We start from the raw sequence: 48,055 nt of genomic DNA, 5'->3' as shown, positions 1-48,055 counted from the left end.
ATATGTGGTATAATTATTCACCATAAGGTGCTCCTTTCTTTTGGTTTGTTTGGACCGGTTAATCCTATTCTACCAAAGTTTGGAGCACTTTTTTATGTTTTTTTATAAAATTGGTTCGAAATTCAGGTTAATATTAACATTCGTACGACGGCAGAATGTAATACGCAGCAGCTGCTTTATTTTTATACACATTCAAATACTGCAGTTACAAAAGAAATGAGGAAAAACTTCGAACAAGCAGGAGAAGAATTGCTTCAGCGTGATAGTATAGTCCGTTCTTGGAAGCAAGGGGAAATAATAGATGAATTAGAAACCAGAGATGATGCATTTATTATGGAATATACGAAAAGAGAAGAGCAGGAAGATAAAGCAGATGATTTTATAATTGCTGCAAGAGTTGTTGGTGGCGTATTAGGGGAGTCTGAACAAATTTTGTCCGATTTATGGATTGAATACCGGATTCGTTCACTTATCGAGTCTGGCTGTCTGATGTATAAAGGTAGTTTGCAATCCATGCGTATGTATCGTATAAAAGTGGCCTGAGTTTCTGTAACATGGAATAGCTATCATCCTAGAACAAAAGCGCAAAGCACCTGCTTAAAAACGTAGAGACTGCGCCCCCGCGGTCTTTGGGGGTGGTTCGACCTTGGTCGAACTTCCTTTACTTCCTGAGATAAAGGAATCATGCCCCTTTTGGGGTATGCCGACGTTAGGCTTTAGCCTGGTCTTAGTCGGCCTTCCTTTACCTTAAACCGATGATGACTTTCACCCGCGGGGAACGACGGACACGACATCCTAGTATCGACGTTGGTCACAAGACGTGACCGTTTATCTGTAACCAGTTATCCACAAGCAATTAATTTTATAATTTCCTTGATAATCAAAAAGAGGGCAAGAAACATCGCCTTCTGGATAGGATGGTAGCATATTTTAACTCAATCTACAGTAATAAAATAATCCCGCCAATCAATGGAACAGCAACCATAGCAATTTTCAAAACCAAAGGATGCAATCGCGTTGTAAATTTAGCACCGATATAAGAACCGATCATTGTTCCGATAACAACTTCCGCAAATATTTTTAAATCGAGAAAACCTGCAGAATAATAACCGATACCACCAACCAGGGCAATTGGTATAATCACAAGCATTGTGGTACCCGCAGATAGTTGAATGGATAAACCAAAGAAAACGAGCAGTCCAATTTGAATAAATGGAGTAGAGCCAATTCCAAAGACACCTGATAATAATCCCGTTATAATACCAATTCCGCCAGCTGTCATCCAAAACCTGCTTCTAGAGGAACGATTTTTCTCTGCAAAATGTTGTGTGGCAAATCTGCCAAAGCCAACCGTTACACGAATCCACAGCAATATGGCTGATAAAATTAACATTCCTGCTGTAAAGCCTTCTAATTCATTTTCTGGAATGAAACTTGCAAGTCTGGAACCAAAAAAAGCTCCCGCTGCACCAAATATTCCTGTTGCCAGCCCAATTTTTACCATCGTATTTCTTTCTCTTAAGTGACTGATTGTTCCAGATAACGATGTAAAAACCATTGCTGCCAAGGACGTTCCCAGAGCCATATGTATTGGAACATCAAAGACTTCACTAAGTATGGCGATAATAAAACCGGAACCGCCTGCCCCGATAAAGCCCAATAACAAACCGATTACCAGCATCGTTAATAAAACAATCAAAATAAAAATCCCTTTCTATTTCTAAACTACAACAGCCATTATAACATAAGGATTGAAAAATTTTGGGAGAAATTTATGTTGGATATGCTCTTTGAATTTTTCAAGTAATCGAATATAAGTGAAATAGAAGACGTTTTGCTATTGGAATGAATCAAACTAGCTTAGAAAAGCGATATAACAAGAAAGCAAACTGCTCTGTTATATCGCTTTTAACGATTTATAACAGTCCAACCCACTGCCAGTACGTAGCACTAAACAGGATAATAAGCAAGTATCCAATCACAGTAAGCGGAACGCCAGATTTGATAAATTGTTTTAAAGTAAATGTCCCTGTACCATAGGCCAGCATATTTTGCGGGGCGCTGACCGGTAATAGGAAACCGAAACTGATAACAAATTGCATAATCAAGACAAGCCCCGGTCCGTTAAAGGAGGTTGGTTCCATGGATCCGACTAAAGCAATGACAATCGGAATAAAAGCAGATGCCAGACTGGTAGCGCTCGCAAAACCTAAGTGAATCAAAATATTAAATAGAGCAAGTACTGCAATCATTGCGACTAGAGGCAGGGAAGATACTCCCAAGATTTCAAAGGAATTAGAAGAAAGCCAAGTAGCTCCTTCTGTTGTCAATAAGACAATCCCTAATGAGATTCCCGTTGCAAATACAATCAACGTGCCCCAGGGTACTTTGGTCTGTACTTCTTTCCAGGAAAAAATACCAATGACAGGCGTAAGCATGACCGCAACAGCAACAATGGTAATTGTCGTAGAATCTAAAGGATGCAAAATACCTTCTGTGGACCAGAATAATAAGAGCATTCCGGCGATAATGACCAGACGCCATTCTTTGCCGCTCATTTTTCCAAGCTCTTTCAGCTGCTTCTCAATACTTATTCCTTCCTGCATTTCCGACATATCCGGCTTAATCAGATTTACCATCACAATATAAAGCAAAATCGACATAATCACGGACCAGGGGGCAGCATAAAGAAACCATTCTCCCCATGTCACGTCGATACCGAATGCAGATTCCATAAATTCTAATGCAACCATATTTTGTGCAGCAGCTGTTTTAATTCCAATATTCCAAATAGAGATCGACTGTACTGCGGTAATCATTAATAATGCTGCCAGCTTACTTTGTTTCGCTAACCCAAAAGCAGCAACAATTCCCAGCAAGATAGGTACAAGCGTACCTGCACGAGCTGTGGCACTTGGTACAAACAACGCCAGCACAAAGCTGACCATAATAGTTCCCAAAACAAGCGCTCCAGGCTTTGTTCCAACCTTTGACATAATATATAAAGCAATCCGCCTGTGGAGTCCGGTGATTTCCATCGCTGTAGCTAAAACGAGTGCTCCTCCGACAAGCAATACGGCGGAAGAACTAAATCCTTCTACTGCCATGCCTAATCCCTGACTGGTTCCGTAAATGATCCCCGGATCCTCAATAGTAGGAGAAATCCCAATAAGGACAGCTAATAAACTGACAATCATCACTGCGCTGACAGGATAAGAAACCGTTTCCGTAACCCATAAAATCACTGCAAATGCTAAGACAGCAAGTGCTCTTTGTCCTACTAAAGGTAGTGCGTCAGGGTTAGGTAACATTAATATAATCCCAAGTACTGTAAAAGCCGTAATCAGTGCAATAGCATCTTTCTTTTTCATGAAAACCCCTCCCTTTCCCTTTATGTACAATTATAAAATAAAATCTCATATTTGTGATATAATTCACAAGTGACAAAAAGATGAATTTGTATTTTTTCACAAATTATTCAAAAATAATTTTAAAAAATGGATTGTTCAGTGGCAACGTATATACTGCATTTTATGATACGCCTGATTTGTTATGAAATAGGTGGCAGAAAAGGATTATATTGTGACAACAGAGGTGTGGTATAATATGGAATGATTTCCTTCCAACAAAATAAACCGGATTTTCATTCCGGTTTATTTTTGCTTCATTTTTTTGCCTGGATGGTTTTATAAAAATGATAGGAATGACAACAGTTTATTTAACTCTTTCCTTATTCCCCCACCAGCCTGCAGCTCTGTAAATGCCGATAACAGCTATCGTGCCGAGCAACAACACAACCGGGATGACCCATGTAAATCCTAGGGAGAAGAGAAACGGAGCAAAAGTAACAATAATGATATCAACAGGTGCAATACCTACATAAGCCAGAGCGTAGTCTTCCGGTGTCCGGCTTTTCAGCTTTGGGTCAACAATGCGTAAAAGTGCAAGCCCCATAGCAACGGTCCCGGTGCTCCAACCCCATCCAAAAACGGATTTTTCCAACCAGAAATCTTTAAATATATTTGGGCCCACGAAGCGGAACAGCATGTATGCCCACATCGTTCCAAAGATAAATAGCAAAATGAGAGGTAATGCGTAATCGATAACGACGGTAATGTTAATTGAGGCAATACCAAAAGCAACCAGAAAATCGGTGGCTGTTCCGCCGATACGTTCCATTACTCTCCCGTCAATATATTGGTCTGCTTTGACCTGGCGGCTCACAGCTTGAAACAACAGTCCCAGTATAAATGCAACACTGAATAAAGGTATCGATACTGCTGGCATGAGGTCGGTCAACATATTGGTTATCCAATAGGATATGCCAATTACAAAAGCAATAATTGCTAAGTGAAGAACCAGCGGGTCAATGGAATTAGATGACACTGTTTCCTGTCCCATGGAAGACCGTTTCGAGTTTGGCATTAACCCAGATTTTAATTCGGGAGGAAGATGTCTAAAGCTCGTAATAAATTCTGTTTTCCCGCTTTCTGTACTTTGTTTAATGAGGAATAGTCCGCCCAGCACAGCAATCAGGATTCCAACTGTCGCGGAGGTCATGCCTAAGTCCATTGCCTCTTCCCAGCCTGCATGGGCTAAACCTTCACCAATCGCAGCTGCAGTACCATGTCCGCCTAGAAAGCCTGCTCCTAAAATAAGTCCAAAACCATTTGGCAGATTCGTGAAAATAGGATTTAAAATAAGCAAAGCAAACAGGACGCCTGCTCCCCACATGGATAATGTCAGAATAAGAGAGTAGGAGAACATATCACGAACGCGGTGAAATACTTCAGATAACTGCACTTTGGCAGCACCAATCGGAATTGCTCCGAAAATGACTGCAATTAATAAAGCAGGATAAACGCTAAACTGTTCGGAAAAAGGAAGTATTCCTAATCCGCCGGGTCCAAATGCAAGCCCGAGAAAACCGGCAATCATACTGGCAGGCAAGAATAAAGATTGAATCCACCTTATTTTTGCTCGCAACATGGTACCAGCTAAAAGTAACCCTGAAATAAGGCTTATATCTATCATAAATGACCAGATTGTAAAGTTTTCCATATTTAATAAAATTCCTCCTTTGTTTCCGTTAATTACATGTTTTAAAATTGGCAACTTATACTGCTATGAGGGATGGAGATTGTTTGTATTCGATGAAAATATTAGTGCTGCTTACGCTTGGAACGATATAAGTTGTCTGTTTCTAAATGTTGGGCATATTTAAAGGCATTGATTCGCCAAATGCCGAAAGAAACACCAGCCAGAATAAAGAAAATACTTATCCATTCTGACATAGAAGGGAATGTCGAGTGATAAACAAATGCATAAAGCAATCCGAATAATGTCTCAAAAACAATCATCATTCCTGCCATAGAGACAGTCAGCCGAATCGATGTCTGATTCCATGCCCATGTCGCTATCCATGAAGCGATAATCCCTAGCACGATGATCCCGATGACATATTGGATCAAGTCATTTTTAGCTAAAAGGTTGCTCATTATTTGCTGATTTGTCACCCAGCTGATAAGGAGAACGAATATAACTAATGTCAGTGTCTGAATACCTATAAGTGTAGAAAAAAGGTCAGCGGAAACTTGTGATTCTTTTTTGAGAAAATTAGCATTTGATATGGCATACCATGTCCATAAGACCAGTGCGATAAAACAACAGAGAAATCCAAATAACAGATTACTATTGGAAGCAACGATACTGGCGCTGCCTTCCTGTTCACTGCTATATAATAGAAAGACGCCTGCTAATATGGAACCTGCTGGAATCAGTATGCTTGTAAAAGGGAATTCCTTGTTCCATAAATTACCAATAACGCTGATAACAATGGGCAATGTTCCAATAATCAATGTGGTTATCGTTGCTCCTGCATATTGAATCCCTAAGACCAGAAAAAAGAAGTATCCAACATTCCCGGTAAAAGCATAAAGAAGGGCTCTTGCCCATATTCTCCATGGGATATGTATTGTATGTTTTTTCAATATCATCAATAGAAATAGGGAGTAGAAACCATACATAAAATAACGTCCCAATGTGATTTCCAAAGATGAAAACGCAGAAAGCATATCCGGAATAAGAAAGGCTAATCCCCAAGCTGCACCTGCAATCATACCGAATAGAATCCCCGGGAAAGATGAACGGCTATCATTCAACGTTGTTCACCTCCTTCAAATGGAACATACAATTCGACATATTGCGTGTATACGAAGTGTATCTAACGGTTTTTGGCATATGAACCATCTGCGTTCCATTTTCAATCCGTAAAATACCCGTCAAGGTTAAATGTTTCGCCTGCTATTCATCCGATGCAATACCATATAGAAACGTATCGATAGCTTTTGTATATAGATCTAGTGTTTCTTTCATATCCAGATCCCGACAAGTGTTATTTAATCCGTAGAGTAAGGTGTCAAAAATCTTTGCGAGTAATAATGCATTGTCTGATTTGAATTCGCCAGATGTAATACCTTCTGCCAATAATTGCTGACTATAGGATATTCTGGTGTTGATCGTTTTATAAAGCTGGTTTTGCACGGAAGTATTGGACTTTTCATGACTGAAAAATTCATCGGCAACATCTGTCAGGGGATGATTATAATCATTCATAACAAAATGCTTTGCAATGCCGTGCAGCTGCTCGGTTACAGAGGAATACTGCTGCTTTTGTTCCTTCCACTGTTCCATCCACTCCTTCTCCCACTCATCCAGTACATAAATGAAGAGGTTTTCTTTGTTGTCAAAATGATAATAAATATTTCCTTTACTGACTCCGGTTGCTTCAGAAATATTTTCAATGGATGTGGCAGCATAGCCTTTCTGAATGAATAAATGTTTTGCGGCTTCCGCAATCTTTTTCTTTGTCACCATACTTTTCGTTTGTTTCTTGTTCACAAGGTTCCCTCCTGTTTATTTTTGATTTCTGCTTCGGGCGCTATCAGGATTTCATGGAGGTAAGCGCATTGTTTTGACATCTACAAACTTTTGAATGATTACTGACCAATTGTTCTAAATCTACCATAACTGAGGTGTTGAAACAAGTCATTTTTCATAAATGAGTCGACTATTGACTGTTATAAAATGCTATGATATGATTCTAAAACGAACGTCCAATTATAGGGATGACAGGATTTTAAAAGATAGCGACGGAAGTTTGCAACTTATGAAAAATACAGCATAAATTAAGATAAGAAATAACATCAATTATTATTATTGATCTTGTTTGAAAAAATAGGATTTATTTTTTTTGTCATTTTAGAACAATCATTCAGTTTTGAAAGGAGGTGAGGGAAATGCCAGATTCGGATTCGGAACCCTGCACGCATCATCATTTCGGGTTTAAGGATATACGTGTTTATCTTTGAAACATTTGAAGCAAGGATGAAGACGTATATCCTTAAACCGCCAGAAAAACAATCCTATTTTCAAGCTTGTACAGCATTTGCATATAACTGAAACGTTGTTACAGATTGCGAATAGGAAGTACAAGGAGGGAGGAGAAATGACATTAACAACAAGGCACCATATACTGGTGTGTTTAGAGGAGCAGAACTATAGCCGTAAAGTTCTGTTGAAAGGTGCCTTATTAGCAAGGAAATATGGTTATACTTTCGAAGTGTTATTTTTCTGTTCCGTCGAAAGCAAGTATACGATGTTTCATTTGTTAAATTTAGCAGAAAGTAAAAAATTAAGCAGCAGATTAGGCGCAAAAAAATTTACAATGAAGCGCGTAAAAAATGAATGGAAGACAGCAAAAGAAATAGTAACAGCTGCCAAAAATAGTGATGCAAAAGAAATTATTATGTCAGGATCCCAGCCAAACAACAGGTTGCATCAACCGTTTTGGAAAAGAGCTTTCTATTGTGATAAATACAATTATATTTTAAAAAGTATACCGGATATTATTCTGGTGGTAATGCATCATAGCGAATATAATCCTTTTGAAAAAGGAGCTTATCAAAATGGGAGACAAGGCTATTTAGTAAATAAGAACACGAATAAAACAACGTATTTTCTTTATGATACACCTTTTAGAGAAAAAGATATCTCCGGACTTTTCTTTCAGGAAAAGGGTACAGATGCAGGTAATGGGGTTTTTGCTTTTATTCGTAAGGGAAGAGTAAAATATGTTAATATACGCGATGGTAAAACGAATTTCAGTATAGAAGACGAGACACAATCATCACATGCTGCCCCGCAGAGAATTGGCTTTTAAGAGAATGATTCAAATAAAGGCTCTGGATTAGCATTCAGAGCCTTTATGACAAAAACAGTGTATGAATGAAAGATGCGGTACGAATTCGTCAAGAAGCAAAAATTATTTGGAAGGAGGGGGAAACGTGACTGTACAAAAAGTTTCATCCCGGGAAGAATCAGAATTAACATTAGAACAAGCCAAAGAAAAATTGGTGGAAAAAGGCAAGAAAAATGGCGTGCTTCTTTATGAAGAAGTAGCTAGTGTGTTGTCTGATTTTGATTTGGATTCTGAACAATTGGATACCATTTATGAGTATATGGAAGAACAAGGTGTTTCTGTGGCGGATGAGTTGGAAGAAGAGCCCCATATACAGGATACAGAAGAGGGTGAAGCTGTAGAACAGATCGATCATAGCGAACCTTCAGAAATGAAAATAAATGATTCTGTTCGTATGTATTTACGAGAAATTGGTAACGTGGATTTGTTATCCCGTGACGAAGAAATAGCACTTGCCGCTCGCATCGAAGAGGGAGATATGGAAGCGAAAAGTAAATTAATGGAAGCAAACCTTCGTCTCGTAGTCAGTATCGCAAAACGCTATGCGGGCAGGGGAATGTTCTTCTTAGATTTAATTCAAGAAGGAAATATCGGGCTGTATAAAGCAGTTGAAAAATTTGATTACCGAAAAGGGTTTAAATTCAGTACCTACGCAACTTGGTGGATTAAGCAGGCTATTACCCGGTCTATTGCAGATCATGGCCGTACCATTCGGATTCCGGTACACATGGTCGAAACCATTAATAAATTAACCCGTGTTCAACGTTCTTTACTCCTGGATCTAGGCCGTGAACCAAATCCGGCTGAAATCGGAGAAGATATGGGATTAACGCAAGATAAAGTAGAGGACATTTTAAAAGTCATTCAAGAGCCAGTATCTTTAGAAACACCTGTTGGAGATGAAGATGCTTCGTATTTAGGAGACTTTATTGAGGATCGTGAAGCAGTTTCACCTTCTGATTATGCAGCACATGAATTGTTAAAAGAGCAAATAGAGGAAGTACTGGATACCCTCCCTTTCCGAGAAGAAAATATTCTCCGTCTCCGCTTTGGATTAGATGATGGAAAAACAAGAACGCTGGAAGAGCTTGGTAAGGCATTCGGAGTGACCAGAGAGCGTGTCCGCCAAATTGAATCAAAAGCATTACGTAAGTTAAGGCACCCAAGACGCAGTAAACAATTAAAAGATTTTCTGGATTAATTTGAAGTGTTATTTTAAAATTTTATACGCATGCCTCGAAGTCCGGTGACTACATTGTTATTCGGACTTTTTTCTTTATGAAAAATCATTTCATTGCATGTCAGTTGCTTATACAGGCAGGTTTTCGCTATGATAGTAGGAGATATCTTTTTTGGCAGCTCTAATTCTCTTTAGCAAATCAAGCATCTAATAAAGAGGAGCGGCATAGTTAAAGCAAAACTGCTATTTGTGTGCTGATGAATAGAAAGCGTATCATCCTTTATAGCACATGTAAATCTATCACATAATTGAGGAATGCATATGGACTTTATTTTGGATCGTTCATCCAAAACACCACTGTATAAACAAATCGCAACCTATATTGAAAACGGAATTTCGACAGGAGAATTTTCACCGGATGTGCCGCTGCCTTCTGAACGTCATTTAGCAAAAGAGCTTCTGGTGAACCGAAGTACGGTAGTTGCTGCTTATGATGAGCTGCAGTCGTTAGGAATCGTTGAAAGGATAAAAGGCAGCGGCACACATATTAGTACAGATATTTGGGGGATATCGGACAAGCGAATACCTAACTGGGGAAGATATGTAGAGGATGGCTCATTTCTTCCTAATTTACCATTAGTCCAAAAAATACGCACGGAAACGCAAAATAATGGCATGATTAATATGGCAAGCGGGGAATTAGCTGCAGATCTATTTCCATCCGAACAGTTGCATTCTATTTTTAAAGAATCCCCATTTGAAGAGTACCTGGGATACGATCATCCGCAGGGAAATGTTGATTTGAGAGACACCATTTCCAAGCATCTTTCTGCATATAAAGGTATTTCTATTGATACGGCATCTATTCTGATTACATCCGGCGCACAGCAAGCCCTTCATCTTATCGTACAATGTTTACTGAAACCCGGCGATGCGGTAGCGATAGAAGATCCCTCGTACGCTTATTCATTACCTTTGTTTAAGTCCGCCGGTTTACGTACTTTTTTATTAAAAAGTGATAAAAATGGAATCGATCCGGAAGAAATCGTTGCATTGCATAAAAAACACCGCATCCGGATGGTCTTTGTTAATCCGGATTTTCAGAATCCGACTGGTATACAAATGTCTTTAAACAGGCGGAAAAGAATATTAGAGATTTCATCTGATTATGGAATCCCGGTTGTAGAAGATGATCCGTATAGTATTACGGCGTTTGATGGCAATGTTGCTTCTTCTTTAAAGCGGATGGATACAAACGGAAATGTCTTATATATCAGTTCTCTATCCAAAATTGTTGCTTCCGGATTACGGATTGGCTGGGTTGTCGGACCGAAAAAAGTTATTCAACGCTTGGCTGATGCCAAACAGCAAGTTGATTTTGGACATAGTATTTTCCCGCAATGGGTTGCTCATACTTTTGTTGGTTCGCGACAGTTTGATGAACATATCAATAAGATCCGGCAGCAGCTGGAAACACGCAGGAAGACGTTGGCACAAGCGTTAACCCATTTTTTAGGGGAGAAAGCAGCATTTATCGAACCGGATGGCGGTATTCATTTATGGTGCCAGCTGCATGTTGACGTCGATGAATTTCAATTGCTGGATGAATCGTTGAAACGAGGATTTGCTTTTGTACCTGGTTCTATCTTTGGCGAGAGTAAAGGGTTTGTTCGTTTCACTTATGGCAGAAGTAAGCGTGCAGATATTTGGGAAGGTATTTCCCGGTTTGCAAAAGCTTTACAGTATTTGCAGGAAACGAACCGCTCCTCCGATGATCGTTAAAGTGGATGGGGGATTTTTATCCAAATTGGATGGTATCATTTTTGAAAATTCCAGTACAATGAAAATAGATGGAGAATGTATCCCGGCAGGGGGCAGCCAAAATTAGGAAATGGAAGCAGGAGATGAAATTTGTCATGACTTGGACATTTATATTAATTACGATAGCAGGGATTATACTAAAATTTTTAACCAGTCCGCCAAGCGCTTTGGTAGGGTGGGTTTTAAATAAATTTGAACTGCATCCCAAACTGGAAGCAGAAAACAGTACAATAACCTATGACGAAGAATACCTGGAAGGGGGTAAAAAAAGAAATGTGATAGATTCTTTTAATGAAGCTCAATTTTTATACAAGAATCATATTTTTCCAGGCAAGGAAGCATCCTATCTTCAACCGGAAACGGGCAGCATGCCGTATATCATTTATTATAATAAAAAAAATAAGAAAATCACATATCATGTTTTTGCTTATGAAAACCATGTGGATGTCGTGAAACAATGGAAGAAAAAAATGGTTTCTTATACGCTGGATGCAGATTATATACAGAAAATAACTTCGTCAGATAACAGGCTGCTTGATAATGCCTGACCGCAGTCATGCTGCGGTGATTATTATTTCATGCAATGGAAGCGGAGGAGGAGAGATGGATCATGGTGAATACCCTTATTATACTGGTTATTATCGTGTGTGTGCTGGCGCTAGCCGGAACCTTGCTTGTTACCAAAAAGTTAGATGATAATTATGAACGAAAGAAAAGTTTTTCAAGTCTTTCTTATATTTATTTCCTCGGCTTGCCAGCAATTATTTTACTTTCCGTTCTTATTTGGATTTTCGTTTAAAAGAAACAATCATCATAACAGGAATGCATAAAACACGGGAACCCCGTGTTTTATCTGTTTCAAAGCATCATTTAGTGCTATATCAGAATCGTTGAATCGCAGGGTGTTTTCGCCATACATGCAAATTAAAAAAGTGATTTTTCAGACAGAATGCGTTATCATCAATGTAAAAGGGAGAAATCAACATGTATGAAAAAATTGTAGAAGCAGCACATCGTTTAGATGGGATTGCACACAAAACGCCGGTCCTTACATCCACACTTTTAAACGAGCGAACCGGAAATCATATGTTTCTTAAGTGCGAAAATTTCCAGCGCATGGGGGCTTTTAAATTCCGTGGAGCCTATCATACTATCAGCTCTCTTTCGCAAGAAGCCAGAAGGAAGGGAGTCATCGCCTATTCATCCGGGAATCATGCGATGGCTACGGCTTTAACTTGTAAACTACTAGATATTCCGGCGACAGTGGTCATGCCTGAGGATGCGCCGCGAGTTAAAACAGATGCTGTGCAAGATTATGGGGCGACGATCATAAGATATAATCGCAAGACGGAATCGCGGGAGGAAATTGCGCAAGATTTAATCCATACATTTGATTATACGTTAATCCCTCCTTTCGATGCGATATCCATTATAGCGGGACAAGGTACTGTAGCCAAAGAGTTAATAGAAGAAACCGGGGAGCTTGATTACCTGTTGGTTCCTTGCGGGGGTGGCGGTTTGATAAGCGGATGTGCAGTTGCTGCAAAACATCTGTTGCCTGAATGTAAAGTGATAGGAGCGGAGCCTGCGTTATCAGATGATGCAGCGAAGTCATTTAAGACGGGTACATTGCAAACGTTGAAAACGCCTCATTCCATTGCTGATGGTTTAAACACACCATCATTAGGAAAAATTACTTTTCCGCTGATTATGGAGCATGTAGATGATTTTATAACTGTGTCGGAGGAAGAAATCAAGAGCGCCATGTATTTTCTTTGGACACGATTAAAGGTGGTAGTTGAACCATCCGGTGCGGTTGCTTTAGCGGCATATCGACAGCTTTCTGCTAAAGGAAAAAAAGTTGGTGTTGTATTAAGCGGCGGAAATGTGGACGTCAGGAAAGCCAGTGATTTATTTAAAGATATCATGGACTAAGGAGGCAGGAGGTGCGCTTGATGATCGATGCACATATTCATTTGGATTGGTATCAGCCGGATGAGTTACAACAGATCATTCGTACACGCAAAATAGACGGCATGATAGCCGTTGCGAGTGATTTTGACAGCTGCCAAAAGGTATGGCAATTGGCACAGAAATACCCGTTTGTTTATCCTGCTTTTGGCTGGCATCCGGAACAGGCCTTGCCAACTGTACAAGAAATCAATCAAATCTTGCAGGCGATTGAACAAAGGTTTCAACATATTGCAGCCATCGGGGAAGTGGGGCTTCCTTATTATACAAAACGTAAAGACCCATCTCTTGATGATGCACCTTATCGTGCACTATTGGAACGATTTATGCAAGCTGCAAAGAAGTACGATTTACCGATTGTTTTACACGCTGTTTATGAAGACGCCTCTGTTGCTTGCGATATGCTTGAAAAATATCAGATAAAACGGGCGCATTTCCATTGGTTTAAAGGAGATCAGGCAACGGTGAAACGTATGATAAATAATCAGTATATGATTTCTGTAACGCCGGATTGCTGGTATAAAGAAGAGACAGTGTCTGTCATTCAACAATATCCATTAGAACTTATGATGGCAGAAACAGATGGACCATGGCAGTTTCAAGGCCCTTTTCAAAATCAGATGACCCGTCCGGATATGATTATGGATGTTATGAAGAAAATAGCTGAAATCAAACAGCTGTCTTTTGATGCCGTTCGACAACAGGTGACAGACAATACGTATCATTTTTACCGGTTGGAACGGTTTTAATCGTGCTGAGGAAAGGTTAATAAGGCAAAAGTGTAATAGAATCACATTTTTGCCTTACCAGGAGTTTTTAATTAAAATACGCATCCAAACCAGCAACAATACCGTTTGTCGCATTTTGCTGATAATCATCTGTTTGAATCACTTGCTGTTCGTCTGCATTGCTGATGAAACCAAGCTCAATTAAGACAGCAGTTTGATGATTCTCTTGCAACACTTGAAAACCTGCCTGTTTCGCCCCGCGGTCATGGAGATCGACATGATTCATCAGCGACGTCTGTATGGATTGTGCAAGTTCCCGGCTTTCACTTTCATTCTTATAAAAGGTTTCCACACCGTGTGCGGCTTGGTCTTCCGACGAATTATAATGTAAACTGATAAATGCATCCGGGTTAGTTGTATTACTAATGTTAGTACGTTCCTCCAAAGAAAGATACGTATCATCTTCTCTGGTAAATGTAACAGAAGCCCCCAGTTGACGTAATTGTTCACTTAATTTTTTTGCTGTGCTTAGTGCTAGTGTTTTTTCATAGACTTCTGAACCTATTGCGCCAGGGTCTTTCCCGCCATGACCCGGATCAATCACAAAATAACGACCAGCAAACGGGTTTTCAGAATTTTGTTCCGCTTGTACTTCTTGTTCGTCTGCTTGGGGTTCAGTATCTTCGTTTTCTGTTTCATCGTCTTTTTGCTCGGTACTATCTTCTGGTGCTTCTTTATTGATTTCTTCTTCTGTTTCCGGCGAATCTGTTGTTTTCATTTCTTCGGATACTTCGCCGTTTCCAGCTGATTCGTTTTCTTCCTCTTTATCAAGCAAATATAAAGCAATCCATACTTCTTCATTTTGATAATATGTTTTTCCCCAGCCATACGACTCTTCAAAAATAGTAATTTTTTCCCCATGAAGCATCTGTGTAACAACAGCTGCATTTTTGTCAGGTGCTTGACGTACATTAACAGCCGGAGCTTGAACACGGTATAATTCGCCATTGTCTGCGGATTTCGCAGATGCTATATTTGTTTCTGTAGCGGCCGCCGTTTCCATGTGTTGTTCTTCTGTATCTGTTTGTTCGTTTTCTGGTTCTGTCTCTAGATTATCTGCTGCGGAAAGTTGATATAATGCGACCCAGGCCTGCTCTCCATTATAAAATGTCTTTCCCCAGCCATTAGATTCTTCAAAAATAGTAACCTTATAATCTTGTTTTAACTCACCGAGAATAGTTGCTTCTTTTGAAGGAGCATCCATTAATTCTATTGTCTCTGCATCAACTTGATACATTTTCCCGTCATCTGCATGAACAGTTGGTAAAAAAATGAATAAGCAAACTAGAAAAGCAATGCCTATCATAATATTGTACTTCATATTGGAAATACCTCCAATGAATAGTTTGTTATATTGACAGGTTGTCCAAGAAGTTTCATAGATATACATTTTTTGAAAGAAAAGAGTGAGAGTTTCAGATAATTTGTAATAATTTCACTGGATTCTATATTTTAAAATGGAAAGAATATGATAGACTAGAAGAAATACGATCAATTTTGATACCATAGAAGGCAGATAGTAAACGATTGATGAATGAAATACATTAAGTGGGAGGATACATACGAACGGTTTGGAGAAATTAGTTAGGAAGTGGTATAAATTTCTACATTAAAATGATGTAAAATTATATGATATATTCCTTCGTTGAAATTATTAGCGTCTTGACAACGTTCCGCACCTTCCCATAACATATATTGTATTATTAAAAATTTTGGAAATCGAAAAGAAGATAAAAAGAAGGTGTGTAGATGGAGAAAAAAAGAGTGAGAGCAAGAAACAGCGGCGTTATGGAAGCATCTTCGAATAAAAGAATGCTATATTTGTTTGCCATCATGGTTATCGGTTTTAATCTGAGACCGGCGATTACTTCTGTCGGGCCGCTGTTAGGGACCATACGAGATCAGATTGGTCTGGAAAATTGGAGTGCAGGGACCATTACCAGTTTGCCGCTGATTGCATTTGCTGTTGTTTCACCACTTGCTCCGAAATTTGGACGGCGGCTGGGGAATGACCAAGCTGTTCTGTTGGGGCTGGTGCTGCTGTTCGTCGGAATTGGCATCCGTTCTATTCCTTATACACCGACTTTGTTTATCGGAACAGCTATTATTGGTGTTGGTATTGCAATAATGAATGTGTTGTTACCAGCAGTAATAAAAGAAAAATTCCCGCATAAAGTAGGGCAGATGACCAGTGTGTATTCAACATCGATGGCCATATTCGCAGCTACAGCTTCCGGGCTGTCTGTCCCGCTTGCCAAAAATGCAGGCTTGGGCTGGGAGTTAGCTTTATTATCCTGGGCTGTGCTGACTGTGGTTGGAATCATTGTTTGGATCTTTGTTCTTAGACAAGATTCTAATTCAAAAGAAGAACAAGTGGCGTTAAGCGACCGGTCTTATAATGACGGAAATTTATGGAAGTCTCCGCTGGCTTGGCAGGTTACTTTGTTTATGGGGCTGCAATCATTTATATTTTATGTCATCGTATCGTGGCTGCCAGAGATCATGCAGAGTTTTGGTTTTTCCGTATCAGCAGCTGGATGGCTGGTAGCCTATGTGCAGTTTATCGGCTTGCCATCTACCTTTTTGGCGCCGGTGCTGGCAGAAAAGTTCTCCAATCAGCAGGGTATTGTATTAGGAATTGGCGGTGGCGCAACGATTGGATTTGCCGGTCTTTTAATCGGAGGACCGCTGCCGCTCATTTTTGTCTGGGTAACACTGCTTGGTGTTACTTTCGGGGGCGCTATCAGCTTGTCACTTGCGATGCTGGGAATGCGTGCACGAAATGCCGAGCAAGCAAGTTCCCTGTCCGGGATGGCACAATCCATCGGTTATATTTTTGCCGCAGTCGGACCGTTATTTATAGGGCTGCTGTTTGATATAACGCAAGCATGGAATGCGTCTCTGATTGCTATTGTAACGGTTTGTTTATTGATGACACTGGCAGGATTGGGTGCTGGCAGAAATAAATATGTGTAAATATCTGATTTTGTCTTGACCAAGTTGAGAGTTGTTTTTTGAGATACGCTATGTACTTATTCTAATTTCATAGGAAGATATTCGACTGAACCCTATAAAATACACACGGATGAAAGGACTTATCCGTTCTGTTTTGTAGGGTCTTTTTTTATAAAGGAAAGGAATTCGATGTGAAAAAGGCAACGAATATATTTTGATTGAAAACATCATTACTTCATTTTTTGATAAGAAGTTTTTGATTGTAGAAGGACTTATGATACCCTGGCGATAAATCGAATGATAAAGAAGGAGATTAAAAGATAACTTTGATGTTTACGAGTTATATTTCTGGTGAATAAAGCTAACTATAAGTGTGTGTTCAAAAAGTCCGATAAATAGGACCAAGAAGTTCAAGGCGACTAGCAAATTCCAAACGGAGCGTATGTTTTATAATACGTGAGTATTGGAATTTGCTAGTCAACGCAGAAATTCGCCGCGTCATTTTTATTGGACTTTTTGAACATCCTCTATAATAGATTTTTGCATCTCGTTTTTTTAGAATATGGATTGTTCTGTCAGATTCAAAATATACCAAGGTGGTGAGCGATATGGATGTTTTCTATTTTTCAGCAGGAAGTTCTGTTTATGAAATAAAAAAAGAAGAACAGGGATGGGTAATGGAAGAACGGCCGACACCGGCACCGTTTTTATGTCTTGCAGCAGATCCTAGCCGGAAAGGGCGTCTGTATGGAGGAACTTTTAACGAAGGTTTATGGATCAGTAATGATAGCGGGAAAACATGGATGCCCGCTGGTTCAGGAATAACACATAACAGAGTAATGAGCGTTGCAGTCAGTCCGACAGAGGTGAAAAATGGATATCATGTTGTCTGGGCGGGTACAGAACCGAGCGGGTTATTTCGTTCAGAAGACGGAGGGGAAACTTGGAGTGATTGTCCGGCGTTACTAGATTTACCTTCCAAATCTTCTTGGAGTTTTCCGCCTCGTCCATATACGCATCATGTACGTTGGATTGAACCTGACAGGCATGAAGAAAACCGTATATTTGTTGGCATTGAACTTGGCGGCGTCATGAAGAGTGAAGATAAAGGAGCGAGCTGGGAAGATCGGAAACCGGATTCCCAATATGATTGTCATGCTTTAACGATGCATCCCCGTGTTACAGGGCGGATATATGAAGCTGCTGGCGGCGGTTATGCGGAAAGTTTTGATAGTGGAAATACATGGAAGACAGTTAATCAAGGGCTTGGATCTTATAACTATTTGGTTCATATTGCTGTAGATGCAGGGAATGCAGATACAATGGTGGCAGCTGCAGCGCAGGGTCCTTATGAAGCGTATGACCCAGCGCGTGCAAGGACGATTGTAGTACGACGTGAAAATGGGGATTCCTGGTCGTCTGTAGAGCATGGTTTGCCTGCTGCGGAAGGATCTTCTGTCTTTGCTTTAACTTCACATCCATCGAAAGCCGGCTTTTTTTACGCTGTGAATAATCGCGGCTTTTACCTTTCTGATGATGCAGGGAAAACTTGGGAAAGCGCCTTGGCGGATTGGCCGGATTATTTGAAAACAAAAAGAATCCATGGATTCGTAATGGTTGCTTCGCTAGATTAAAACACGATAATTTATATAATAACAATTTCATTGTTTCCTGCAAGAGTAGAAGTGAATGATATGTCGAACACGGCATGGGTTTATGGAAGGAGTTGAATACATGCAAATAAAGAGGCGTAATAAGCGTCATGCTGGCTTCATTTTTACTGTTACGGCAACGGTAGTGCTTGCACTTGGCGGATGTGTCTCAGAGCAAGAGGACGGCCAGGAATCGGAACCTGACCCAACGGAAGATGAACAGGAGACGGCACCCCCTCCAAACGATGAAGAAGAAACAGAACCTGAACCGGATGTGCCAGAAGCTTACGGTGTCAGCGCAGGGCACCCAGATGCTGTTGAAGCAGGAATGACTGTTTTAGAAAATGGAGGTAATGCTGTGGACGCTGCTATTGCATCTGCATATGCCATTTCGGTTGTCGAACCGTTTGCTTCAGGAGTTGGCGGCGGCGGGGTAACACTGGTTCAAGAACAAGGTCAGGACCCCGAGGCATATGATTACCGGGAAGTCGTTCCTGAAGATGGTGTGCCTGCATCAGGTATTGGTGTTCCTGGTTTTGTTGCCGGTACAAAGGAATTACATGACGATTACGGAGAAGCTGACTGGCAGACAGTGATTGACCCGGCAATTGAATTAGCAGAAAGTGCGGAAGTGTCTGAAACGTTAGCACAGCAGCTTCAATCTGCTCAGGACCGTCTGCCGGTTGAGCAGCTGGAGCATTTCTATCCTGGGGGCACAGCGATTGAGGCTGGCGCCACTTTAGAGCAGCCGGCATTGGCAGAGACATTGCGCGATATCCGGGATAGTGAAGGAACTTCCTTTTATGAAGGAGATACTGGAGAGGCTTTAACAGCTGTTGAAGGACTTGACATGGATTCTCTTGCGGACTTCGATGTCGGCCGGCATGATCCGGTAACCGGAGAATTTGCCGGATATGAAGTGACTGGTGCTCCTCCTCCGCTTCCTGGTGCCAGTGTCATTCAAATGCTGCAAATCATGGAAGAAAGAGGAACATTAGAAGAAGAACGGAATAGTACGCCATTTGTGCATGATATTGCGATGTCTTGGCGAATTGCCCAACAATTTGTCGACGCGGATTTTGGCGATCCTTCGTTTGTGGATGTTCCAGTCGATTCTATCGTTGACCGGGAACAAAATGCTGCTTTAGCAGAAGAAATCTCCAGTGACAGTGTGTTGCCAGAGGATGAGAATCGAACTTATGGCGATTCGGACCCTAACACAACACATATCACTGTAATTGATGATGATGGTGCAGTCGTTTCTATGACAAATACACTGACAAATTTCTTTGGTTCCAGTGAATATACAGACGGCTTCTTTTTGAACAATCAGATGGATCGGTTTGACATTGGGCAAACCGATCAGAACACACCAGAACCTGGACGGCGCTCTGTCACCTGGTCATCCCCGATGATTGTTGCGGATGATGAGGGACCGGTTTTAGGAGTTGGCAGTCCAGGAGGCGAGCGTATTCCGATCATGCTTACGCAGGTAATTTCTGACTGGGTTCAAGAAGAATCCGATTTGGAGGAAGTTATTGAAGCGGACCGTTTCCATTTGACGGATAACGCTCTTGTGATGGAAAATGTGCCGGAACCAAATGTGAGAGATGCATTGCTTGATATCGGTTATGATGAGATTCGTGAAGCTCCGACCCCGCTTTATTTTGGCTCTATTCAAGCCCTGATGATTGATCGGGACAATGATTCCATCTCCGGAGCGGCCGATTCCCGGCGAGAAGCTGATTGGCGTATAGAAACACGGGAATAAGGAAGGTATCTAGTATTCTAAAAGTTTACTTTGGTAGCTTATTAAGGAGTTAACGTTAATGAAGCAGAACAACCAACATCAAAGAATTGCGATTTTAGACCAAATGCGGGGCGTTGCTTTATTTGGAATCTTTTTAGCCAATGTCCCAGGTCTGTCTTCCGTTGATACGGAAAATTTGTCTCCGTTCAATGAAATATTAAGAAGTTTGGAAGAGATTATATTAACGGACAGCACCCGGCCATTGTTTGCATTCATGTTGGGCCTGAGTCTCATGTTATTGTATAATCGCCTGAAAACGAAGGAAATCAACCCTTATCCAGTATTATTCAGACGGCTATTTTTGCTGGCCTTCGTCGGTGCTGTGCACGGTTTTGCTATTTGGTCGGGAGATATTCTGCTCATGTATGGAATGGCAGGATTTGTCCTTCTGCTGTTTATGAATTGGTCGACAACCGGACTAGCTATTACTGCTTTCCTTTTTTGGATTGGATATGCAGTCGGGACGGATTTCATCAGCTACTTCTCGTCTTATAATTTGTCTCTTGAAGATGGCTTAAAAGGGCTGTTGCCTGATTCAAAAGAACCGCCGACAGGAACAGAATATCTTATCATTGAATTTTCTTCTATGGCCGCACATATCGGTTTTTTCCTGTTTGGTATGTATGCATATCGCAGAGGATTGTTTGCAATAATCGAAAAGCGGAGAAAAGCTATGAGCTTATTAGCCGTTCTTTTTCTGGTGATTGGTTTGGCAGGAAAAGCAAGCCTCTATGATAGCGTTGCGTTACATCCGTTGGAAAACTTTTATCCCTTTATGGTGACGATTGGCATGATTTTGTCCATTGTCCTTTTAGGTACGAGTAAGACGAATATCTCTAAACTGCTTGTACCGTTCACTTCTGTAGGGAAGATGGCGTTTACGAATTATCTTTTGCAGTCTCTCGTGTTTGTTCTTCTGTTTCAATTCAGCGGACGAACAATTTTTATCAACTTAGGGATTTGGGAGGAACCAAGCTATGCGTTCGCTCTTGTTATTGGTGTGATTGTATTCGCCGCGCAAATGCTTTTCAGTCACCTTTGGTTGAAAGTATTCTCCTACGGGCCGTTTGAATGGCTTTGGAGAATAGGGACTTATGGGGAAATGGTTTCAATAAAGAGGAAGGAGGAATAAAGGGCGTTTAAAAAATCCTTAAAGATACTATAAGTGTGTGTTCAAAAAGTCCGATAAATAGGACCAAGAAGTTCAAGGCGACTAGCAAATTCCAAACGGAGCGTATGTTTTATAATACGTGAGTATTGGAATTTGCTAGTCAACGCAGAAATTCGCCGCGTCATTTTTATTGGACTTTTTGAACATCCTCTTAAAAAATGAAAATTTGCAATACATGAATAATTCAATGCATTTATAGCATAATTTATCTTATATGGAATGATTTCATGGATTATCCAACCTTCTTTTTAAACATGTCATAAGTAAAAATCCAACTAAACTTATAGTTGGATTTTTTACTGACTATTGATGAATGAGCAAATTAAGTCCAAGCACCTTTTCGGAAAACAGGGACACGGCTGCCATCTTCTTTAATGCCATCAATATCCATCTGATCTGATCCGATCATAAAGTCGACATGTGTGGTAGAACGATTCAGACCTGCTTCTTGTAATTCTTCTTCCGTCATTTCTGTTCCGCCTTCTAAATTGAACGCATAAGCAGAACCCAGTGCTAAGTGATTTGAAGCATTTTCATCAAATAATGTATTGAAGAAAGTCAGGCCTGATTGAGAAATAGGGGACGCATCCGGTACTAAAGCAACTTCGCCTAAGTGGGAAGCGCCTTCGTCCTGTTCGATTAATTTCTGAATCACTTCTTCCCCTTTCTCAGCAGTCACTTTGGTTACTTTCCCATTTTCAAAATGGAACTTCATCCCTTCAATGACCGAACCGGCATAACTTAACGGTTTTGTGGAAACGACAACACCGTCAACCCGGTTAGCATCCGGAGCAGTAAATACTTCTTCTGTCGGCATATTCGCGATAAAACGTTCCCCGCGAGCATTAAAACTTCCTGCACCTTCCCAGCGGTGGTTTTTCGGCAGGCCGACTGTTAAGTCCGTCCCCGGTGCAGTGTAATGCAGTGCTGTAAATTGTTCTTTATTCAAAGATTCAGCTTTCGTTTCCAGGGTTTTATCTTTTTCTTCCCAAGTACGAATGGCATCTTCATCATATAAATGAATCGCTTTGAAAATCGCATCCCATAATGCATCGGTCTGTTCTTCTGCAGAATCTAAATCCGGAAAGACTTTCGCTGCCCATTCCGGGCTGGCTGCAGCTGCTACAATCCAGGAAATTTTATTGGATTGGGTGGCTTGAGCCATTGGTTTAAAAGCTTCTCCAGCTGCTTTTTGTGCTGCTGCGATTTTTTCACTGTCTAATCCTTTTAACGCATCGGGGTCGTTTGACACAACATTGATACGGGTGGCGCCTTCTTCAATGATATAATTCATTTCTTCTATGCGGTATTCCGGAATATCCGTTAATGTATCTGTTGATTGATGTTCAAATCCAAGTCTGGAAACTTTATCGTCTCCCCATTTAACAATAACGCGTTTAGCGCCTTTTTCGTAAGCAGCTTTTGTTATCTGACGGGCTAAAGGAGCTTGATCAACATCAATTGATAAAACAACAGTGTGGTCTTTTTGTACATTCACACCAGCAGAAACGATTAATTCAGCATATTTTTGCAGGTATTCATCAAAATTTTCCAAAGTCATGTATAGAGCCTCCTCGTAAATTGATATACGTTTTCATCGTAGCACAATCATTTCCGAATCACAAAAGAGGAGTTAAATATTGATTGATGCTGAACGTAAAATCTGTCATTCTTCCCGCTTGATTTTTAGATATTAATACATTTGGTGAGCCGATGGATTATAAAGGTGAAGAGCAACAGATGATGATTGTTTGCTTCATTTTGAATAAAAGGAAATAATTTCAAAGAAACGTATGTTCTTTTTGTGAGAAGCGTGTTATGATAATTGCATGTTGATTGACAATAAAGGAGAAAAAGAGCATGACAGGAAAAACACATATCATGGCTGGTATCACAGCAACGACGGCTATCGCTGCAGTTACGGATACGTATCAGCCCGAATGGTTTATTGCAGCAGGTGCAGCGGGCGGATTGCTTCCGGATATTTGTCATAGCGGCAGCAAAATCGGTCGGAGATTCCCAGTGGTTTCGAAAATAGTCAATGCCCTCTTTGGGCATCGGACCTTTACACATAGTTTATTATTCTTAGCGCTGATGGCGTTTATTTTATCTAAGTTCGTCAGTAATTCGTCCATTATCATGGGAATTTTAGCAGGCATGGTTACCCATTTCATTTTAGATGCTTTCACTAAACAAGGAATTAAGTTGCTGTATCCTGCTAAAATAACGATTCGCTTTCCATTTGCTGCAACGACTGGCGGGAAAGCGGAAGGAATTGTTTTGTTGGCATTAACTGTCGTTACACTTTATTATGCCAACGATATACTTGCACTTTTCTAGTTTGCTATTGTTGGTAAACTTTGCAGCAGGTAAAGTGACTATCATGAAAATTCGAATGACAACCATACAGAAATAATATCTTCATGAATACTTTTCATTTCTTTGCTAAAAATAAATAACATTACCATTGTTAGGAGATGAATCTGTATGAGTGAATATGAAAAAAACAAAAAGGAACAGCAGCTGGAATCCTATATCAGGGATACCTATAATCAAGAGATGATTTCGAATGAAGGAAAGAAGATTGTAGATGATGAGAATTCACTGACTGCCGGCGACCGCGGTCCGACTTTGATTGAAGATTTTCTTGCCAGAGAAAAGCTGGCGCATTTTGATAGGGAGAGAATACCAGAGCGGGTTGTGCATGCACGAGGTTATGGCGCTTATGGAGAATTCGAACTGTATCAATCTATGAGTGACGTCACAATGGCGGATTTCTTACAGGACCCCTCCAAGAAGACGCCATTATTTGTGCGTTTTTCACAAGTAATCGGTTCAAGAGGCTGTAATGAAACGGTGCGCGATGTACGTGGTTTTTCTATTAAGTTTTACACAGATGATGGAAATTTTGATATTGTCGCTATCAATTTCCCAATTTTCTTCATTCAAGATGCGATTAAATTCCCTGATTTGATTCACTCGGTCAAACCGGAACCTGATAATGAATACCCTCAAGGTCAGACAGCACATGATACGTTTTGGGATTTCATGGGCAGCAACCCGGAAACAACCCATATGGCGATGTGGATTATGTCTGACCGGGCCATTCCAAAGAATTATCGTACCATGGAAGGTTTTGGCGTTCACACCTATCGTTTTGTAAACAAAGAGGGGGTTGCGCATTTCGTAAAGTTTCATATCAAGCCTGTACTCGGTGTTCATCCATTGATTTGGGATGAGGCACAAAAGCTTGGCGAAGACGCCGATTTTCATCGCAGAGATCTCTGGACGAATATCAAGATGGGAAATCATGTGGAATATGAGCTTGCTGTACAGATTATTCGGGAAGACCAGGAGTTTATGTTTGATTTCGATATTTTAGATCCGACAAAATTCTGGCCGGAAGAGGAAGTGCCGCTTCAAAAGATGGGGAAGATAACGTTAAACAAAACAGTTGATAACGCCTTTTCAGAAACGGAGCAAAGTGCGTTTCATCCTGGAAATATTGTTCGGGGAATTGATTATTCCAATGACCCGCTGCTGCAGGGACGTTTATTTTCGTATACAGATACTCAGCAAGCACGAATTGGAGCCAATTACCAGCAGCTGCCTATCAACAAGCCGGTTTGCCCGGTATTTAACAATCAGCGGGATGGGAACTCACGTCATGTGATTGACCGTGGAAAAGTTTCTTATCATAAAAACTTATTGGCGGAAAATACACCCTCAGAGGTTCCACCGGATAAGGGTGGATTCGTTACCTATCCTTCTACCGTGGAAGGGTTGAAACAGCGTAAAACAGCGGATTCTTTTAAAGATCACTATACCCAGGCAAGGATTTTCTGGAATAGCATGACACCAGTAGAGCGAGAGCATATTATTGGAGCGTACAGTTTTGAGCTGGGAAGATGCCTGGTTGTTGCTGTGCGTCAGCAGATGGTGAACCGCTTAGCAAGGGTCAGCACAGAGCTGGCAGAGGCTGTAGCTAAAAATGTCGGCGTTACCGTACCGGATGTTGAAGAATCCACGGCTACGAAATCATCACCGGCAATAAGCCTGATGAATACAAATTTTGTCGCGAATACACTGAAAGTCGCTGTTTTTCTAGCAGAAGGTTTTCCTGGGAAGGAAGTGGATGATCTGCTTCAGCAATGGAAGAAGGCAGGCATGCACCCGGTTATTGTCAGCAATAAACTTGGTGAGGTAAGCGGAAGCGACGGCGTAACATATCAGGTAGATCAAAGCTTTCTTACTGGTTCTCCATTGAGCTATGAAGGCGTATATCTTGTTGGCGGAACCGGGGTGGATGACTATTTTCATCATCAAGCTCATACGTTTATCATGAATATGTACAACCATTTTAAGCCGATAGGTGCTAGAGAAGAGAGTGCTCATTTACTGCAGGAAATGGGAATTGATGGACAGCCTGGAGTAGTTATGGATATGGATTCGCAATTTGGACAAAAATTTATCGATGCCATGGCGAAGCAGCGTTTTTGGGAACGTCCGAGTTACCTTTATAATATGTAAGGTAAATATGTTTAGTGAAGAAGGAAGAAAGCATCAAATTACGGTAACAGCGCGTAATTTGATGCTTTTCTTTAGAGCTTTATTGAGATATGCAATGCATGATTTACCAAATCTATCTAAGAGCTTATCAAGCACGTTTGAGTTGATTGTTTAAGCGAAATCCGTTTGATAATATGGACAATGCAACAGAAAAACATTCTCCTGGAGGTTTTGACCATGAAAGCAATTATTATCGATCAATACGGCGATGCAGATCAGCTAAAGGAAAAAGATGATATTCCAATTCCGGAAATAAAAGATAATCAGGTATTAGTAGAAATGCACGCTACGTCCATTAATCCAATTGACTGGAAATTGCGCGAAGGTTACCTGCAGGAAGGCCTGCCTTTTGAATTTCCAATTATTTTAGGATGGGACGCAGCAGGAGTCATTAAACAAATCGGTAAAAATGTGACCACCTTTCAAGTGGGAGATGAGGTATTTGCTAGACCGGATCTCACACCAAATGGCACATATGCTGCGTATACAGCGGTAGATGAAGAACTGCTAGCGATGAAACCAGAAAATATCAGCTTTGAAGAAGCAGCTGCTGTCCCGTTAGCGGGTCTTACGGCCTGGCAGTGTCTTGTCAATTTTTCTGAAATTAAACAAGACGATAAAGTGTTAATTCATGCCGGTTCTGGCGGTGTCGGCAGCATGGCCGTTCAGATTGCTAAAAGCTTCGGTACTTATGTAGCTTCGACTGCCAGCGGGAAAAATGAGGCATTTTTAAAAGAATTAGGCGTCGATCAGTTCATTAATTATAAAGAAGAAGACTTTGAAGATGTCCTTCAAGATTATGATATTGTCGTGGATACGTTAGGCGGCGAAATCTTGAATAAAAGCTTCCAGGTATTAAAGGAAGGCGGGCGACTGGTTTCCATCGCAGGACAGCCAGATGAAAAATTAGCAAAACAAAAAGGAATTAAAGCAGATTCCTTATGGCTTGAGCCCGACGGAAAAGAACTGGCTGAATTAGGGAAGCTGATGGAAGACGGGAAATTAAAATCGTATATTGGACATACTTTCCCGCTCACAGAGAATGGCTTAAAAGAAGCGCATCGTTTAAGTGAAACCCATCATGCGAAAGGAAAAATTGTGATTCAAATCAAATAAGTACGATGATACGCAAGGTATAAGATGTTTCAGGCTGCCGAAGGAGTATTTGGCAGCCTGATTTTTGTTAAAGGAAAGAAGTTTATTTAATGACGCATTTCTTAACGGTTACGTAAGAACTCCCTGTACAATAAGGCCAAGCACTAACCCCAGAAAAATAGAAGATAGTGTACCTAATAAGAAATATTCTGCCCAGTTTCTATCATCCAATTGTTTAAAACGCGCAATCGACTTGGCGGCAATAATAAAAGCAATGGACGGATAGGCACCAACTGCTGTTAATAAAATCACCAGCAACCTTTCCAGATAACCGATAAGTTTGCCGCGTGAACGAAGCGGGGCGGAGTAAGTGAAATAGTGATACTCCTCCGAAAAATGCTTGTCTATCTCCGGCCGTATTTTTTCATTCCCGGCAGCTATTTGATGCTTCAACGTCAGTTCGCCTTCAAAATTGGCAAATTCGGATGGCAGGGAGCCGATGATAAATTTTACAATATGACCGCTGACACTGGTCGCTAGAATGTAAATGATAATAATAAATAACACCGTGTTGAATAGACTTAAACTGCTTGTACCATGCAAGTTTAAAAGACTCGCTGTCATCTCTGCAGTTGTCATACGAAAGAAAAGAATACAGGTCAGGAGTATTATCATAATGTGTAAGACTTGGTCTGCCAGAAAATATCCAAGCTTTTTCATATTATCCGTCGGGTTTTTGGGAAGAGAATCTACAAATTTTATTTTTAATAAATCAATCAAAAGATGCGTGATGATAATAAAAGCTAAAGGTAAAATAAGATAGGAAATGACATGTTGAAATGCATATTGATAGCCCCAAATAATAGCGAGTGCGATACCGGTTGTCGGCAGATGGTGAAGCATGTGTTTTTTCAAATATTTCATTTTATGTTGTACCATCTGGTCTGATTGCAGCCAAAAATCAGCAATCAAATGTGCCAGCAGGAGCAATAGTATTGTCATGATAATCTCCTTTCTTTCGGGAAATAATCAGGTAAATATTTGATAATCTGTTGTCTCATGTTTGTTTGCAGCTCATCCGTTAGACGCTGTTTATCATGCATACCTAATGAATCCAACACCTTCACAATATTATAAAAAGTATGCAGGATGACTTGTGTTTTACCCTGTTTCATATGATGGGATATGGTAGCTGTTGTTCTATCAAGATATTGGCTCACCTTTTTTTGCTGGCCGAGTATGAAGTATAAAGAACAGACAAGAGACTGTATTTCGGTTTGTTCGTTAATTTGTTCCTGCTTCAGCATTAAACTTGTATTGATTAATGTTTCAAACTGCTCGCTATAAATCGTAAAATCTTGTTCCTTCGATAAGGTAGGCAACGCAAAACGAAACAGCCATCTGTCCGATTGTTTTTTTAGATGATCATTGGCGTTTCTTGCTTGTTTCATCAATGGATGAATCCACGTTTCTATATTTATGTCCCTTACATCTTCTTGGATCGTACCGAATGATAGACCGAAATAAGGTAGATGATCGGTGAATTTCCAAATGCGGTTGATATAAAAAGCAATTGTGTATGCTGTTGCATAGCCGTTGCTCACAAGTACCAACTCATCCCCGGCGCGGTGGCTGATTTGTGTTGCAGCTGTATTTTCCGTCCACGCAGTAATGCTTTCTTTTAATTGCTCCAAGTAATCACTTAATGCTTTTCCGATATGTTCTTTCGACGAATTACTTATATCCATAATGAACATGGAAACTTCATTTGACATGCATAAAACAGCTCCTTCCTTATCCACTACAGCGATAAGTTTGATGATATCATCAAATATAACAAAAGTTAGATGAAATAGTCAAACTTCATAGAAGTTAGATCGTATAGTCTAATATAATTTAAAAACATACAAAAGCACAACACGGAATGTCGAACACCGAATAAATCATATAAAATTTATTGAAACCATTTCTTCATGAATGATATATTTTTATATTCACCTCAACTCCTTTCGTATCCATGTATATTAGCTTTGCACTTTTTTGCTTCTGGTTACATTTACTACTATAAAGAAATGGGGGTGAATACGAATGCGTCATAAGCTAGAAAAATTTGTGGATCCACTTCCAAACATACAGATTCTAAAGCCTGATCAAAAAGCAAAGGATGGGATTCACTATGAAATCGCGATGAAGCAATTTAAGCACAAGCTGCACCGTGATTTACCAGCAACCACTTTATGGGGATATAATGGACAGTTTCCCGGTCCGATCATTGAGGCAAATCGTGATGAAGCCGTGCATGTGACGTGGCTTAACCAATTGCCAAATAAGCATCTGCTTCCGGTTGATGTCTCGATTCATGGTCTGGATCAGCTTCCTGCTGTACGTACTGTGGTACATTTACACGGTATCGAAACGAAACCCGACAGTGATGGACATCCAGAAGCATGGTATACAAATAACTTTCAGGAAACCGGTCATTTCTTCTCCAGAAAAACCTTTACGTATCCGAACCATCAGCGTGGAAGTCTGCTTTGGTATCATGATCACGCGATGGGGATTACGCGGTTGAATGTATATGCAGGACTTGCAGGGATGTACATTCTTCGCGACGAACAGGAGAGATCATTGAATTTACCAGCGGGGGATTATGAGATTCCGCTTATGATAACAGACCGCAGTTTTAACGCAGATGGTTCCTTATTTTATCCATCGCAGCCTGATGATGCAGCTGAAAATTTACCAGATCCTTCTATTCTTCCAGCGTTTAATGGGGATACGATATTGGTTAATGGGAAAGCATGGCCTTACTTGGAAGTCGAACCAAGAAAATATCGTTTCCGGATGTTGAATGCTTCGAACACCAGATCTTATCAATTACAGCTGGACGCTAATATAGCCTTTCAACAAATCGGTTCCGATGGCGGATTACTTCGACACCCAGTCGAAATGAAGACAATTGGTTTCCTGCCGGCAGAACGGGTCGATGTCATTATTGATTTTTCAAAAGCAGCCGGTCAGTCTATCGTATTAAAAAATGATTTAGGTCCAGACGCGGATCCAAACGATAACACCGGAGATATTATGCAATTTCATGTTACTAAATCTTTAAAAAAGAAAGACCAAAGTTTTTTGCCTGCAGCTTTATCCGTTATTCCGTCATTAAAGCAAAATCATATTGCCGGGATTCGCTATTTAAAATTAGTTGGGTCTGCTGATGAATTTGACCGTCCTTTATTACTTCTCAACAATAAACACTGGCATGATCCAATTACAGAAAATCCGCGCCTGGGGACAACAGAGGTGTGGGCTTTTACAAATACAACCAACTTTTCACATCCTATGCACCTTCATCTTGTTCAATTTCAAGTATTGGAACATCAGTCATTTGATCTGGAGCAATATAATAAAGATGGAAAAATTATATTTACAGGACCGCCAATTGCGCCAGCGGCAAATCAGCGCGGCTGGAAAGATACCATCGAAGTACCTGCTGCAACCATGACCCGAGTGATGGCCAAATTTGCACCATATAGTGGAGAGTTTGTTTGGCATTGTCATATTTTAGAGCATGAAGATTATGATATGATGCGTCCTTATATGGTAGTAGATGATGAGAAAGAAGAAAAACATTAATATATACCGAATAAAGAGTTTGCGTTACGTCATGTAACCTGAGCTCTTTTTTGTCTTGTGTTACTTTATTTTTTCAGCTTTCCATATATTAACACGCTTATAAAACAGGGTTTATGTTGACTATAGGAATATACGTTCGTATAATAAAAATACAAACACCTATTCGCATTGGGAGAGAATATGATGAAAAATATTATCATGATGGATTATTCGAAGGAACCGCGTCGAGATATTATGTGTATCGATGCCAAATCTTTTTTCGCAAGCGTGGAAGCAGCGGAACGGAAACAGCATCCTTTAACATCCCGGATTGCAGTTGTATCCAAGCCGGATAATCAGGGAGGTTTGGTGCTCGCTGCATCCCCCCTAATAAAAAAAGAATATGGTGTTAAAACAGGAACAAGGATTTATGAAATCCCGAAGAAAGCAAATATAGACATTGTGGAGCCCCGTATGGCAGTGTATTTACAAAAGAATATGGAGATATTACGTATTTTCAAGCGTTATGTAGCGGAAGAGGATTTACTTGTTTATTCCATTGACGAATCGTTCCTCGATGTAACAAAATCACATAAACTTTTTGGCAGTACGCATGATATAGCAAAGCAAATTCAGCAGGATGTATGGAAAGAATTAGGTTTAGTGATGACCGTGGGAATAGGAGATAACCCGCTTTTGGCTAAATTAGCGCTCGATCATCAGGCAAAATACGATGAACAACAAGGATTTATTGGCGGATGGCGTTATGAGGACGTTCCACATAAATTATGGAAGATAGAACCTTTAATTGATTTTTGGGGGATAGGACAGAAGACAGAAGCCAGTTTAAATCGGATAGGCATCCGGAATATGTATGATTTAGCACAATACAGTATTGGTAAATTAAAAGAAAGATTCGGTGTGATTGGAGAACAGCTTTATTTCCATGCACACGGGATAGATCGGACAATATTATCGGATACGTACCGGCCGCAAAGTACATCCTTCAGCAGAAATCAAATATTGAACAGAGATTATGTGGTGAAGCATGATGTGGAGATAGTAATCAGAGAGATGACAGATGAAAATGTAGCGAGATTAAGGAAACATCATCTCATGACTGGTGTCGTCAAACTTACTATCGGTTATTCCAAGGAAGTGGCACAAAGCGGTTTTAACCATCAGATGAAGATTGAGGCCACGGATTCATCCAAAAAATTGAAAGGATACCTGCTCCTTATCTTTCATAAATATTATCAAGAAAATATGCCGGTAAGAGTTGTGAATGTCACGTTTGGAAAGCTGCAGATAAAACAATCGTTGCAGTTGAATTTGTTCGAACCGGCAGAAGAGACGATAGAAAATGAAAATCTGGACAGGGCGATTGATTTTGTAAGAAGAAAATACGGTTATACATCCCTGCTGCATGCTTCCAGTTTACTTAACAGCGGGATGGCGAGATATCGTGCGCAATTGCTGGGCGGTCATCGTTCTGGAAAGGAAGAATAAAAATGGAAAAAGTATCAATTACCCATGTTACGCCTGAACAGTTTGGATATAAGGACAGAGGGATTGTTAAATGGCTAGGGATGATGTTAAGCGACCATTCAGAAGCGCTTAAAAAAGAAGAAACAGACAATCAGCTGACCGAAGTGAAAGCGAAAGAAGAAATGACAGAGGAAGCTATCGCAAAAGTGTTGTATCAAGCTTATGCAACGGATACTCCAGTTTTGATTCAGGCAAATGTAATCAGGAATGGAAACTACTATAAAGACTTAAAGTGTAAAGTGTCCGGTTATGCGGAAAATCAGATTCATCTATTTTTAAAGGATGGGCGTGTAACAAGTTGTACGATGGAGGAAATAAGAAATGCGACGTTTATGAACGCCCTTGATTGGCACGATAAAAGATACTAATAAACTTGATAAGAACAAGCTGCTGCAGAGCCTTGGACGGCGAGTGATAAAGTTCCTTAGCACCCTAAATGTCAGAAAATTGTTGTATATGAGGAAGAACTTCTATAATATTTAAAGGGAAACATCAGCACGTATCACGTGTTATTGAGATTATATAAGGAGGGTGTATGATGGAAGAAAGAATAGAAAAAGCAATACAAGATATATATCCGGATGATTTTGCCTGGTGTTATGGATGCGGCCGATTAAATAAAGAGGGTCATCACCTCCGAACCGGGTGGCAAGGGGATAAAACGGTCACGATTTTCACGCCTGAATCAAAGTACATGGGAATTCCAGGCTTTATCTATGGCGGATTGATAGCCTCGTTAATGGACTGTCATGGGTCAGGATCTGCCGCACTTGCTTTACATCGAAAGAACGGAAATGAGATTGGCGATGGATCTGTGCCGCCCCGGTTTGTGACTGCGAGCCTTCAAATGGATTTTCTTAAACCGACACCACAAGATGTTCCGCTAAAAGCAGTTGGGACGGTAGAAGAAATTCATCCTAAAAGATGGAAAGTGCATACAGAAATAACAGCAAATGATGTTCTTTGTGCTCGTGGAGAGGTCGTTCTTGTCGTTATGCCTGATACATTTGTAAAATGACTGTTTTTCTAGCAACTTGGAACGGATTAAAAGGTGGATACACGCTTTATTTTGGCTGGAACAGATGATACGGTGTATAGAAAATCGTTTTATATTTATTGCATTAAACAATGGAGCGCTATATTTGAATATGTTAAGTACAAATATCCAATGAAATAATGTGCAGCAAATGTAATAACTTGGTAAAACGCATAAGGATGTGTATGTGATGTATGACCAAACACGGAATATAATACAACGTGTGCGTACACCCCGAGGGGATATACAACTGCAACAACGCGGCAGTCACTATGAAATTATCAGCAATGGTACGTTTCTGATGGCAACCTATAACGGAGAATCTGAGAGACGGCTGGTAAGTGCAGCTTTACAAAATACAACAGGGGCCAGCAATGTACTTATTGGAGGTTTAGGCGCAGGGTTCTCTTTAGCTGAGGCATTGCGTCACGAACAAATCATGCAAGCAACTGTTATCGAAATAGAAGAAGCCATTATCACATGGAATCGCACATATCTTGCCGCTTTTTCCCATCATGCATTAGAAGATACCAGAACAAAAATCATACAGGCTGATTTTTTAGAGTGGATAGAAACAACTGAAGAAGAGTTCGATGTGATATGCTTAGATATTGATAATGGACCAGACTGGACAGTGACGGATTCCAATACAAGTTTATATCAAAGGAGGACTTTGCATGTATTGGCAGGCTTATTATCTTTCAATGGTGTATTAGCTTTTTGGAGCGCTGCTTCCTCCCAAGCTTTTGCTGAAAAACTCAAAGAATATTTTCAAGAAGTACAAACAATTCCAGTACCTCAGGAAAGAGGAGAAGCTGACTATATCTATCTCGCAAAAGCTCCTTTTTCATCTGTACTTTAACTATCATCATGCATGAGCAAGAGGTAAACCGCTGTATTTGATTTATTATACAATGAAGGGATATCCCTGCTGCATAGAAATTAAACTGCAGTAACAGCGCTGCGTATTTTTGATAGTAACTGGCGCTGTTATGATAAATGAAATAGCAGCAGGGATATTCTTACAATAATGATTAATATAAATTTATTTTCATCCTACTGTTTTTGTCTGTGGAAAGCAAAACGGTCCGCCGTAGCGATCGCCTTATACTTTATCTGCTAACCTTTATCAATAGATGTATAGAAGAAACGATTGACCCCTGTTCCTGTGGGAGGGAAGTTACTTTTTAAAGTGGTCGCTCCGAAAGTTGAGTTTTTAAGGTATTCATATATTTTTTTACTTGATATTCTATCTACTAGTAGGTAGAATGAAATTGTCTTATAAAACAATACGAAAGCGAGGAATTAAATATGCAATTTCAAAATAAAACGGTCATTATCACTGGCGGAGGTACCGGCATCGGCCGAAAAGCAGCAGAATTATTCTATAACGAAGGTGCTAATGTCATCATTAATGGTCGCAGAGAAGAGGTATTGAAAACAACAGCCACAGAGATTGATCCAACTGAACAAAAAGTAAGTTTTGTAGCAGGAGATATAAGTAATCCTGAAACGTCGAAAGATCTGGTTAACAAAGCTGTTGAATTATTCGGCGGAGTTGATATACTGGTTAACAATACTGGAAAGTTTGTTCCAACTCCATTTACCGAATATACGCCGGAAGATGTGCAATCTTATCTTGATGTCATTGTTAAAGGAACGCTTTTTACTTCCCAAGCAGTTATCCCGGAAATGAAGAAACGTGGACAAGGTGCCATTATTAATACTGGTTCAATGTGGGCGCTTCAACCGGTAGAAGCAACCCCTTCCGCTGCTTATTCTGCAGCTATGGCTGGCAGGCATGCAATGACTAAAAATATGGCGGTTGAATTAGCAGCAGATCATATTCGGGTAAATGCGGTAGCTCCTGCTGTAGTGGAAACGCCAATTTATAATAATTTCCTTTCTGATGAGGAAGTCCCGGAAGTATTAGATTCATTTAATGAATTCCACCCTTTGAAGCGAAATGGGCAACCAGAAGATGTAGCAAACGCCATTTTATTCTTAGCAAGTGAATCAGCTTCTTGGATCACAGGAACAGTTATGCCTGTAGATGGTGGAGCTACAGCAAGGCTGCGTTAATAATAAAGATAAAGGTGATTGAATGGCCAAAAAAGAGAATACGGAAACAAAAATTATTGAAACAGGGGAAAAGCTCATTCAAGAAAGAGGAATAAATGGATTTAGTTTTGCTGATATTGCGAATATAGTAGGAATCAGAAAAGCAAGCATCCATTATTATTTCCCAACAAAAATGGATCTTGTGAAAAGTGTGTTAGAACACTATATGAATCAGTTTTTTACTTCCTTAGATGAACGTTGCTCTAATCTTTGTTCCCTTGAAGAGATGCTGACTGCATATACCGAACAATTTAAGGACAACTTACAGGAAAATAATCAAGTATGTTTATGTTCGATGCTGTCCATGGAATCATTTTCTTTGGATGATGAATTGCAGCAAGAGATCAATACATTCTTTAATAAAAATGTACGATGGATTCAAGAGAAACTAGAGGAATTTCATATTCCAGAAGAACAGGCAAGTATAAAGGCAAACCATCTATTTGTAGTGGTTCAAGGTCTCCAATTGATTACTCAAAGTTCCAGAGACATCTCTTATTTTGATTCCATCATTTCTAAAGAGATTCATTCCATTATTTCAATTTGAGAATGGTTGGTGCCCCGTGGTGAAAAGGTATTGCATTTAACCAGTTAAAGTATGTCACGGTGTGCAGAAAATATCGTATTGATTCCAAAAGTTAAATTCAATTATAGTATCATGAAAAGATGATGTCTAAACGCTCATTATAGACATCATCTTTTCATTTAAACAACGAAAGAAAGTTAAAAGATGTATTCCACTGAACGTTTACAAGAATTGGAGAAATCATTTTACTATCGATTAACGCTAGAGTGATAACGTTCCAGAAAGAAGCGTGCTATGTAATGCATGAAATAGCGGTGGCTTCCCATTTTGAATTGATTCATTCTTTGCTTTACTTATATAAGATTAGCTTGGAGAGGTTCAGCTAATCAGATAGAAGTCATGAACCTATAGAACCTTGGTTAAAAAGGTGTACTTATGAAGAGACAGATCGGGAGAAGAAGGTGTTTATTTTGGCGGCTGAAAAGAACGATTCGGCGCAAGGGTATATAGATAATCCAGAAAGACAAAAGCAATTATATAAACGTACCTTGATTATTATCGTTATTTCACAAATGTTTGGCGGAGCAGGATTAGCTGCCGGGATAACGGTAGGTGCACTACTTGCTGAACAAATGTTTGGTACAGATGCTTTTGCAGGAGTTCCTGCTGCTTTATTCACTTTAGGATCAGCAGGAGCTGCATTGGTGGTAGGAAGACTTTCCAATCGCTTCGGAAGACGGATGGGGTTGGCGACAGGTTTTATAACGGGCGGAATTGGAGCAATAGGTGTAGTGCTTGCCGCTGTTTTAAATAGTGTTGTTTTATTATTCGCTGCTTTACTCATATATGGTGCAGGTACTGCAACCAACTTACAGGCACGTTATGCTGGTACAGATTTGGCAACGAATAAACAACGAGGTACTGCTGTAAGCATGGCGATGGTTGCTACAACTTTTGGGGCCGTTGCTGGCCCGAACTTAGTGGATGTGATGGGGGATTTTGCACGGTCTATTGGTGTGCCTGAATTAGCTGGGCCGTTTATTTTATCGGCAATCGCCTTTATATTGGCAGGTATTTTCTTATTTATCTTTTTACGTCCAGATTCATTCATGATTGCGTTAGAAATAAATGCAAATAAACATCATAAGGCACAAGATTCTCATATTCAAAAGAACCTGATTCATAAAAAAGGAATAATTGTCGGGGCAATCATCATGGTACTGAGTCAAATTGTGATGATTGCCATTATGACAATGACTCCTATTCATATGGGAAACCATGGACATAGTCTGCGAGCGATAGGACTCGTAATCGGTTTTCATGTCGGTGCAATGTATTTGCCGTCACTCATTACAGGAGTACTTGTAGATAAGGTCGGCCGTACTGTGATGGCAATTGCTTCTGGAGCTACGTTGCTTCTTGCAGGAGTTGTCGCAGCCATTGCTCCTGGAAGTTCTTTATTTTTCATGACAGTGGCACTGATTTTGCTCGGTTTAGGATGGAATTTTGGTTTAATAAGCGGTACAGCTTTAATCGTTGATTCCACGGAGCCTGAAACGCGTGCGAAAACGCAAGGAACAGTGGATGTGTTTATTGCATTAGCTGGTGCAAGTGGAGGTGCAATGTCAGGAATGGTAGTTGCTGGTTCAAGTTACGAGTTGTTGTCGCTTGTGGGTGGTGTTTTATCTTTGATACTTATTCCTATTGTGATTTGGTCTATCAAAGGGGAAAGAAACCGTTTAGAGAATAATACGAAATAAAAATGATCCATAACCATAACGATATAATTAGCTAAATTTTTTCAGAGGTAAGAGCTGCTTATTTCCCTGTTTCTTGTAGATAAACAGCTTTTTCTAAATAACTATCAGAAAAAATAAAAAAAGATTTCAAACTATCGAGATGCCACTATGTTATAATATCAATAAACGAGCGATGGAAGAGATGGATGAAGATAATTATAAATAATATAAAAATGACTAAAAAAGGAGAAATATATGAACGGACTTAATGGAAAGAAAGTGGCTGTTGCTGCAACTCGTCAGGCAGAAGCAATCGATACGATGATTCGTAAACAAGGTGGGAACACCATTCAATTACCGATTCAAGGAGCGTATCAGCTTAATGATTCGATTTGTGAGCACGATGTAAAAACACTGGTTGAAAACACATTTGACTTAATAATCTTAACTACCGGAATAGGAGCAGAAACGCTAGAACAATCTGCACAGAATCTTCATATCCATCATAGCTTCATAGACAAACTAAAAAGCTCAAAACTCGCGATTCGCGGTAGTAAAACGACAAAGTGGCTGAAGCAGCATCAACTGACACCAAGCATTCTTTCTGCAGATGGAACAATGGAGAATTTACTTGAATTGTTACCTCCTGCAAAACAGGGTGAAGGAAAACAAGTTTATTTACAGACATATAATGAAGACGATGCGTATTTAAAAAGAAGTCTCGAGCAGCTCGGTTATGATGTTTATTTATCTAAACCATATTCCTATAAAGAACCAGCCCAACAGGTTTTATCGACACTGAAAGAAACAATCATTCTTCAACATGTAGATGCTGTTGTTTTTACTAGTAAAACACAAGTGCGAAACCTATTTATGAAGAATGACAAGGAGGAATTGGCAGCAGCCTTTAATCAGAGAGTTTTAGCAGCGGCAATAGGAAAGGTGACTGCAGCTGAGTTAGAGAAGAATGGTGTCGACAACGTATTCCAGCCAATGAAACCCAAAATGGGAGCAATGGTTGTAGAACTAAATAAACAGTTCTCATAGAATACGAAGAATACCACACACTTTATTATCTGTTCTGGAAAATTATCCTGTTAGTAATGACTAAACATAGAAACACATCAAAAAAACCTGGCGATTTCAAATAAAATCACCAGGTTTTTAATATTTTAAGTAAAGTCAGTTTCCTTCTTTACGGGTTCATTTTCCCCAAGTCACCTATCCTATTTTACATTCCCTTCAATAGGAAACATCTTTTGCAATATGAAGAAATTCCTTTACAGCCGGTGACGCTTCCGCTATAGATTGGCAGGCAAGTGCTATTTCACGGCTGTTTTGAATCGTTTTAAACAAAAATGGGCAAGGTATTTATGAAATGAATAGATAAAAGAACCCCGACGTGTCAGAAAATCGTTGGGGTTCTTTTACCGATGATAAAGTTTTATTCCTGAATATGTACATTCGGACATCGCTTTTTTAACTCCGTAATAAATTCTCTTCTATACTTTGGCGAAATTTTTACACTGCCAAGTATGGCTGCATCGTAAAATAATTCAAGACCATTTCGGGCAGATAAAATGCGATAACCAGTAAAGATATCTGTTGTCGGTGAAATTTTTCTTATGCTTTGATAGGGGATTTTACTTTTGAGTGGTCCGCCTTTCACTAACAGATAATTGTCATAAAAAATATACTTGATTGAAAAAGACATCCATAACAAGGATCCTGCTACAATAATACAGATAGCAGTCATTATTATGACGACGGCTGTGGATGCCTCATTATCAATGAGTGGAGGCAGCAGCGTTACAGCACCTATTAATAAAATCACGATGGACATAAACGTTACGAAAAAACCGTCTACTTTTGAACGAAAAATCATGGCGCAATCCCACCTTTCTTGCAGTTGCTTTCCAGGTATATTTTCTTACTATTTCTACCCAACTATTATAGAGTGTTTTTCTCTTTATTTCATTCATCCCAATGCAGATTTTGCTCTTTCATCAATAAGGTCATCAATTGCATAGTGAGGAATAGTTGTTTATTTTTATGGTTTCAAATAAAAATTAGCATTTTCTACATATACACAGCAACGCATCCAACCTCAAAAAAACAAACACAGTTTTATTTTTTAAATCCCGGGAATAGTTCTAATAACGAAGCCATGATTTTGGAGGGGGTATTTTGAAAAAAATAGGCGTTGTTTTCGGACTGTTTTTATTTAGTTTCGTATTGGCGGCATGCAATAATACAAATGAAACAGATTCTGCAGATGAAACACCGTCAAACAATGAGGCAGATTCAGAGGAAGATGTAAATGAGACAGAATCAAACAACCCAGAGGAGGGCGCTGCATCTGATGAGAACCCGGCGGAAAACGAGGAGGCAAACGACCATTCCGATAACGAAGCAGAAGAACAGGAGTATACAGAAGAACAAGTCTCCGGTGATTACCTGATTCATGCCGAGTGGCTGGATGGAACAGATTTATTGCTTTACTTCACACGGACAGCGGATGAGATGACACGGGAGGAGCGTATACATCAATCATTAATGGAAAGTGATCCTTCGCAACGTGACTTGTTCTCTGCTACAACTAATTTTGAGGTCGATGGAACAGAGGCAAATTTATATTTTAACGAAGATGATGATTTAAGTATGGCATCGACGGAGTCAGCGATGTTTTGGGAAGCGTTAAATGAGATCGGTTTCCGATATGGATTAGATGAATTTAATCTTTTTAATCAGGATGGAGAGAGAGGACTGGTTTTTGCTGAAAATCAATGGCAGGATCCTGTTGACATCGAACAAGAGCCCAATCGTGGATACTATGTTATGTCTCCAGAAGAAACAGAGCGAGGGGAACACACTTATATAAGCGGCGCTGTAGCGGAAGAAGAAATCTTTGCGGAGGATGGCGAATTGCTTGATTTCGGGCAGACTGTTGAAGCGATGACTACCGCCACGAACGATGACGGGTCTTATCGCTCCGGGATTTACGAAGGCTTGGAAATCGAAGAAGCAAGGATTGATGAGGATCAAGCCACTGTAACGTATCATATCAATGACGGAGCAGAAGCGTCTCAACAAGAGCGTGAAGATTTTGAACAAGTCCTTCAATTAGCTGCACTTGACTTTCAAGTCGAGGAACTTAAACTTGTGAACGAAACAGACCAGGTTATTTCCGTTTACCCATTGTTGGAGGAAGGAAGCGACAATACAAATAACGCAGAAGATAATAATAACTCATCCAAAGAGGCATCGGATACAAGCGAGCAAGAGGAAAATACCGAATTGACAGAAGAAGATGCTACAAGCGCAGTGTTTGATTATGTGGATGAGCATGAAGACGTTTCTCGGGAAGATGTGAAAACCATGGTCCATGAAGATGAAGATGGGTATTTTAATATTCAAGCATTTGTATATGCAGGAGAAGATGATGAGGTGCAGATGACAAACACGATAGGCTGGTATTTGGTAGATAAAGAAACGGGTGAGGTGGAAGAGAAAGAACTCGAATAAAAAAGAATTTATGGAAGTAATCACCGCTATTGCGAGAGTTTGTTGACGTTGAATCTGAACTATGAAGGGGGGAGTATGTAATTTGTTTCATAAGAAATCAATTATGTACTTCCTTTTTTTAAATAAATTAAAAATATTGGCATTATACATTGACAATGACAATGATAATCATTATCATTCAGTTATGAGGTTTCTCTATCAAATCGTTTTGTTAATTTCTCAGCTTGCTCATTGTGTTACCCCCAACCAACATATAGAGACGTTAGAAATTTGATAGGGATTTCCTCCATTTTGTAATAGCGTATATTATAAAGCAATGCCAAGATATACAAAAACAGCGAAATGAAGAAGTGGATAAAACAAGTACTTTCATAAACTTGACTTGCCATTTTGTTTTGTTACCATAATAGATAATCGAATAATTCAAATTTTCTACCAGGGGCGCCATAACGGCTGAGATAAATGTACATTTAGCACCCTTAGAACCTGATCTGGTTAAGGCCGGCGGAGGGAAGTGGAATAAGCAGCAATCACACGCTATTTTTATGTGCGTATATTTTATATGTCAATATTCCTTCCGCTCGTCTTTAGAAAAGATGAAAGGGAGGAATTTTTATGAAATTTACAGAGGAATTACGTCATGCAACGAAAGAAAGCTGGGAGAAAAGTTTAAATCATCCATTTGTGCAAGGTATTGTAAAGGGAGATTTACCGCTGGAAACATTTAAGTACTATATTCTGCAAGATATTTACTATTTAAAACATTATGGTAAGGTGCACGCGATTGCTGCATCCCAAGCAGAAGATTTTAAACTAACTGCTCTTTTAGCAGATAAAGCGCGTTTTACAGCAGAAGCGGAATTAACTGTACACAACGAACACGCGAAGATATTACATATTACAAAAGAGGACATGGATAATTTTAAACCAGCTCCAACTGCTTATGCATATACGTCGCATTTATATCGGGCAACAATGTCTGGAAATTTGGCACATACCATTGCGGCAATATTACCGTGCTATTGGTTATACGCGGACATCGGAAAAGAGAATGAGCATGCAACACCAGATCTGGAAATTTATCGTAACTGGATTAACATGTATGCAAGTGACAGATTCCAAGATTCAACGAATGACATGATTGATTTGCTCAATACCCTCGTTGAAGATATGAGCGACAGGGAAAAGGAGAAAGTTAAAGAACAATTTATTATAGCAAAAGAGTATGAACTCCGCTTTTGGGAAATGGCTTATACATTTGAAAACTGGTTTTCTGAAAGTAAGAAATGAATAAGCTTTAAGTGAAAAACAAGTTGTATAGTATAAATATAATATTCCGTCTAGATATTTCTATTGGATCCAGCGGGAGATAAACATCAATACCAAAAGAAGCTGTGCAGCAAATTGTAACCGCTATACAAACACGTCTAGAAGGGCGAACCAAGCCTTTGGCGGTATCTCTGGATGAAGGAAGTGGTGCAGGAAAGTCTGCGGTAGCGGCTAAAGTAGCTGCGCACGTGGGGCAACTGTCATTCAGTATAATGCGTTTTTTGATGCAACAATTTACTTTTTTCTGTTTTGCGTCCACTGGCATCCGATGATTTAGTCGTGACGAACCGATAGTTTTATATGGATAGTCGCATACGCTAGAAGAACATGACTTTACAGAACAAAAAATATTTCTATTTTTTCATTTTCTTTACAATTATATTAAAAAATAGAAATATCGATAGAATCCAAGTTTATAAGTTAAAAAGAAGGGTAAAGAGTAACTATCACATGGAGAGGAAGGTGTTATTATTAAGTATATTTTTTCGATTATTCTAGCTTTGGCAGGGTTCGTGCTCTTTGCCGGAACGGCATCTGCGGAGCAACATTATGAAGTGCAGCCGGGGGATAACGTGTACCGTATCGCACAAAACTATCAAGTAGATGCTAATGCTGTTATTGCAGCCAACCCATCTATTTCGGATTCCGCTTCTATTGAAGCCGGGCAGACAATCAAAATACCGGATGAAGCAGGAACTCCTTTTACCGTGACAGCTTATACAGCTGGAGAAGAATCTACGGGTAAAGAACCAGGGGATCCTGGCTATAGAGTAACAGCATCCGGTGAAGAAGTAGAGGAAGGAAGAACCATCGCATGTCCAGAATCTCTTCCTTTTGGAACGAAAATACATATCCCGGAGTTGGATGAAACTTACGTGTGTGAAGACCGGGGAAGTGCTATCACAAATGGGCATTTAGATATTTATAAGGAAGATTTAGATGATGCACTGGAATTTGGAGTGCAGGAGCTTCAAGCTAAAGTTTGGACTTATTAAACTGTAAAATGAGATTTTAAGAATTATGTATGAATATGCTTCCTGTAATTTATTACAACAAAAAAGCAGCCAGCCAGTGAACTATATTTAGGCTGACTGCTTTTTTGTTGTGATGTCTCATAATAACAGGCTGAAAAACGAATATTTACTTTGATAAATGAAATACATTAACAAGAAAGATGGGTGATATCGTTATTAATAATTTCACACAGTTTTAAAAATGACTTAAAATATTTGTAAGCGCTTACCGATAAATAATAATCTTCAATGATTGAGGGACAATTTCGAAATCATTTATTGTTATCTATGAAATAGAATTGGATTCTTGTTGGTATTTGAAAAACCTTTAGCAGGATGCAATTATTCTTTCTATCCAAAAAAGAAAATGCATGAAAAGGATAATTCATCCATTTTCAATAAAATCAAGGAGGATTTCATATGACAAAACATTATGATGTAATTGTAGCTGGTGCGGGGTCAATGGGAATGGCTGCGGGATATTATTTGGCGAGGCAGGGAGTGAAGGTATTGCTCGTTGATTCTTACAACCCTCCGCATGATCAAGGGAGCCATTATGGGGAAACCCGAATCATTCGCCATGCTTATGGGGAAGGAAGAGAATATGTGCCGCTTGCTCTTAGATCACAGGAACTTTGGGATGAACTCGAAAAGAAATCTCATCATAAAATATTTACTCAAGTTGGTGCAATAGGGTTTGGACCTAAAGATGATGCACCGTTTATTGATGAAGCTATTACAAGTGGAAAGGAATATCATTTAAATGTTGATTATTTAACAGGGACACAGATAAAAGAGCGATTTCAAGGTTTGCGTATACCAGATGATTATAATGGTTTTTTTGAACCTGATTCTGGAATATTATTTAGTGAAAATTGCAACCAGGCATATAAAGAGCTGGCGGTGCACCATGGAGCAGAGGTTTCATTTAATAATCCGATTATTGATATCAAGGCTTATGAAGATTCTGTTACAGTGATTTCGCAAAACGATCTATTTACATCAGATAAGTTAATTATCAGCGCTGGATCCTGGAGCGGAAAATTAGCTGACAAAGTAGACCTGAATCTTCCCCTTGTCCCAACCAGACAACCTGTCGCCTGGTTTGAAGCGAATGAAGACCTATTTAATTCAAACGTATTTCCTGTGTTTATGGTAGAAGTTCCATCAGGTGATACAAGAGCCATTTATTATGGATTTCCAACTTTTGGCGGTTGCGGTTTGAAAATTGGGAGACACGATTATGTTAATGCAATAGACCCAGATACAATGAATCGGGAATTTGGGTCTGATGAAAACGACCAGGGTCATTTACGCGAATTCCTGGATCAATTCATGCCGGAAGCATCCGGAGCGTTAAAGAAAGGGTTGATTTGTTTATACAAGAACTCCAGATGGTCACTTTATCATTGATAAACATCCGGTTCACTCTCATATCTCCATTGCTGCCGGGTTTTCAGGGCATGGGTTCAAGTTTGCCAGTGCAGTAGGGGAAATACTATCTCAACTGGCAGTGTCCGGTGAAACGGGACACGATATATCCATTTTTAAATTGGATCGTCCAAGTCTTAAGAACTCGGTACAATAAAAACAAATAGCGTAATCTCGGAATTGGTTTTGCAGGGTGAAAAAAACAATTCCTTTCTCCTTTTATTTGAAACGAATAATAATGTAAGGTAATACAATATTGAATGAACGCTATTTCCTGTTTTTTAGAATTGGATATTCTAGTATGCTAAAGAGAACTTCCTAATTACGGGAAGTTCTCTTTAGCATATTTAAAGTACAATGATGGACAAGCTTAAGTTTCAAATAACTCTTGCTATCCAGATAAACTAATGAAAGAGAGAAATGAAATGGCTTTTACAAAAGTTAAATCTATTTTAAGTAAACTTGGTATCATTTGTTCAAGATAGAACATTTTTTCGAATAAGCGAGCTTATTGACATATGTCAGAAGCACATTCTGCGCAGATAGAAATGGTTCAAAGAGGCAAGAAGATGTGAATTTTCAAACCAAGCAGAAAATAAAAATGATACGACAGCTTTGTTATAAAAGAAGCATGGTTGTCAATACTACGGAAGCCGCTTAGCTTTTGACAATGCATCTAAATGTTTTATTTATATATATAAGGGTATTAGTATAACTAAAATTTATGAAAAAGAGAGTCTGATTTAATTTCGCAGCCACAGAATATCATAAAATAATTTTTGCATGAAATAAGTTACACATTTAAAAAAAGATAATTACCCCCTATCCAAGAAAGGTGGTGACTGGTCATGGGACTATCTCAAATTATTTTTACAATAGTGTGTATGTTATTAATTATTTATGGTTTGGTTAGTATTTTTTCACCAAAAACAGCCTGGAAGCTATCATTAGGGTGGCAATTAAAAGATGCTGAACCATCTAATTCAGCATTAATTGCGAACCAAATTGGTGGCGTTTTCATGATTGTTGCTGGACCTATAATGATCTATTTAGTCATTAATAATATATTATAGAGCAGGAGTTTTGTACGGAAAATGAAAAACAGGCTTAAGTTTCAAATAACTCTTTCCAGGGTACTGCTATCCAGATAAACTAATGAAAGAGAGAAACGAAATGGCATTTACAAAATTTAAATTTATTTTAACTAAACTTGGTATCATTGCTAGTTTATTGGTACTAACAGGCGCATTTGTTTTGCTTTGGCGCTCATTTTTTTCTAGTGGATATGGTACTTATTCAGGTCAAATTTCATTTTACTTGCTCACATTTCCTGTTGCATTATTGATTTTAGGTGGGGCAGCTTTCATTATTTTACTCCTTCTTATTTGGAAAAAATCTGCATTATTTTTAAAAATGATTTGGGCGGTCATATGTATTTCCTTTTTCGGAATAGCACTTCTTTCTGGGGTTCAAAACCAATACTATGCCGATCGTATTGGCGTAGAAACAGCCTTGATGGGTAACTATACATTCTCTTTTTCTGGTACAGATACGTATTCCGATTTAGAAGAAGATGTTGTTTATAAAACTGCGGTAGATGAAGATTTATTACTGGATGTATGGGATACAAAAGTGAATGATGAAAATCGTCCTGTTATCGTAAACATTCATGGCGGTGGATGGGTCGGCGGGGATAAAAGTGATGTTTCCTCATGGAGTAAGTGGTTTAATTCGCAGGGGTATGTTGTATTTAATGTGGAATACAGCCAAAATGGATCTGACATGTGGCAAAAACAAATTTCAGATACGCATGCTGCGCTAAACTGGATTGTTGAACATGCGGATGAGTATCAGATAGATGAAAACAGAATTAATGTAATCGGATCTTCTGCCGGGGGTCATCTAGCATTGTTAACGGGGTATACGGAATTAAACGAAAACAGCCTAGTTACCAGAGAAATGGATTCTGATTCCGCCGTGGAAATAAATTCTATTATTAATTTATATGGACCATCGGATGTGTTACAACTCTATGATGAAAATAATAGCAAAGAATTTATTCAGCCACTGCTCGAACAACTCATGGATGGCCAACCAAAAACAGAAGAAATCAAACATCGTTATCAGCAGATGTCTCCTGTTCAGTATGTAAATGAAACTTCTGCACCTACGATTTCATTTGTCGGATTAAAAGATAAAGTGGTACCTGAGGAGCAAATAGAGAGACTGCATGAAAAACTCGATGAAAATAATATAGACAACCAAGCTTACTATTTTCCATTTTCTGATCATAGTTATGACACTAACTGGGAAAGTATAGCTACTCAAACAACCAGACAAAAAATAGAAGCATTTTTAAATCAATATAATTAGTATGTATCGGGAAGAAGGAATCTCTTATCAATGTGAAAATATATTGATAATAATGTCTTTGGAAAAGACTTTGAAATGAATGGCAGTGCTTTTATGCATCAGCAGACTGTATTTAGTACACCAGTTAAGCCATTATAATTTAATACTTTTATTTTTTATCACTATCTAAACCGCAAAGTAAAAGGATGTTTTTTAAATGAATACGGCTAATAGGGTCATGTATATTATTTGGGTAATTTATCTTGCTCTGATTTTTACCATTTTAATGGTTAATAATTACTCGGTGAGTGATACCCCTGAAATATTATTTCCTGCAATATTTATGGGATTAGCCATACTATTTTTGATTCAAGGGATTATTAATATGAATCAAAATAAAAAAATAGGAACTATCAGAGTGATAATCCTGAATTATTCATACCTGCAGATTAAAGAATCAAATTAAAATTTTTGGTTCATGATTTCCTATTTTTAAGCGAGAAAAGCTAAAAAATTCGTAGACAGCTGAAGGTAAATGGTATTTCTAA

The 48,055-nt window shown here is 39.4% G+C and carries 42 protein-coding genes and 1 riboswitch; of the genes, 32 read left to right on the top strand and 10 right to left on the bottom strand.

Going from position 1 to position 48,055, the window contains the following annotated elements; translation table 11 throughout:
• The first annotated feature begins 120 nt into the window (after positions 1-120).
• Positions 121-543 (top strand): DUF3658 domain-containing protein, encoded by a 423-nt coding sequence (locus tag ACFQ19_RS17815; RefSeq protein ID WP_379594030.1) that lies wholly within the window; start codon positions 121-123, stop codon positions 541-543.
• A 397-nt stretch (positions 544-940) separates the two neighbouring features.
• Here the strand turns inward: ACFQ19_RS17815 and ACFQ19_RS17810 are convergent, their stop codons facing one another.
• The 5 genes from ACFQ19_RS17810 to ACFQ19_RS17790 form a co-directional block, all read right to left on the bottom strand.
• Positions 941-1,681 carry a sulfite exporter TauE/SafE family protein gene (locus ACFQ19_RS17810; RefSeq protein ID WP_379594029.1) on the bottom strand — a complete coding sequence of 247 codons (741 nt, stop codon included), beginning with the start codon at positions 1,679-1,681 and terminating at the stop codon, positions 941-943.
• Positions 1,682-1,916: 235 nt separating this feature from the next.
• Entirely contained in the window at positions 1,917-3,371 is a 1,455-nt protein-coding gene (locus tag ACFQ19_RS17805; RefSeq protein WP_379594025.1) for a DASS family sodium-coupled anion symporter, read from the bottom strand.
• Positions 3,372-3,714: 343 nt separating this feature from the next.
• A complete protein-coding gene (locus tag ACFQ19_RS17800) occupies positions 3,715-5,061 on the bottom strand; it encodes a sodium/glutamate symporter (RefSeq protein WP_379594023.1) in 1,347 nt (448 codons plus the stop codon).
• Positions 5,062-5,162: 101 nt separating this feature from the next.
• Entirely contained in the window at positions 5,163-6,161 is a 999-nt protein-coding gene (locus ACFQ19_RS17795; RefSeq protein ID WP_379594022.1) for a DMT family transporter, read from the bottom strand.
• Between the two features lie 142 nt (positions 6,162-6,303).
• Complete coding sequence (locus ACFQ19_RS17790; protein WP_379594021.1) at positions 6,304-6,900, bottom strand: TetR/AcrR family transcriptional regulator; 597 nt, start codon at positions 6,898-6,900, stop codon at positions 6,304-6,306.
• A gap of 607 nt (positions 6,901-7,507) precedes the next feature.
• Between ACFQ19_RS17790 and ACFQ19_RS17785 the strand changes: the two genes are divergently transcribed.
• The 7 genes from ACFQ19_RS17785 to ACFQ19_RS17755 all read left to right on the top strand — a co-directional run bounded on the left by ACFQ19_RS17785 (position 7,508) and on the right by ACFQ19_RS17755 (position 13,981).
• Positions 7,508-8,221: a hypothetical protein gene (locus tag ACFQ19_RS17785; RefSeq protein WP_379594019.1), complete on the top strand. Its 714-nt coding sequence runs from the start codon at positions 7,508-7,510 to the stop codon at positions 8,219-8,221.
• A gap of 124 nt (positions 8,222-8,345) precedes the next feature.
• Positions 8,346-9,461 carry an RNA polymerase sigma factor RpoD gene (gene rpoD / locus ACFQ19_RS17780; RefSeq protein ID WP_379594018.1) on the top strand — a complete coding sequence of 372 codons (1,116 nt, stop codon included), beginning with the start codon at positions 8,346-8,348 and terminating at the stop codon, positions 9,459-9,461.
• A gap of 300 nt (positions 9,462-9,761) precedes the next feature.
• Positions 9,762-11,222 carry a MocR-like pyridoxine biosynthesis transcription factor PdxR gene (gene pdxR, locus ACFQ19_RS17775; protein WP_379594017.1) on the top strand — a complete coding sequence of 487 codons (1,461 nt, stop codon included), beginning with the start codon at positions 9,762-9,764 and terminating at the stop codon, positions 11,220-11,222.
• A gap of 134 nt (positions 11,223-11,356) precedes the next feature.
• Positions 11,357-11,809, top strand: a complete 453-nt coding sequence (locus ACFQ19_RS17770; protein ID WP_379594016.1) for a YfmQ family protein — start codon at positions 11,357-11,359, stop codon at positions 11,807-11,809.
• A 62-nt stretch (positions 11,810-11,871) separates the two neighbouring features.
• Positions 11,872-12,060, top strand: coding sequence for a BshB3 potential contributor to bacillithiol synthesis (locus ACFQ19_RS17765; RefSeq protein WP_379594015.1), 189 nt, complete (start codon positions 11,872-11,874; stop codon positions 12,058-12,060).
• A 185-nt stretch (positions 12,061-12,245) separates the two neighbouring features.
• Positions 12,246-13,196, top strand: coding sequence for a threo-3-hydroxy-L-aspartate ammonia-lyase (locus ACFQ19_RS17760; RefSeq protein ID WP_379594014.1), 951 nt, complete (start codon positions 12,246-12,248; stop codon positions 13,194-13,196).
• 20 nt (positions 13,197-13,216) lie between these two features.
• On the top strand, positions 13,217-13,981 hold the full coding sequence (locus ACFQ19_RS17755) for a TatD family hydrolase (RefSeq protein WP_379594013.1): 765 nt from the start codon (positions 13,217-13,219) through the stop codon (positions 13,979-13,981).
• 67 nt (positions 13,982-14,048) lie between these two features.
• On the opposite strand, the gene ACFQ19_RS17750 is transcribed toward ACFQ19_RS17755, so the two are convergent.
• Positions 14,049-15,341 carry an N-acetylmuramoyl-L-alanine amidase gene (locus ACFQ19_RS17750; protein ID WP_379594012.1) on the bottom strand — a complete coding sequence of 431 codons (1,293 nt, stop codon included), beginning with the start codon at positions 15,339-15,341 and terminating at the stop codon, positions 14,049-14,051.
• A gap of 467 nt (positions 15,342-15,808) precedes the next feature.
• On the opposite strand from ACFQ19_RS17750, the gene ACFQ19_RS17745 reads away from it, so the two are divergent.
• The 4 genes from ACFQ19_RS17745 (at position 15,809) to ACFQ19_RS17730 (ending at position 21,569) form a co-directional block, all read left to right on the top strand.
• Complete coding sequence (locus ACFQ19_RS17745; protein WP_379594028.1) at positions 15,809-16,996, top strand: CynX/NimT family MFS transporter; 1,188 nt, start codon at positions 15,809-15,811, stop codon at positions 16,994-16,996.
• A 587-nt stretch (positions 16,997-17,583) separates the two neighbouring features.
• Positions 17,584-18,609, top strand: coding sequence for a WD40/YVTN/BNR-like repeat-containing protein (locus tag ACFQ19_RS17740; RefSeq protein WP_379594011.1), 1,026 nt, complete (start codon positions 17,584-17,586; stop codon positions 18,607-18,609).
• A gap of 100 nt (positions 18,610-18,709) precedes the next feature.
• The gene (locus ACFQ19_RS17735) at positions 18,710-20,398 is read left to right on the top strand and encodes a gamma-glutamyltransferase (protein WP_379594010.1); all 1,689 of its coding nucleotides are present in this window, start codon (positions 18,710-18,712) and stop codon (positions 20,396-20,398) included.
• A 58-nt stretch (positions 20,399-20,456) separates the two neighbouring features.
• Positions 20,457-21,569 carry a DUF418 domain-containing protein gene (locus ACFQ19_RS17730; RefSeq protein WP_379594009.1) on the top strand — a complete coding sequence of 371 codons (1,113 nt, stop codon included), beginning with the start codon at positions 20,457-20,459 and terminating at the stop codon, positions 21,567-21,569.
• Between the two features lie 361 nt (positions 21,570-21,930).
• Here ACFQ19_RS17730 and ACFQ19_RS17725 read toward each other — a convergent pair whose 3' ends face one another.
• The gene (locus tag ACFQ19_RS17725) at positions 21,931-23,163 is read right to left on the bottom strand and encodes an aminopeptidase (RefSeq protein WP_379594027.1); all 1,233 of its coding nucleotides are present in this window, start codon (positions 23,161-23,163) and stop codon (positions 21,931-21,933) included.
• Between the two features lie 305 nt (positions 23,164-23,468).
• On the opposite strand from ACFQ19_RS17725, the gene ACFQ19_RS17720 reads away from it, so the two are divergent.
• The 3 genes from ACFQ19_RS17720 (at position 23,469) to ACFQ19_RS17710 (ending at position 27,293) form a co-directional block, all read left to right on the top strand.
• Positions 23,469-23,948 carry a metal-dependent hydrolase gene (locus ACFQ19_RS17720; RefSeq protein WP_379594008.1) on the top strand — a complete coding sequence of 160 codons (480 nt, stop codon included), beginning with the start codon at positions 23,469-23,471 and terminating at the stop codon, positions 23,946-23,948.
• Between the two features lie 147 nt (positions 23,949-24,095).
• Positions 24,096-26,138, top strand: a complete 2,043-nt coding sequence (locus ACFQ19_RS17715; protein ID WP_379594007.1) for a catalase — start codon at positions 24,096-24,098, stop codon at positions 26,136-26,138.
• 216 nt (positions 26,139-26,354) lie between these two features.
• Positions 26,355-27,293 carry an NADP-dependent oxidoreductase gene (locus tag ACFQ19_RS17710; protein ID WP_379594006.1) on the top strand — a complete coding sequence of 313 codons (939 nt, stop codon included), beginning with the start codon at positions 26,355-26,357 and terminating at the stop codon, positions 27,291-27,293.
• Between the two features lie 108 nt (positions 27,294-27,401).
• Here ACFQ19_RS17710 and ACFQ19_RS17705 read toward each other — a convergent pair whose 3' ends face one another.
• Positions 27,402-28,274, bottom strand: coding sequence for a DUF3307 domain-containing protein (locus ACFQ19_RS17705; protein ID WP_379594005.1), 873 nt, complete (start codon positions 28,272-28,274; stop codon positions 27,402-27,404).
• On the bottom strand, positions 28,271-29,047 hold the full coding sequence (locus tag ACFQ19_RS17700; protein WP_379594004.1) for a hypothetical protein: 777 nt from the start codon (positions 29,045-29,047) through the stop codon (positions 28,271-28,273). Before ACFQ19_RS17700 ends, ACFQ19_RS17705 begins: the two co-directional genes overlap by 4 nt.
• Positions 29,048-29,360: 313 nt before the next feature.
• On the opposite strand from ACFQ19_RS17700, the gene ACFQ19_RS17695 reads away from it, so the two are divergent.
• The 9 genes from ACFQ19_RS17695 (at position 29,361) to ACFQ19_RS17655 (ending at position 38,904) form a co-directional block, all read left to right on the top strand.
• Positions 29,361-30,908 carry a multicopper oxidase family protein gene (locus tag ACFQ19_RS17695; protein ID WP_379594003.1) on the top strand — a complete coding sequence of 516 codons (1,548 nt, stop codon included), beginning with the start codon at positions 29,361-29,363 and terminating at the stop codon, positions 30,906-30,908.
• A gap of 183 nt (positions 30,909-31,091) precedes the next feature.
• Positions 31,092-32,396, top strand: a complete 1,305-nt coding sequence (locus ACFQ19_RS17690; protein ID WP_379594002.1) for a Y-family DNA polymerase — start codon at positions 31,092-31,094, stop codon at positions 32,394-32,396.
• A gap of 2 nt (positions 32,397-32,398) precedes the next feature.
• Positions 32,399-32,803 carry a hypothetical protein gene (locus ACFQ19_RS17685; RefSeq protein ID WP_379594001.1) on the top strand — a complete coding sequence of 135 codons (405 nt, stop codon included), beginning with the start codon at positions 32,399-32,401 and terminating at the stop codon, positions 32,801-32,803.
• Positions 32,804-32,973: 170 nt separating this feature from the next.
• Positions 32,974-33,453, top strand: coding sequence for a PaaI family thioesterase (locus ACFQ19_RS17680; protein WP_379594000.1), 480 nt, complete (start codon positions 32,974-32,976; stop codon positions 33,451-33,453).
• A 208-nt stretch (positions 33,454-33,661) separates the two neighbouring features.
• On the top strand, positions 33,662-34,333 hold the full coding sequence (locus ACFQ19_RS17675) for a spermine/spermidine synthase domain-containing protein (RefSeq protein WP_379593999.1): 672 nt from the start codon (positions 33,662-33,664) through the stop codon (positions 34,331-34,333).
• A 449-nt stretch (positions 34,334-34,782) separates the two neighbouring features.
• The gene (locus ACFQ19_RS17670; protein ID WP_379593998.1) at positions 34,783-35,553 is read left to right on the top strand and encodes an SDR family NAD(P)-dependent oxidoreductase; all 771 of its coding nucleotides are present in this window, start codon (positions 34,783-34,785) and stop codon (positions 35,551-35,553) included.
• Between the two features lie 22 nt (positions 35,554-35,575).
• Entirely contained in the window at positions 35,576-36,139 is a 564-nt protein-coding gene (locus ACFQ19_RS17665) for a TetR/AcrR family transcriptional regulator (protein WP_379593997.1), read from the top strand.
• A 449-nt stretch (positions 36,140-36,588) separates the two neighbouring features.
• Entirely contained in the window at positions 36,589-37,878 is a 1,290-nt protein-coding gene (locus ACFQ19_RS17660; protein WP_379593996.1) for an MFS transporter, read from the top strand.
• 234 nt (positions 37,879-38,112) lie between these two features.
• Positions 38,113-38,904 (top strand): uroporphyrinogen-III synthase, encoded by a 792-nt coding sequence (locus tag ACFQ19_RS17655; protein WP_379593995.1) that lies wholly within the window; start codon positions 38,113-38,115, stop codon positions 38,902-38,904.
• 397 nt (positions 38,905-39,301) lie between these two features.
• Here ACFQ19_RS17655 and ACFQ19_RS17650 read toward each other — a convergent pair whose 3' ends face one another.
• Positions 39,302-39,742 carry a PH domain-containing protein gene (locus ACFQ19_RS17650; RefSeq protein WP_379593994.1) on the bottom strand — a complete coding sequence of 147 codons (441 nt, stop codon included), beginning with the start codon at positions 39,740-39,742 and terminating at the stop codon, positions 39,302-39,304.
• Between the two features lie 302 nt (positions 39,743-40,044).
• On the opposite strand from ACFQ19_RS17650, the gene ACFQ19_RS17645 reads away from it, so the two are divergent.
• The 8 genes from ACFQ19_RS17645 (at position 40,045) to ACFQ19_RS17610 (ending at position 47,973) form a co-directional block, all read left to right on the top strand.
• The gene (locus ACFQ19_RS17645) at positions 40,045-41,382 is read left to right on the top strand and encodes a hypothetical protein (protein ID WP_379593993.1); all 1,338 of its coding nucleotides are present in this window, start codon (positions 40,045-40,047) and stop codon (positions 41,380-41,382) included.
• A gap of 427 nt (positions 41,383-41,809) precedes the next feature.
• Positions 41,810-41,912, top strand: a riboswitch (TPP riboswitch).
• An 85-nt stretch (positions 41,913-41,997) separates the two neighbouring features.
• Entirely contained in the window at positions 41,998-42,672 is a 675-nt protein-coding gene (tenA, locus tag ACFQ19_RS17640) for a thiaminase II (protein ID WP_379593992.1), read from the top strand.
• 551 nt (positions 42,673-43,223) lie between these two features.
• Complete coding sequence (locus tag ACFQ19_RS17635; RefSeq protein ID WP_379593991.1) at positions 43,224-43,706, top strand: LysM peptidoglycan-binding domain-containing protein; 483 nt, start codon at positions 43,224-43,226, stop codon at positions 43,704-43,706.
• Positions 43,707-44,144: 438 nt separating this feature from the next.
• The gene (gene solA, locus ACFQ19_RS17630) at positions 44,145-45,137 is read left to right on the top strand and encodes an N-methyl-L-tryptophan oxidase (RefSeq protein WP_379593990.1); all 993 of its coding nucleotides are present in this window, start codon (positions 44,145-44,147) and stop codon (positions 45,135-45,137) included.
• Positions 45,130-45,312, top strand: a complete 183-nt coding sequence (locus ACFQ19_RS17625) for a hypothetical protein (RefSeq protein ID WP_379594026.1) — start codon at positions 45,130-45,132, stop codon at positions 45,310-45,312. Before solA ends, ACFQ19_RS17625 begins: the two co-directional genes overlap by 8 nt.
• A 691-nt stretch (positions 45,313-46,003) precedes the next feature.
• Positions 46,004-46,228, top strand: a complete 225-nt coding sequence (locus ACFQ19_RS17620; protein WP_379593989.1) for a DUF6199 family natural product biosynthesis protein — start codon at positions 46,004-46,006, stop codon at positions 46,226-46,228.
• 100 nt (positions 46,229-46,328) lie between these two features.
• Complete coding sequence (locus tag ACFQ19_RS17615) at positions 46,329-47,528, top strand: alpha/beta hydrolase fold domain-containing protein (RefSeq protein WP_379593987.1); 1,200 nt, start codon at positions 46,329-46,331, stop codon at positions 47,526-47,528.
• Positions 47,529-47,724: 196 nt separating this feature from the next.
• Positions 47,725-47,973 carry a hypothetical protein gene (locus tag ACFQ19_RS17610; RefSeq protein ID WP_379593985.1) on the top strand — a complete coding sequence of 83 codons (249 nt, stop codon included), beginning with the start codon at positions 47,725-47,727 and terminating at the stop codon, positions 47,971-47,973.
• Positions 47,974-48,055 lie beyond the last annotated feature (82 nt).

Origin of the sequence: Oceanobacillus locisalsi (assembly GCF_042675985.1) — a bacterium.
GTDB lineage: Bacteria > Bacillota > Bacilli > Bacillales > Amphibacillaceae > Oceanobacillus > Oceanobacillus locisalsi.
This window is presented reverse-complemented; position numbering and strand designations above follow the sequence as displayed.

Excerpts from the sequence above, each read along its gene's own strand:
- ACFQ19_RS17695 (WP_379594003.1), top strand. The coding sequence starts at position 29,361 with ATGCGTCATAAGCTAGAAAAATTTGTGGATCCACTTCCAAACATACAG.
- ACFQ19_RS17755 (WP_379594013.1), top strand. The coding sequence starts at position 13,217 with ATGATCGATGCACATATTCATTTGGATTGGTATCAGCCGGATGAGTTA.
- ACFQ19_RS17735 (WP_379594010.1), top strand. The coding sequence starts at position 18,710 with ATGCAAATAAAGAGGCGTAATAAGCGTCATGCTGGCTTCATTTTTACT.
- ACFQ19_RS17690 (WP_379594002.1), top strand. The coding sequence starts at position 31,092 with ATGAAAAATATTATCATGATGGATTATTCGAAGGAACCGCGTCGAGAT.
- ACFQ19_RS17745 (WP_379594028.1), top strand. The coding sequence starts at position 15,809 with ATGGAAGCATCTTCGAATAAAAGAATGCTATATTTGTTTGCCATCATG.
- pdxR (WP_379594017.1), top strand. The coding sequence starts at position 9,762 with ATGGACTTTATTTTGGATCGTTCATCCAAAACACCACTGTATAAACAA.
- ACFQ19_RS17665 (WP_379593997.1), top strand. The coding sequence starts at position 35,576 with ATGGCCAAAAAAGAGAATACGGAAACAAAAATTATTGAAACAGGGGAA.
- ACFQ19_RS17760 (WP_379594014.1), top strand. The coding sequence starts at position 12,246 with ATGTATGAAAAAATTGTAGAAGCAGCACATCGTTTAGATGGGATTGCA.
- ACFQ19_RS17715 (WP_379594007.1), top strand. The coding sequence starts at position 24,096 with ATGAGTGAATATGAAAAAAACAAAAAGGAACAGCAGCTGGAATCCTAT.
- ACFQ19_RS17750 (WP_379594012.1), bottom strand. The coding sequence starts at position 15,341 with ATGAAGTACAATATTATGATAGGCATTGCTTTTCTAGTTTGCTTATTC.
- ACFQ19_RS17655 (WP_379593995.1), top strand. The coding sequence starts at position 38,113 with ATGAACGGACTTAATGGAAAGAAAGTGGCTGTTGCTGCAACTCGTCAG.
- ACFQ19_RS17810 (WP_379594029.1), bottom strand. The coding sequence starts at position 1,681 with ATGCTGGTAATCGGTTTGTTATTGGGCTTTATCGGGGCAGGCGGTTCC.
- ACFQ19_RS17610 (WP_379593985.1), top strand. The coding sequence starts at position 47,725 with ATGAATACGGCTAATAGGGTCATGTATATTATTTGGGTAATTTATCTT.
- tenA (WP_379593992.1), top strand. The coding sequence starts at position 41,998 with ATGAAATTTACAGAGGAATTACGTCATGCAACGAAAGAAAGCTGGGAG.
- ACFQ19_RS17805 (WP_379594025.1), bottom strand. The coding sequence starts at position 3,371 with ATGAAAAAGAAAGATGCTATTGCACTGATTACGGCTTTTACAGTACTT.
- ACFQ19_RS17705 (WP_379594005.1), bottom strand. The coding sequence starts at position 28,274 with ATGACAATACTATTGCTCCTGCTGGCACATTTGATTGCTGATTTTTGG.
- ACFQ19_RS17720 (WP_379594008.1), top strand. The coding sequence starts at position 23,469 with ATGACAGGAAAAACACATATCATGGCTGGTATCACAGCAACGACGGCT.
- ACFQ19_RS17615 (WP_379593987.1), top strand. The coding sequence starts at position 46,329 with ATGGCATTTACAAAATTTAAATTTATTTTAACTAAACTTGGTATCATT.
- ACFQ19_RS17685 (WP_379594001.1), top strand. The coding sequence starts at position 32,399 with ATGGAAAAAGTATCAATTACCCATGTTACGCCTGAACAGTTTGGATAT.
- ACFQ19_RS17620 (WP_379593989.1), top strand. The coding sequence starts at position 46,004 with ATGGGACTATCTCAAATTATTTTTACAATAGTGTGTATGTTATTAATT.
- ACFQ19_RS17650 (WP_379593994.1), bottom strand. The coding sequence starts at position 39,742 with ATGATTTTTCGTTCAAAAGTAGACGGTTTTTTCGTAACGTTTATGTCC.
- ACFQ19_RS17770 (WP_379594016.1), top strand. The coding sequence starts at position 11,357 with ATGACTTGGACATTTATATTAATTACGATAGCAGGGATTATACTAAAA.
- ACFQ19_RS17800 (WP_379594023.1), bottom strand. The coding sequence starts at position 5,061 with ATGGAAAACTTTACAATCTGGTCATTTATGATAGATATAAGCCTTATT.
- ACFQ19_RS17710 (WP_379594006.1), top strand. The coding sequence starts at position 26,355 with ATGAAAGCAATTATTATCGATCAATACGGCGATGCAGATCAGCTAAAG.
- ACFQ19_RS17670 (WP_379593998.1), top strand. The coding sequence starts at position 34,783 with ATGCAATTTCAAAATAAAACGGTCATTATCACTGGCGGAGGTACCGGC.
- ACFQ19_RS17675 (WP_379593999.1), top strand. The coding sequence starts at position 33,662 with ATGTATGACCAAACACGGAATATAATACAACGTGTGCGTACACCCCGA.
- solA (WP_379593990.1), top strand. The coding sequence starts at position 44,145 with ATGACAAAACATTATGATGTAATTGTAGCTGGTGCGGGGTCAATGGGA.
- ACFQ19_RS17730 (WP_379594009.1), top strand. The coding sequence starts at position 20,457 with ATGAAGCAGAACAACCAACATCAAAGAATTGCGATTTTAGACCAAATG.
- ACFQ19_RS17765 (WP_379594015.1), top strand. The coding sequence starts at position 11,872 with ATGGTGAATACCCTTATTATACTGGTTATTATCGTGTGTGTGCTGGCG.
- ACFQ19_RS17740 (WP_379594011.1), top strand. The coding sequence starts at position 17,584 with ATGGATGTTTTCTATTTTTCAGCAGGAAGTTCTGTTTATGAAATAAAA.
- ACFQ19_RS17785 (WP_379594019.1), top strand. The coding sequence starts at position 7,508 with ATGACATTAACAACAAGGCACCATATACTGGTGTGTTTAGAGGAGCAG.
- ACFQ19_RS17680 (WP_379594000.1), top strand. The coding sequence starts at position 32,974 with ATGGAAGAAAGAATAGAAAAAGCAATACAAGATATATATCCGGATGAT.
- ACFQ19_RS17700 (WP_379594004.1), bottom strand. The coding sequence starts at position 29,047 with ATGTCAAATGAAGTTTCCATGTTCATTATGGATATAAGTAATTCGTCG.